The organism is Paraburkholderia aspalathi (assembly GCF_905220735.1).
GTDB classification, from domain to species: Bacteria; Pseudomonadota; Gammaproteobacteria; order Burkholderiales; family Burkholderiaceae; genus Paraburkholderia; species Paraburkholderia aspalathi.
The window spans coordinates 1,954,967-2,012,637 of the sequence record NZ_CAJNBA010000001.1; the positions used below are offsets into that span (position 1 = coordinate 1,954,967).

Consider the following 57,671-nt stretch of genomic DNA (forward strand, 5'->3'; position numbering starts at 1 on the left):
CCGTCAGCAGACCGGCGCCGCCAACGATCCCGACGAACCACGAGGGGAAAGTCTGCTTCACGAGCCGCAGCAGCGCGAGATCGGTTTGCGCGCCTTCGAGCCCGTGCACGGTCAGCACCGCGGCGAAGCCGACAAGAAACAGGAACGCGATCAACACCTGGTAGATCGGCATCAGCATGGTGTTCTTGCGCAGCGCAGACGCGTCGCGCGCCACGTAGACGGCGGTGAAACCATGAGGATACAAGTAGTAGCCCAGCGATGTCAGCAGCAGTGTCGAGTTGTACCAGCTCAGATTGAAACCGTGCTCCGGCATACGCAGCAGTTCCGGATGGACGGCATCGATGCGCGCGAACATCTCGCCAAAGCCGCCGAAGTAGTGCAGCGGCAAATACGTGCCGAGAAAAATTGCAAGACCGAGGATCAGCACGTCCTTGAAGATCGCAATGCTTGCCGAGCCGTGGATGCCGGAGACGCTCATATACAGGACCATCAGCGTTGCGCTGATCCAGATGGCCGTTTCCTGCGAGATCAGGCCATACGACATCTCGGAGACGATAATGCCGAGACCGCGTAACTGGATGATCAGCAACGACACCATTGCGAAGACGGCCACCACCGACACCAGCACGCCGATGGCGCGGCTGTCGTACTTCGAAGCGAAATAATCGGCGAACGACACGAGGCCGCGTTCCTTCGCATAGCGCCAGATGAGGGGCAGCATCCAGTAACCGAATACGTATGCGAGGCAGCCGTACGACAGGATGTAGAACGCCGGCACGCCTTTGCTGTAGGTCCAGCCACTCGCGCCGAGAAACGAGAAGGTCGAGAACGCCTCACCTGCCATCAGCAAGAAGGTGAGCAGCGACCCGAAGCCGCGTCCGCCGACCGCCCATTGCTCCATGCTGAAGGTCTTGCCGCGCCGCGCGTACAGGCCGACCGCCAGCGCGAAGAGGGCAAACAGAACGATGATGACGAGTGCCGGGTTCATTGCCCACCTCCCGTCTGCTCGGCCGCTTGCGCCGCTTCGTCGCGTGTGTCGAGGCAATAGATGATGGCGAGAATGGCCGCCGTTGCAGCCATCCAGAACAGGTTCCAGACGAGCAGAAACGGCAGGCCGAACAGAAGCGGCGTACCGGCGGCGATAGAGCCGCCTGAATAGATGCCGATGAAAGGCAGCGCGGCCAGCAGAAAGCGGAGTTTCATGGAGTCCTTCCCGAGGTGTCTTGGGTGTCCCGTCAGAACTTCTGACGCAGGCCGGCGACGAACGCCAGTTGTGAAGTCGTCGACGAGGGCGCTGCGATGCCGTCGATCCACGCATGACCGATGCGCGACGAGGCGTTCTGGTAGAGGCCGTTCACATACACATCGGTGCGCTTGGACAACAGGTACTGGAGACCGGCCGAGGCCTGGTGATAGTGTCCGCCGGCGTCGCCTTGCGACACCTGGGTGTAGGTGTAGCCGGCGGCTGCGATCAGCGCGGGAGTCAGCGCGTAGCGCAGGCTTCCCTCGTAGTTGCCGAAGCGCAGGGCGCCACCGGCCGCCATGTTGAAGTCCGTGCCTGTGTAGAGCAGCCCCAGCGTGGCGGGCCCGATGGCGTAGGTCGCGCCCGCGCCCCAGATCTGTTGACGCGTTGCGGCGCCGAGATGTGTGCCGAATACGGCGGCCGATTGCGCAAAGTAATTGTCGGATGCGACCGCGCCTGCCGCGCTGCTGGCGGGCTGATTCATATGCGCGTACGCCGCGCCGGCATTGAGTGGGCCGTGCGTGTACGACACACCCGCGCTCCAGCTATTGTTCGCAGCGAAGCCGGTTGCGTTCGAAAAGCCGTACATCAGGTTGGTTTGCAGGCCGGCGATGATCGGCGAGACGTATTTGACCGCGTTGTTGGTGCGGAACGTATTGTTGATGTCGTCGTTGTCGAACGGGTGGGTCGAATACTGGACCAGCGTATTGCTGATCTGGATCGAGCCAAGAATGTCTTGAACAGTGTTGTACTGGCGGCCCAAGGTCAGCGCGCCTAGCTTGTCGCCGCTCACGCCGACCCATGCCTGCCGGCCGAACATCCGGCCACCCTGGCCGGCCGCACCGTTTTCGAGGTTGAAACCGTTTTCCAGCCGGAAGTTCGCCTTCAGGCCGCCACCCAGATCTTCCGTTCCGAGCATCCCCCAGCGCGGCCCGGACTCGTTGCCGGCCGTTGCCTGCCATGCCGAATGGCCTTGCTGGTTGTTCGTGTAGGTCACGCCTGAATCGACGATTCCGTACAGCGTGACGCTGGACTGCGCGCCTGCCGTGCCCACTAGCATCATGCCTGCGCCGATGCCCGCGAGTGGTTTTCTCCAACTTTTCTTCAACTGCGTTTGCTGCATGCCTGTCTCCGGGTATGTGTCTCGGTGTGGCGCTTTTTTCTGCCGGCACGGCGGCGTCATGCCGCGTTTCGCCCACATTCGAGTTTTTTGTCTGATGTCGACGCGGAGTAATCGGCCGTCGAGTGGCCACCGCTTCGACATCGCTTGATGTTATCCACGTCACCCAATATTCAAAAATTAAATGTTCAAATGCATATCAGTGCGAAATCGAATAGTATTGATTAGACGTATGCCCTTATCCGGCATGACGGCGTCTGACTGGAGGCTCAATGAAACCCAACGCCAAAGCGCGTACACCGTTGTTCGATCTGGATCTGCTGAAGGCCATCGTCATGGTGGCCGATTGCGGCACCTTCACTGCGGCTTCCGCACGGCTTCATTCCACGCAGTCCACCATCAGCCAGAAGGTGCGGCGTCTCGAGGACATGGCGGGGCACAAGCTACTCGAGCGAGGCAGTCGCGACGTGAGTCCGACCGATGCCGGTGAAACCTTGCTGGCGTACGCGCGCCGCATGCTTGCTCTCAACGATGAAATGATTGAAGCGCTGTCCGGCGCAACGGTGGGGCTGACGGTCCGGCTGGGCGTGCCGGAAGATTTCGTCGGCGGGCCGACAACCCATATGCTCGCCGCGTTCAACCGCAAGCATCCGCAGGTCAAGCTGGAAGTGACTAGCGGATTGAGCCGCGACCTGAGCAATAGCTACGATCGCGGCGATCTGGATCTGATTCTCGTGAAGCAGCGGCGCAATAGCCGCGAGGCCGTGGCGTGCTGGCCGGAGCAATTGAGGTGGATCGACAGTGCGAAGAACCCTTCAATCCACCTTGATCCGATTCCGATCGTCGCGTTCCCGCCGCGCGGGTTATACCGTGACGATATGACCAACGCGATCGAAGGACTCGGCCGCCGCTGGCGGATGAGCTTTATCAGTTCGAGTTTGAGCGGAATCCAGGCGGCCGTTGCCGATGGTCTTGGTATCAGTCTGCTGCCGGCGCGTGCAGTGCTCGCGGATCACGCCGTGTTGACATCGAAGAGCGGGTTGCCTTCAATCGAGACCATGGATATTGCGCTGCTGCATCGTCCGACGGCGGATGCCGCTGTTAAGGAGCTTGCGCGCGCGTTGTCGCGGATGTTTGGGCCGCAGCGGCGATAACGTCTGCTTGGGTGCCGGCAGCAAGGTATTCAGCGATCGCCTTTTGCTAACATGCCAGGCAGAAGCCAGCAGCAGATTCTGCTGTTGGTGTGCGGACGAGCAACAGAGATTGCCGATGCGGTGGACCACATAAGTAACGGTTGCTGGGCGTGCCCAATAGACTATGTCTAGCTCACCAACCAACTGGAGGCGTTACTGTGAAACTGACCGACTTCGATACACTGACTTTCGATTGCTACGGCACGCTCATCGACTGGGAAACGGGCATTTTCGAGGGCTTGCGTCCGCTGCTCGAACGCGTCGACCCGCCGCTGACGCGGGATCAGGTTCTTGAAGCACACGCACGTCATGAGTCGTCGCAGCAGGCCTACACGCCGGCGAAACGTTACCAGGAACTGCTGCCGATCGTGTACAAGCGGCTCGCCGAGGAATGGCAGGTGCCTTTCACGTACGAGGAGTGCCTCGCCTACGGCAAGTCCATACGCAATTGGCCGGCATTTGAGGACTCGGCGAACGCGCTGCAGTATCTGAAGAAGCACTACAAGCTGCTCATCCTGTCGAACATCGATAACGACAGCTTCACGTACAGCAACGCGAAGCTTCAGGTTGAATTCGACGCGATCATCACCGCAGAAGACGTCGGCTCCTATAAACCGTCGCCGCGAAATTTCGAGTACATGCTGGAAAAGCTGGGTGAGCGCGGCATCCGGAGGGAGAAGATCCTCCACACTGCCGAGAGTCTGTTCCACGACCACAAGCCCGCGAACGCGTTCGGGCTTGCATCGTGCTGGATCTATCGCCGCCATTTGCAAACCGGTTTCGGTGCGACGATGAACCCCGGTGAGCAACCCACCGTGAACTTCCGTTTCAACAGCATGGCCGAATTCGCGAAGGCTCACCAGGAAGCGCTGCTGCAGAAGTAAGTAGTCGATAAACTTACCGGCCTTTGTGCCGGTTTGATTTGCCGCGCCGGTGCGGGCGCGGCGAGTTCCGCGCAAGCCGGAACACCCCAGTTAAGGAGCCCTTCATGCGACTGACGGATTTTAAGGCCCTGACGTTCGATTGCTATGGCACCCTGATCGACTGGGAATCGGGCATCGTCGCGGGCCTGTCAGCATTGGTCTCATCGCTTGACCCGCCACCGACGCGCGACCAGGTGCTGGAAGCGCACGCCCGCCACGAGTCATATCAGCAGAGCGCGACGCCCGACATGCCGTACAACCGGCTGCTCGAGGTGGTCTACAAGCGGCTAGCGGAGGAGTGGGGTGTCAGCTACACGCGCGAGCAGGCGGAGGCCTATGGTCGTTCGGTGCGCAATTGGCCTGCGTTCCCGGATTCGGCAAGTACGCTGCAGTATTTGAAGAAGTACTTCAAGCTGGTCATCATATCGAACGTGGATAACGAGAATTTCACATACAGCCGCGCCAGGCTGCATGTGCCCTTTGACGTCGTTGTCACGGCTGAGGATGTGGGAAGCTACAAGCCGTCGAGCCGTAATTTTGAATATATGCTCGACGTGCTGTCGAGACTCGGCGTGCGTAAGGACGAAATCCTGCACGTCGCGGACAGCATGTACCACGATCATGAGCCGGCCAACCGGTTAGACATTCGTTCATGCTGGATTCATCGGCGCTTCGAGCAGCGCGGGCTCGGCGCGACGATGCGCACATTCGCGGAGCCTTCTGTCGATTTCAGGTTCACCAGCATGGCGCAGTTCGTCAAGGCGCATCACGAGGAGCTTTCCCGCGTTTAGCGGGAAAGCCGGTTCGCCCGCCGATTCGAGAACAGAACGATATGAGCAACCGACCAAAACTCGACCGGATCGACATCAAGATCCTCGCCGAATTGCAGAGGAACGGCAACATCACCAACGCGAATCTCGCCGCCGCGGTCGGTCTTTCTGCGAGCCCGTGCCTGCAGCGCGTCAGGCGTCTTGAATCAGCCGGTGTGATTTCGGGCTACGGTGCGCACGTGAATGTCGCGAAAGTGACCAGCATCGTGTCAGTGTTCACGGAAATCATGCTGCATGACCATCGGCGCGAGGACTTTGTCCGTTTCGAGGCGAACGTGCGCGATCTCGACGAAATTACCGAATGTCACCTGGTGAGCGGCGGGTACGACTACCTGCTCAAGTTCGTCGTCAAGGACATCGGTTACTACCAGGAAGTGATCGAACGCCTGCTCGACCGCAATCTCGGCATCGAGAAGTATTTCAGTTACATCGTGATCCGTTCGCCGTTCGTCAAGCACGGAGTGCCTCTCGACAAGTTGCTGACAGATGATGACTGAAGCTACGCAATTATCGTGGTTGGAGCACTGGCCGATCTCACGTCTTAAAGCTCGAAAGCCTGCCTAGAACAACTCCAGAATCCGGTGATACATCATCCCGAGTTCCAGCGCCGGCCCACGTAATGCCGGGCCGCCCGGAAAGCGTGCGTGCCGCAGTTGCGCGAACAGATCGAAGGCCGCGGTCTCACCGGCCATAGCTTTCGCAATCACGCGCCCGGCAATCCCGGTCAACGCCACGCCGTGACCTGAAAAGCCCTGCACGTAGAAGTAGTTCGAATCGATCGAGCCGAAATCAGGTGCACGATTGCGCGTCACGTCGACAAAACCGCCCCACGCATAATCGATTCGCACATCGCCCAGCTGCGGGAATACGCCGATCATGCGCTTGCGGATTTCCTCGCCTAGTTGCACGGGCGATGCGCCGGTCGAACTCGCGCGGCCACCGAACAGCACGCGGTGACCAGCCGACAGACGGAAGTAATCGAGGAAGAAGTTGTTGTCGCAAATCGCCTCACGTCCCTTGATCAGTGCGTCCGCGCGTGCCTGACCGAGCGGTTCCGTGGCGACAATGTAAGAGGCAATCGGCGCGATGCGCGCGGCCACTGGAGCCGGCAACACGTCGCCGATTGTGGCATTGCCGCATGCCGCGACGAAGCGGCAGCGCACCTCGCCATTGGCGGTCCGCACGACAGGCCGTGCACCACGCACGACTTCGATCACCGGCGAATGCGCAAACAGTTGCGCGCCTTCGCGACGTGCCGCATCGGCGAGACCGAGGCAGTATTTGAGCGGATGCAGATGACCGGAAAACGGATCATAGACACCGGCCAGATAACGCCGCGAAGCAACGCGTGAACGCACTTCATCGGTATCGAGCCACGAGAGTTTCGTATAACCCCAGCGTTGCGAGGCCGATTCCATCCACGAACGCAAATCCGGCACGCGTTTCGGTTTGGTGGCCACCGTCAGATAGCCGGCGGTGAAATCGCAATCAATGCCGTAGCGTTCAATGCGCTCGCGCACCAGAGCCACGCCTTCCACCGACATCGCCCACGCGGCGCGTGCGCCGTCGAGTCCGAGTTGCCGTTCGATGATCTCGTCTTTCGCGAAACCCACCAAGGTCTGCCCGCCGTTGCGGCCCGACGCGCCCCAACCGGGACGATGCGCATCGAGCACCACCACCGACAATCCGCGCGCCCGGCATTCCAACGCCACCGACAAACCGGAGAAGCCCGCGCCGATCACGCAGACGTCGGCCTCCAATGTGCCGTCGAGCATCGGATCGTCGGCCGGCGGACGCGTGGCGCTCGCCTCGTAGTAGGAGTTGGCGATCAGCGCATCGGCGCGGTGGTCGAGGGTGTTGAAGCCAGGAGTCGGTGCATTCATCAAAGCAGGTCCTTCATTCGATACCAGGCCATCGCAAGGACGAGGGCAGGGGTGCGCAGTGTAGCGCCGCCGGGGAAGTCGCGGTGGCGAATCTTGCCGAACAGATCAAAGCGCGAGGCCTGACCATCGATCGCTTCGGCGATCAGCTTGCCCGCGAGCCCGGTAGTGTTCACGCCGTGGCCGGAGAAACCCTGCGCGAAATACACGGTAGGCGATAGGCGGCCGAAATGCGGCGCGCGATTCATCGTAATGTCGACGAAGCCGCCCCACGCATAGTCGATTTTGACATCGTCGAGTTGCGGGAAAGTCTTCAACATATCGCGGCGCATTGCTTCACCGAGATTGCGCGGCGCGAACGTCGAGTAGCTGACTTTGCCGCCCCACAACAAACGATTGTCGGGGGCAGGGCGGAAATAGTCCAGCACGAAGCGGCTGTCGCACACGGCCGCTTTCGCCGGCATCAGCGCTTCGGCGCGATCGGGATCGAGCGGTTCGGTGGCGATCACGTAGGTGCCCACCGGCATGATCTTGCTGGCAAGATCCGGCGCGAGTTGGCCGAGATAGGTATTGCAGGCGAGCACGACAAATTGCGCATTGACCTTGCCGCGCGCGGTTTCAGCCACATGCCGGCCGTTTTCCTGGCGCAACGCGGTGACGCAACTGTCTTCGAAAATCCGTACGCCGGCCTCGCGTGCCGCGCGCGCCAGACCGAGCGTGTAATTCAGCGGATGCAGATGGCCGCTGTCCGCATCGAACAATCCACCGAGGTAGCGCTGCGATTGAACATAGTTGCCGACGCCATCGGCGTCGACATAACTGAAACGGTCATAGCCGAAGCGCCGTTGCGCTTCGTCACGCCATTTTTGCAGCGCATCCGTATCGCGCGGCTTGTTCGCCGCGGTCAGGTAACCAATGGTCAGGTCGCAGTCGATCTGATGCTTCGCGACGCGTTCCTTGACGATATCCAGGGTTTCGAGCCCCATGTCCCAAACACGCTTCACGTCATTCGCGGGCATGAACTTCGCGAATGTATCGATATCGCAGGCAAAGCCGCCGATCAACTGGCCACCATTGCGGCCGCTCGCGGCCCATCCGACTTTCGATGCTTCGAGCACCGCGACCGAGTGACCGCGTTCGGCGAGGTTCAACGCAGTCGAGATGCCAGTGAGTCCGGCGCCGATCACGCAGACGTCGACGTTAAGCGTTTCTTCGAGTGGGGGATGGCGGGTGGTGTCGTTGGCGGTTGCTGCGTAATACGAGGCGACGTGAGGCTGGTTTGAGAATCGGAGCATAGGCAGAGCATGCAGAAGAGGCCTTGGCGCGTGGCCCGCGGTAAAGCCGGGCCACGCGATGAGGCGGGTCGTTTTAGAACGAGTAGATGAACTGCGTTGCGAGCAGGTCGTTGGACTTGCCGTACGAGCCGTCGTTCTTCAGGAACACCTGTTTGTTCGCCCAGTCGTGGCGGTATTCCACCTTGACCGTGATCTGCTGGGTCGGGTAGAACAACAGATCGAGCGAAACGTCCTGGCGGGTTGCGCCCTTGCACTCGAAGCCGAGACCGCCGTTCGCCTTCGAATTGGCGAGGCAGTCCGCGCCAATACCGAAGCCGTCAGCAGTGTCCATGCCGTTCGAATTCAACGCGATGCCACCACCGCCGCCGCCATTCTTGCTGTCGACGAGCAGGTCGTAACGGGCGGTCACGCCCATACGGCCCACCACCGGCAGCGAGAACTTGCGGTGCGCGAGCAGCGAGAGGCCGTACCACTGTGCCTGGCCGCCGTTGAACGCGGCGTTCTGCTGCTGACCGTAGTCGAGTTCGGCGTTGTACTGCACGTCAGCCAGCGTGTAGGTCAGGTCGGCTTCGGTGAAGAAGAACGTACCGCCCGAGCTCGGCGCCTGACCGCCTACGCCGTAGCTGACTACACCGTTGCTATCGATCGCGCTAGGCAGCGTCTGACGGCCGATGTTGAACGAGCCACCCACATCCAGTGCGCTCGACCACGTGTAGTCGACTCGTCCCGTGAGGGTCGGGATCTTGTTGCTGGTCGTGATCGGATCGCCCAGCGCATTGGTGCCGACCTGCGTCGTCGCGCCAAACGTGCGGTACTGTTCGTTGCCGAGGAAGAACTTCCACGCCCAGTTACCCGTCGCATAGTTCGCGCCGATACCGATGTAGCTGCCCGGATCCGAGAAGTCGTACAACAGGTTGTGCGTGAGCGTCAGCATCTGGTTCGATTGCTGCACTTCATAGCCGCCGAAGCTCGGAATCAAACCGGCCACGAGGGTCGTGGTCGCCGTCAACGGCACATTGACCACGGCCGTGTTCAGGATGTTGTTGCCGATATCGCCGTGCTCGTTCGAGAGCAGGGTAATGCCGTTGCCGCGGTTCGGCATCAAGGTGATTTCGGCAGACGGCGCCATCGGGCCGACACCGAAGGTCTTCTTGATGTCTAAGTACAGATCGCCGAACGTGCTGTTGAAGTAGTTGTAGCTACTTTCATGGTTCGCGAACAGGAACGACGAGCTGCTCTGCGCGCGGTTATACATGTAGGTCGGATCGATATAACCCGTCACCGACAAGCCGGCGATCGGCCCCGTGTTCGCCGCGTCCACCAGCGAGTCGACCTTCAACTGCTGATTGGCGATCTGCTGCTTCATCGAATCGACCTGGTCGTTGGTCAGCGTCGCCTGCGCCTTGCCGTAATCCGGCGAGGAGATGTCGACCGGCGCCGCCACCACAACCGGAGCCGGTGCCGCAGTGGCTGCCGCCGCCGCTTTCGGTTTGGACGCTACCTCGGAACGCAACTGCTTCACCTCCTTTTGCAGTGCGTTGAGCTGGGCCTGTAGCGCCTTGATCTGGTCGCTGGTGGCGTCTGCCATGGCAAGGCCTGGCAAACTCCCCGCCACCAACAGACAGATGAGCTTCTTTCTCATGCAAATTCTCCTTATTGGTCGTATTGCAAAAGGACTTCTTATGCGCGTGCCGTATCGAGCGACTTTCGTACGACGGCTTGTTGTGGTGCTGACGGTAACGGGTCGGCGGCTTCGGCGAGTGCGAACGCCATCTGCATGTCGCGGTTGCGCTTGCGCTCACGCACCTGCATCCAGCGGTTCACGGCGATCACGCCGATCGTCACCGTGGTGATGAAGATCGTGGCGAGCGCGTTCATTTCCGGATTGAGGCCAAGACGAACACGCGAGAACACGACGAGCGGCAGCGTGGTCGAACCGGGACCAGAGAGGAACGCGGAGAGCACGAGATCGTCGAAAGACAGCGTGAACGACAGCAGCCAGCCGGACATCAGAGCCTGCGAGATCAGCGGCAGCGTGATCAGGAAGAACACCTTGAAGGGCGTTGCGCCAAGATCGAGTGCGGCTTCTTCGAGCGACTTGTTGAGCTCCTTCACTCGCGATTGCACGATGATGGCCACGTACGAAACGCACAGCATCACGTGACCGATCCAGATCGTGAAGAGACCACGGCCCTTCGGCCAGCCGAGCATCTGTTCGAGCGCGACGAACAGCAGCAGCAGCGAGATGCCCTGAATCACTTCAGGAATCACGAGCGGCGCGTTGATCATGCCGGCGAACAGCGTGAAGCCGCGAAAGCGTCCGAAACGCGCCAGCACGAAACCGGCCCACGTACCGATCACCACCGATGCACACGCGGTCAGCAGACCGATTTTCAGCGACAGCCATGCTGCGCTGAGCAGTTCGCCGTCTTGCAGCAAGGCGCCATACCATTTGAGCGAAAAGCCAGACCAGACCGTAACGAGCTTCGACTCGTTGAACGAATACACCACCAGGCTGATGATCGGGATATACAGAAACAGAAACCCGAACGTCAGTACGCTATTGGAAAGCGTTCTATTTGGCTTGATCATTTCGCGCCCTCCAGTTCCTTGACCTGGTAGTACTGGAACACGGCCATCGGCACGAGCAGCAGTAGAACCATGGCGACGGTGACGGCGGATGCCATCGGCCAGTCCATATCGTTGAAGAATTCATCCCACATCACGCGGCCGATCATCAGCGTATCGGCGCCGCCCAGCAGTTCAGGAATCACGTACTCGCCGACCGCCGGAATAAACACCAGCAGACTGCCGGCGATAATGCCGTTCTTCGACAGCGGCAAGGTGATGCGCGTGAACGCGGTCCACGGTTTGCAACCGAGGTCGTAGGCCGCTTCGAGCAGCGTCAGATCCATCTTGACGAGGTGCGCATACAGCGGCATCACCATGAACGGCAGATACGAATAAACCATGCCGATATAGACGCCAATATCCGTGTGGTAGAGGCGCAACGGCGAATGAATCATGCCGATGGCCATCAGCGTGTGATTGAGCAGACCGTCGTCCTTCAGGATGCCGATCCATGCATAGACGCGGATCAGGAACGACGTCCAGAACGGCAGCATCACGCCCATCATCAGCAGATTGCGCTTGGTCGGCTCGGAACGCGCGATGTAGTACGCAATCGGGTAGCCGATCAACAGGCAGAAGAAGGTCGAGATTGCGGCCATCTTCAGCGAGCTGATGTACGTGGCGACGTACAGATCGTCCTGCAGCAGGAAGGCGTAGTGGCTGAGCTGCATGGCGAAGTGCACCATGCCGTCCTTGACCGTCACGAGATCCGTGTACGGCGGAATGCCCAGGCGCAGATCGGCGAAGCTGATTTTCAGCACCAGCACGAACGGCAACGCGAAGAACACGAAAAGCCACATGAACGGCACGCCGATCACGGTCGTGCGGCCCGACGGCACCAGGAACGAGAGGCGTTTTTTCAGCGAGCCTAGCAGACGGCTGCCGGACGGCGCGCCGAGCGCCGTGGGGGAGGTAGTGGGATTGCTCATTGCGTCAGCACCACGCCGCTAGCCGGCGACCAGTAGACGAACACGTCGTCGTTATAGGACGGCGCACCTTCGCTCATGAGGTGCGAGCTGGAGAGATTCGACACGACCGTCTTGCCGCTCGGCAGGCGCACGTGATAGAGCGAATAGCTGCCCATGTAGGCGACGTCGGAGACCACGCCGCGTGCCCAGTTATGCGGCGTCGAGGGCTTGTCGAGCGAGACCTTCACGCGTTCCGGACGCACCGAGATGCCCACCGGCATGCCAAGCGGGCCGGTAATGCCGTGGCTCACGTAGATGCGCGATTCGAGGTCTTCGCTTTCCACGAAGATGTGGTCAGGTTCATCCGCGACCACGGTGCCTTCGAACAGGTTGGTCGAGCCGATGAACTCGGCCGAGAAGCGGCTATTCGGAAATTCGTACACCTGGCTGGGCGAGCCGATCTGCACGATACGGCCTTCGCTCATCACGGCGAGGCGGCCGGCCATCGTCATGGCTTCTTCCTGATCGTGCGTCACCATCACGCAGGTCACGTCAACCTTTTCGATGATGTTCACCAGTTCGAGCTGGGTCTTCTGACGGATCTTCTTGTCGAGCGCCGACATCGGCTCATCGAGCAGCAGCAGCTTGGGGCGCTTGACGAGCGAGCGGGCCAGCGCCACACGCTGCTGCTGTCCGCCGGACAACTGGTGCGGCTTGCGTTGCGCGTACTTGCTCATCTGCACGAGATTCAGCGCGTCGGCAACGCGTTCCTTGATCTCGTTCTTGGGCGTGCCTTCCTGCTTGAGGCCGAACGCGATGTTCGCTTCGACGCTCATGTGCGGGAACAGCGCATATGACTGGAACATCATGTTGACGGGCCGCTTGTACGGCGGCATCGCGGCGAGGTCTTCGCCGTCGACGAAAATGCGGCCGGAGGTGACCGACTCGAGCCCCGCGAGCATGCGCAGGAGTGTGGACTTGCCGCAGCCGGAGCTGCCGAGCAGCGCGAACAATTCATTCTTCGCAATGCTCAGATTGACGTTGTCGACAGCAGTACTGTCGCCGAATTTCTTCACGACATTTTCGATGCGAACGAATTCGTCCGATTTCGATTTTGTCGTCGGTGCGGGGCGGGCCATCTGGGTGGCGCCGGCTACGCTTGTTTGTGTCGTCGAGTTCATGATGTAACCATTCCTTGCGGATCGCGAGCGCAAGTGTCTCCATACGAGTCGCGGGAAGCGGCTCGCAAGATGCGCTGCGATCGGAAAACATGGGACTGCGCACAGATGGGACTTAAGCACGCAGGCTGACTACCGTTACTGCCATTCATGCGCTCAGGGTTCGAGCGATCCCTGAGCGCGGGATCGATTCTTTTTAGTTTGGCTTAATCAATGGCCGGTTTTAAGCTGCGCCCAAAGTCGATTTTCAAGGCGCAGAATGTCGGTGGGCATCGGTTTCATCAGTGTCATTTTGCTCAACACTTCATCGCCCGGATAAACGGTCGTGTCCTGTGCGACACCCGGAACGACGAACTGGCGCGCGGCCTTGTTCGCGGTCGGGTAAAACACTTCATTGGTAATCGCTGCGTTGACCTTCGGATCTTCGATGTAGTTGATCCACTTCAGTGCGGCTTCCGGATGCGGTGCATCTTTCGGGATCACCATCACGTCGAACCACAGCAGACCGCCTTCCTTGACGTTCGAGAATTTCACCTGATACGAACGTTTGGCTTCCGCGGTGCGGCGGCTGGCGATACCGACGTCGCCGGACCATGCCACCGCGACGCAGATGTCGTTGTTAGCGAGGTCGTTGATGTAGCCGGACGAATTGAATTGGGTGATGTACGGGCGGACTTTCTTCAGCACTTCGAACGCGGCCTGATAGTCGGCGGGGTTCGTGCTGTTCGGGTCCTTATGCATGTATTGCAGCGTCGCGGCGAACACGTCGACCGCCTGGTCGAGGAACGATACGCCACAGCCTTTCAGCTTCGACAGATTGGCCGGGTCGAACACGAGGGCCCAGCTGTCCACCGGCGCATTGGCGCCGAGTGCCTTCTGCACGGCCTGGACGTTGTAGCCGATACCGTCGGTACCGTAAGCCCAGGGCACACCGTACTGGTTGCCCGGATCGGCGTCGAAAATCATCTTCATCAACACGGGATCGAGGTTCGACAGATTCGGCAGCTTCGACTTGTCGAGCTTCTGATACACGCCGGCCTGGATCTGCTTGGCCATGTAGTTCGACGTCGGCACCACGATGTCGTAACCGGAACTGCCCGCGAGCAGTTTGGCCTGCAAGGTATCGTCGCTATCGTAGTTGTCGTACTTGACCTTGATACCGTCCTGCTTCTCGAAGTTTGGAATCGTGTCCTTCGCGATGTAGTCCGACCAGTTGTACACATTCAGTTCCGTGTCGGCCGCAAGGGCCGGCGTAACCGACAACGCCGCAAAACCCGTGAAGGCGAGAAGCGCGGCCCCCGCGACCGCATGACGAAGATGACAAACGCTCATGGTTTTTTCCCTTGATGTGAAGAACCGGCATGAGCGCGTATCGTGGGTGTGCCCATGCCGGAACGAACTGCCGTTACGAAATTCCGAGTTGTTGTGCGGTCGCGTCGATGGCGTATTTGGCCTTCGCAACGATCTCGTCGATTTCCAGCTTGTTGATCACGAGCGGCGGCGACAGCAGCATCCGGTCGCCGGTGGCGCGCATGATCAGGTTGCCGTTGAAGCAGAAGTCGCGGCAGATCGTGCCGACTTCTCCACCATTAGCAAAACGCTTGCGTGCTTTCGGGTCTTCTGCGAGTTGCAGACCGGCGACCAGACCCGCGCCGGAGATTTCACCGATGATCGGGTGATTGGCAAAGGTGTCGCGCAGCTTCTTCTGGAAGTACGGACCCGTGTCGGTCTTGACGCGCTCGACGATCTTGTCGTCGCGCAGCAGTTTCAGATTGGCTACCGCTACTGCTGCGGCCACCGGGTGGCCGGAGTATGTGAGGCCGTGATTGAAGTCGCCATTTTCGATGATCGCCTTGGCCACGCGATCGTGCAGACCGACCGCGCCCATCGGCACATAGCCGCTCGTCAGGCCCTTGGCCAGCGTGATCAGATCCGGCTCGAAACCGAAGTGCTGATGCGCGAACCATTCGCCGGTCCGGCCGAAGCCGCCGATCACTTCGTCGGCGACCAGCAGGATGTCGTACTTGCGGCAGATGCGCTGGATTTCCGGCCAATACGTCGAAGCCGGGAAAATCACGCCGCCCGCGCCCTGGAAAGGCTCACCGATAAAGGCGGCCACGTTGTCCGCGCCGATTTCGAGAATCTTGGCTTCGAGTTGCTGCGCGCGGGCCAGAGCGAATTCTTCCGGCGTCAGATTGCCTTCTGCTTCGCCGAAGAAATACGGTTGGTCGATGTGCACGATGTTCTCGACCTTCGAGGGCATCTGTTCGTGCATGTAGCCCATGCCGCCCAGCGTGCCGCCGGCGATCGTCGAACCGTGATAGCCGTTCTTGCGCGAGATGACGAACTTCTTCGAGTGCTTGCCTTGCGTCGCCCAGTATTGGTGAACGATGCGCAGCACGGTGTCGTTGCCTTCCGAGCCGCTGTTGCAATAGAAGAAGTGGTTGAACGGTTCCGGCGCGAGCTCGGCGAGCAGGGCCGACAGTTCGATCACCGGCGGGTGCGTCGTCTTGAAGAAGGTGTTGTAGAAGGGCAGTTCCTGCATCTGGCGGTACGCTGCGTCAGCCAGTTCCTTGCGGCCGTAACCGACATTCACGCACCACAAACCGGCCATGCCGTCGATGATCTTGTTGTCGTCCGAGTCCCACAGGTACACGCCCTGTGCCTTGACGATCACGCGGCTGCCGCTGCGATTGAGCGAACCCATATCCGAAAACGGATGGATGTGGTGCGCGGCGTCGAGCGCGCGGTATTCGGCGGTGCTGCGTTTCTGTTGTGTGGCTTGTGCGCTGGCGGCGGGTTGGGCCGGCTGCACGTAAGCGACTTCTTCTGTTCTATAGCTCATACTGCCTCCAATTTTTTTGCGTTTGCGGGCGACGTCGTTGAAATAGATCTTAGACGTGCAGCAGCAAATGCCGGCGTTCCCACGAACTGATCACGCGGAAAAACGCTTCATATTCGGTTTCTTTCAGTGCGAGGTAGGCTTTGACGAATTTCTCGCCGAGTACTTCGGCGATCGGCTCGCAAGCGCCCATCAGCGTCAAACCTTCTTCAAGGTTGCGCGGCAACTGGTACGGCAATTCGTAACCGTCGCTGAGCAGCGGCTCAGTGGCTTCGAGGTTTTGCGTCATGCCGAGATAGCCGGCCGCGAGCGTTGCGGCAATCGCCAGATACGGGTTGCAGTCCACGCCCGGAATGCGGTTTTCGATGCGGCGCGCAGCCGGGCCCGAATGAGGAATCCGGAAACCCACCGTGCGGTTGTCGTAACCCCATGCCACGTTGATCGGCGCAGCCATGAAGCGCGACAGGCGGCGATACGAGTTGATGTACGGCGCGAAAATCGGCATCAGCGCCGGCGTGTATTTCTGCAGGCCTGCGATATAGCCCGTGAAAAGCGTCGTGGGCTTGCCGTCCGGACCGGTGAACAGGTTGTGGCCGGTTTCTTCGTCCACGAGGCTCTGGTGCATGTGCATCGCCGAGCCCGGTTCGCCTTCCATCGGCTTGGCCATGAAAGTCGCGTACATCTTGTGACGCAGTGCGGCTTCACGCACCGTGCGCTTGAACAGGAACACGCTGTCGGCAAGTTTCAGCGGATCGCCGTGCATGAAGTTGATTTCCATCTGCGCGGCGCCGACTTCGTGAATCAGCGTGTCAACTTCCAGTTCCTGGACTTCGCAGTATTCATAGATGTCTTCGAACAGCGGATCGAATTCGTTGACGGCTTCGATCGAGTACGCCTGACGGCCGGTCTCCGGACGGCCCGTACGGCCGATCGGCGGTTGCAGCGGCAGGTCGGGGTCCTTGTTCATGTCCACCAGGTAGAACTCGAGTTCCGGCGCGATGACCGGCTTCCAGCCCTTGGCCTTATACAGTTCCAGCACGCGGCGCAGTACACGGCGCGGCGAGATGGCGACGGGCGTGCCGTCGAAGTGGACGCAATCGTGGATCACCTGGGCGGTCGGATCGACGGCCCACGGAATCATGCGGATGGTGCTGGCGTCGGGAACGCAAACCATGTCCGGGTCGGTGACGCCGGTGAGCGTGCCGTCTTCCGGATAGTCCCCTGTGACGGTCTGGATCATCACCGCCTGCGGCAAGCGCATGGATTCGCCGGATTCGAACTTGCTGCGCGGAATGATCTTGCCGCGTGCGATCCCGGCCATATCCGGAATGATCGCTTCGATTTCGGTGACGCGGTTCTTCTTCAGGAAGTCGTCGATTTCATGCATGGTTATTCTCTCAGTTTTGGTGCGCGACCGGCTCAGGCATGCGTGGCAGCGGCGGATGCCGCGCCATAGCCGGCCTTGGTGCGCATTCGATCGCGGCAGGCTTCGCCGAAGGCACGGAAGATCGCGGTGGAAAGCGCGTCGTTGGCATGCTTCCATTCCGGGTGCCACTGCACACCCAGCGCGAAAGCACGCGCATCTTTTACGCTCACCGCTTCGATCAATCCGTCCGGCGCGGTGGCTTCTGCCACCAGACCCACGCCCAGCCGCTCGACGCCCTGACCGTGCAATGAATTCACACGCGCTTCATTCGTGCCGCCCGCGAGGCGCTGCAACAAGCCGCCCTGCGTCAGCGTGATCGAATGCGACGGTGCGTATTGCACGTCGAGGTCGTCTTCCTTGTTCTCGCGATGGTCGTTCAACCCGGCCACCGCGTGAACGCTTTGATGCAACGTCCCGCCGAACACCACGTTCATTTCCTGAAAGCCCCGGCATACCGCCAGCACCGGCACGCCTGCGGCGATCGCGGCGCGCAGCAGCGGCAGCGTCGTCGCATCGCGTGCGGCGTCGTGCAGCGTGCCCGGCGCGCTGGGATGGCCGCCGTAGCGGTGCGGCTCGACATTCGAATAGCTGCCGGTGAACAGTAAGCCGTCGACCGTAGCCAGCACGTCCTCGGTGGACTGACGCTCGCCGAGTGCCGGCAGCAACATGGCCAGCGCTTGCGAGCCGTCCACGATCGCGGCGATGTACTTCTCACCGGTGACGTGCGACGGGTGGACTCCCATCATCGTTCTGTCGGCGCTGATGCCGACAAGGGGTTTGTTTCGCATATCAGATAGACGTGTATGTTCCCCGCGGGACGCGGCATGAACAACGTTAAACACGGCGCGGCAACATTCCGCAGCCGGACGCAAGGCGTCAGGCCACCGGGTAGTGCAGGCGGTCGTCGTCAGCGGGACGCGCCGCGCGTGGTAATTAGATGTGTCGTTCGATTCGGCCCGTTGCGGTGCGCAACTGATCTGATCCGCATGAAGGGCATAGGCGGCAGACGGCACCGCACACGCACAAACGCATGGCTCGAGAGAGCGCGTTCACGCAAACGGACGAATCGAACGACGGAAAAGGGGGAGGCGCTACGGCAGCAGCGAGGCGACTTCGTCCGTGCGCACAGCAATGAAGGCGCGCGCGGAGATGGAGTTGTGACGTCGAACTGAACGGCGGGACAGGATCGTGAAGACGGACAGGAAGCGGCGGAACGCAAGGCTGCCGTTGCTGCCGTCGGCGATGGCGCCGTCAGCGCGAGGACAACTCGCCTGACTTCGATTCCATCTCACCAAAGGGCCTCGGACTCTCACGATTACACTCGACTAGCGACGTTGAAAGTATTGAACGCTTGCTCGAAAAACGCACAGGGCGTTTAAAGAAACATGACGCTGGGATGACCATCTCTGACCGTTGCGAACCGGGTTCGCTGCGCCAGAAACACACGTTCGTGTTTCGTGACGTCGGCATGACGATCGCCTGAGAACCATCGTATACGAGCCAATAATGCCGTCAAATCATTTTTATAAAAGATTTATCAGGGCTTTCCCGAGGGTGTCCCTGGAATCCGGGTCATTGGGAACATTCGTTGCGCAAATCATATTTCGGAATCCTTTCAGGGTTTTCCCCAGCGGCGCAACGATTAAAGTGATTAGAATATTCAACACTCGCGGGCACACGTTGCCCGAGTCCACGCGCCCGATCGTCTCCCATGTCAGAGAACCTAGCGATGTCCATAGAAGTTGCGACCCGCCTGCAGTACATCCGTAAGAAGAATGGTCTGTCCCAGCGCGAGCTGGCGAAACGGGCGGGGGTGACCAACGGCACGATCTCGCTGATCGAACAGAACCGGGTGAGTCCGTCGGTTGGATCGCTGAAGAAACTGCTTGAGTGCATACCGATGAGTCTCGCCGAGTTCTTCACTTTTGAAGTGGAGGTGGAGCGCTCGGTTGTGTCGCGCCGCGCCGACATGCCGAATCTCGGCAATGAGTCGATCGAGTTCTATCTCGCCGGCTCCAGTGTGAAAGACCGCAACATGGGCATTCTGCGCGAGGTCTATCAGCCGCTCTCGGATACCGGGCCGGAAATGCTGGAGCACGAAGGGCACGAGGGCGGGGTAGTGGTCAGCGGTCAGATCGAACTGACAGTAGATGGCGTGACGTGGCTGCTCGACCCTGGTGACAGCTATTACTTCGAAAGCCGTCTTCCGCATCGTTTTCGCAATCCCAGCGCGGAGCATCTCTGCGAGATCGTGTCGGCCAATTCGCCGCCCACGTTCTAAAGACTCCGCGCCAACGCGCCGCGACGCAGTTCCAGGCCGCTTGAAGTCGGAGCCGGCGTGCGTCGAGCGCATAACATTGAGGCATCCTGATGGACAAGAAATCTCTCGCTTTCTGGCAAGACAAAGCCGCTACGCTTTCGATCGAAGGCCGTGCGTTTATCGACGGCGAGTACCGTGACGCCGCAGGCGGCCGCACGTTCGACTGCCTGAGCCCGATCGACGGCAAGCTGCTTGCCAAGGTGGCTGACAGCGGTGCGGCGGATGTCGACGCCGCCGTGGCAGCCGCACGCCGTGCGTTCGATTCAGGCGTGTGGTCGGGCCTCAATCCGCGCAAGCGCAAGGCGATTCTATTGCGCTGGGCCGCGTCGATCCGCGAGCATATGGACGAACTCGCGCTGCTCGAGACGCTGGACGCAGGCAAGCCGATCGCCGACACCACCTCGGTGGACGTGCCGGGCGCGGCCTATTGCGTCGAGTGGTTTGCTGAAGCCATCGACAAGGTCGGCGGCGAAGTCGCGCCGGCCGATCATCATCTGGTGGGCCTCGTCACGCGTGAGCCGATCGGCGTGGTTGCGGCAGTCGTGCCGTGGAATTTCCCGATCCTGATGGCGTCGTGGAAGTTCGGCCCGGCTTTGGCCGCGGGTAACAGCGTGGTTTTGAAGCCTTCGGAGAAGTCGCCCCTCACCGCGATTCGCCTCGCTCAACTCGCGCTGGACGCGGGCATCCCCGCCGGCGTGTTCAACGTGGTGCCGGGCGCAGGCGAACCGGGCAAGCTGCTGGCGCTGCATCAGGACGTGGACTGTCTCGCCTTCACCGGTTCGACCAACGTCGGCAAGCTGATCATGCAATACGCCGGTCAATCGAACCTGAAGCGCGTGTGGCTCGAACTCGGCGGCAAGTCGCCGAATATCGTGATGCCCGATTGCCCCGACCTTGACCGCGCGGCGAATGCGGCGGCCGGCGCGATCTTCTACAACATGGGCGAAATGTGCACCGCGGGTTCGCGCCTGCTCGTGCACAAAGACATCAAGGACGTGTTCCTCGACAAGCTGATTGCCGCCGCGCGCAGCTATACGCCGGGCAATCCGCTCGATCCGCAAACCTCGATGGGCGCGATCGTCGATAACGTGCAACTCGAACGCGTGCTCGGTTATATCGAAGCGGGCCGCGCCGAAGCGAAGCTGCTGCTGGGTGGTTCGCGTGTGAAGCAGGAGACGGGCGGCTTCTATATCGAACCGACCATCTTCGAAATCCCGGCTTCCGGTGCGAAGGTTGCGCGCGAGGAAATTTTCGGGCCGGTGTTGTCGGTGATTACGTTCGACACGGTTGAAGAGGCGATCAGGATCGCTAACGACAGCGAATATGGTCTTGCCGCCGCTGTCTGGACTTCGAACCTCACCACCGCGCATGAAGTGTCGCGCAAGCTGCGCGCCGGTACGGTATGGGTCAATTGCTACGACGAAGGCGGGGACATGAACTTCCCGTTCGGCGGCTACAAGCAATCGGGCAACGGCCGTGACAAGTCGTTGCACGCGTTGGAGAAGTACACCGAGCTGAAGTCCACGCTCGTTCGGCTGCGCTAAAGGATTCGCAAGCCAGCGCGGCGGCGTTTCAAAGAAACGCCGTCGCGTTCCCAATGAATCCGAGGCCGGACGTTGCACGCACTACTTGGAAGCCCCGCGTGCGGCTCCGGCATGTTTAGGTATCAGGTCATCCCATGACTGAACTCGTTTATGGCGACGGCGCGATCCGTCGTCTATCGCTTTATGGCTCGTCGATCGAAAACACCTATGCGGGTGTGTTGTCGTTCATGCGCCGCAAGTACACCCGCGAACTCGACGGCGTCGACGTCGTGGTCTCCGGCGTGCCGCTCGATCTGGCCACCACCTTCCGTTCAGGCGCACGTCTTGGCCCGGCGGCGGTGCGCGCGGCGAGCGTGCAATTGTCGGAGCTGCATCCCTATCCGTGGGGCTTCAATCCGTTCGACGATCTCGCCGTGACGGACTACGGCGACTGCTGGTTCGACGCGCACAATCCCATGACGATCAAGGAATCGATCGTCGAACATGCGCGCACGATTCTGCGTTCGGACGCGAAAATGCTGACGCTCGGCGGCGATCACTACATTACGTATCCGCTGCTGATCGCGCATGCGGAGAAGTACGGCAAGCCGCTCTCACTGATCCATTTCGACGCCCACTGCGATACCTGGGCCGACGATAGTCCGGACAGCCTGAATCACGGTTCGATGTTCTACAAGGCGGTGAAAGACGGTCTGATCGATCCGAAGACTTCAGTGCAGGTCGGCATTCGCACGTGGAACGACGACTTCATGGGCATCAATATCCTCGACGCCGCATGGGTCCACGAACATGGCACGCGAGCAACGGTGGAGCGGATCACGTCGATTGTCGGCGAGCGGCCCGCATATCTGACCTTTGATATCGACTGTCTCGATCCGGCGTTCGCGCCGGGCACGGGTACGCCGGTGGCGGGTGGTTTGTCCTCGGCGCAGGGGTTGGCCATCGTGCGCGGACTCGGTGCGTTGAACCTGGTGGGCGCGGATGTGGTGGAGGTGGCGCCTGCTTATGACCAGAGCGAGATCACGGCGATTGCCGCCGCGCATATCGCCTGCGATCTGTTGTGCCTTTGGCGGCAGAAGAAGGTCGCTGAACGCTAGGCACGTTCAATCGTCTTGAAGCGGCGCAGTGCAGGCGTTAGCCCATCGACGACGATCGATCGGGCTGACGCCGGCCTTCGCGCAAGCCAAGCGTGTAGACAACGAGCGCGCCGCTCATGATCGCCAGTTGCCACAACAGCATGTCGCTGCCGCGTGCTTTCATGGCGAACCCGGCAATGAGCGGCCCTACAATTGAACTCGCGGTGAAGGTGAGCGACACCAGCCGCATGTTGCGCGTGAGCGATGCCTTATCGCTGCATGCCGCCGCGACCATGCCGAGTGTTATATACGCGCTGTTCATGCCGCCGAGCAGCAAGGCGCTCGCGCCGGCGAGCCATGAGGCCGGCGCGGCGAGCGCGAAACCACAGATCGCCAGTGTGCTGAGCGCGGCGCAGACGATCACCGTGGCCGCCAGGCCCGCGCGATCCGCAAACCAGCCGACCGGAAATTGCAGCGCCATGCCGCCGACACCGAATAGCGTGAGTAGCGTGGCCGTTTGTGTGGTGCTGAGGCCATGGGCGTCGGCAAAGAGCGGGAAGAGGCCGTAGAGCGCGCCATCGCCGATGCCGCCTGCCGCGACGACCACCATGCCGAGGCTGACCATCGGACCGATAGGGAGGCTTTTCGCTGCGCTGCCTGTTCGCGCAGGCCGTGCGGGTTTAACAGCAGCGGGCCTGTCGTCCGACGCAGTCAGCCACAGCGGAAGGGCCGCCGCAAATGTGAAGGCCGCGCCGGCCGCGAATGTGATGCGTCCGTCGACTGCACACCACACAGCCAACGCCGGGCCGATGACGCCGGCGCTGGCAATCAACGCTTCGTGCACGCCCACTACACGTCCGCTCGACTCAGCCGGCACGAGCCGATAGAGCCACGTTTCATTGGCGATCCAGCGCAATCCAATGCCGAGCCCTGTCAACAGACCGGGCACGAGCCACAACGGCCACCACAGCGCATTCATCGTTGCGAACGCAAGCACTGTGGCGGCGAGACCGAGCGATACCGTGCGCTTCGCACCGATCCGCTCCATCAACCACGGCGCGATCAACAAGCCGGCCAGCATGCCGGTCCATTGCGAAGCGGAGAAGAGGCCGGCGCGCGGTGCGTCGAGGCCACGCTGCGCGAGCCACACCGGCAGCACCATGAAGCCGATGCCGAACTGGCCGATCTGCGAGAGCGCCGAGACCGTGGTCAGTGCGGCGATCGCCGGCCAGCGCACCGGCGCGACGGTATTCATGTGCCGCTCCGCGCAGGCATGGGCAGACCCTGTTCGCGGCATTCGACCGGGCAGCCGGCTTTCAGGCAGGGGCCGTCGTCGCAAAGGCGGCACAGTTGCATGGCGTGCGCCGGATCGCGGGTTTCATTCCACAGGATCTTGATCAGCAGGTTTTCGAGCACGTCGCGTTCGCGCTCGTCGAGCTGCCCGACGATGCGTTGGAGCATCTGGTCGCGTGCCGTTTGCAGGCGTTTGGCTTCGCGCTTACCGGAAGCGGTCAAGGCAAGCGCGACGGAACGTTTATCCGTGCCGGATTTCTTTTCGATGAGGCCGGCCTCCACCAGGCCCGCTACGGCGCGGACCGCGGCCGGATGCGAAAGATCGACCGCCTCGCGTAATACTTCAATGGATGAATCGGGATATTGCCCGACCGCGTTGAGCATGGCGCGGGCAGTGGGGCCCGCGAGCGCGGCCACGGTGGGCTGCGCGTTCATCTCGTCCGTGACCAGCAGGGCGAGCACGCCAAGCAGGTTTTCTGTGCGCTGCGTCATAGCGACACCTCAATGTGTGCAACGTGCATATATGCATGGTGCACACATTGAAGGGGATGCGCAAGCAGTTTTTATTTCCGGCTCGTTATGCTCGGGCGGGCGGGGTTCAGGCACCTGCCGTCACTTCGCCAATCTCGCCCGCACGGTGTATTCGCCCTCGTTGCCCTCGTCTTCCGCCATGTGGGCCATCGCCGTCTCGAAGTCGGGCGGCAACGGCTCGACCGGATAACCGCGTTTTTCCCACGCGTCGAGGCCGCCCTTGAGCGCGCGGACGTGGTGGATATTCTTTCGATGCAGCTGATTGACGATCCGTTTGGCCGTCGCCTCGTTAGGACAGACGCAGTAGACGACAATTGGCCGCTTCAGCAAGTCGGGATGCAGGGGCTCGGGCGAATCGAGGTCCAGCAACTGCGCGCCCGCAATCCGGTGCGATTCTTTTGCGCGAATGCTGTGCGGCCGGGCGTCGAGGATCAGTGGCGGCTCATTGGACCTCATCATTTCGTCGAGCTGGTCCGGCGAAATGCGTATATGCGCGAGCCAGCGGCGAAACTGCCAGCGGCGCACGTAGCGATAGACGAGCACGGCAAGGAAGATCGCCGCGAACGCGTCGAAAATCGTGCCGCCGTGATTGCGCACGAGCAGAACGAGCTGCACGATCTGATCGTCAAGCGCGGCGCCGCCGATTACCCACACGCTGGCCCACAGCATTGCGCCGACAAAGTCCCACAGCAGAAACACGCCGACGTTGATTGGCGTGGTGCCGAGCAGCGGCGCCGAGATCAGGCCGAGCCCCGGCAGGAATTTGGCGACGGTCAGAATCGGCGCGCCGTACCGTTCATACGTATTGCGTGCGACACGGACGGTGGTGTCGAGCGAGAGTGAGAAGCGCACCAGTTGATTCAGCAAGCGGCGGCCGTAGGTTCGTCCGGTGAAGAACCATAGCGAGTCCGCCAGCAGCGTGGCGCAGACGGCGGCCCCAATGACGCTGGCGTAGGAGGTTTGTCCCATGGCGGCCATGGTTCCGCCGAGGATCAGCATCGGCGCCGCTGGAATCGGCAGGCCGAGTTGCGTGACGAGCACGCTCATGAATACGGCCCACACGCCCAGCGAGGGTGGAATAGCAACCGGAAAATGCCACACAACCACGCTCCTGTTGATGCAATGAAGGGATCTGGAACAGTCGGCGCCTGGCCGGCGTGCGTTGCGAACACGTCGTTTAGGCCGGTAGCGGCCGGCTGCATGGCTCGTTCAGCTGGCCGGTGGCACGAGCACAGCAGCACGAACTTCGGATTTAAGCACAGGTTGGTGAAATGGCGCTGCGGGGCGGGCTGAGTACCCGAAAAAATTTAAGGGAATGGAGCGATTGACCGTGTTGCGGTGCCCCTGTGCGGCCTGTCCCTGCCGCCGCCCAGCACAGAGCAAAACGCCAGATTGACCGGGACGGCAGCGGGTCGAAGTTCGCTACAATCGTCGTGCACATACAGATACAACGGAGACACGACATGGCAAACCTTCAGCCCATCAGCCGCTATCCCGTGCCTGAGCCTGACGCGTGGCCGGACGACATCCGCGCCCGCATCCTCGAAGTGCAGGAGAAAGCCGGTTTTATCCCGAACGTATTCCTCACGCTGGCGCACCGGCCGGATGAATTCCGCGCGTTTTTTGCGTACCACGACGCGTTGATGTTGAAAGAGGGCGGCCTCAGCAAAGGCGAGCGCGAGATGATCGTCGTCGCGACGAGTGCGGTGAATCAGTGCCTGTATTGCGTGGTCGCGCACGGCGCGATTCTGCGTATCTATGAGAAGGCGCCGCTGCTTGCGGATCAGGTGGCCGTCAACCATCGCAAGGCGGATATCACGGCGCGTCAGAAGGCGATGCTCGACTTTGCGTTGAAGGTCTGCAGCGAATCCGGCACGGTCGACGATGCCGATTTTCAGACGCTACGTAAGCACGGCTTTTCGGATGACGACGTGTGGGATATCGCGGCCATCACCGCATTTTTCGGTTTGTCGAATCGGATGGCCAACGTCATTTCGATGCGGCCGAACGACGAGTTCTATCTGATGGGCCGTGTGCCGAAAGCGGCGGTGGACGGGCCGCGAAAATAGCATTGGAGATGCGAGTAGCGGACTCGCGGTGCGTGCGGATGCCTGCTCTCGCAGGCTCGCTCGCACCGGACCCTTCACGCAGCTACCGGTTCGGACCGAATTGCGGGCGTGCTGACGGCCTTGTCGTCGATCGGGAAGTGCAGCATCGCGGCGATGAGTCCCGCGACGACCGTGGCCTCCCACAGCAGCGAGTACGACCCGGTCAGATCGAACACCAGGCCGCCTAGCCACGCGCCGAGAAACGAGCCGATCTGGTGGCTCAGAAAACAGACGCCAAAAAGGCTGCCGAGGTGCCGCGTGCCGAACACCTTCGCCACGAGTCCGCTCGTCAGCGGCACGGTCCCGAGCCAGGTCAGCCCCATCACCGCCGCGAAGATCACGACCGAAGCGGAGGTCTTCGGCAGCAGAAAAAACGCGCCGATCGTCGCGCTTCGAATGAGGTAAAGCCAGCCGAGTACATGGTGCTGGCGGAACCGGCCGCCGAGCCATCCGCATCCCCAACTGCCTGCCATATTGAACAGGCCGATCAGCGCGAGCGCGGTGGCGCCCAGCCCGACAGGCATATGGCACAGCGTCAGATACTCAGGCAGATGCGTGGCGATGAACGCGAGCTGAAATCCACAGGTGAAGAAGCCGAGCGTCAGGAGTCGATAGCCCCGATGCCGGATCGCCTGTGCGAATACCTTGCGAAGCGGCGCAGCGGGCGGCTCCTGAACCTGCATGCCGACACTTGCGCGCCGGTCGAGCACCATGCCGAGCGGCGCGATCAGCAGCATCAGGAAGGCCAGCACGAAGAGCGAAGTGGCGATGCCTGAACTGAGTCGAATACTCTGTACGAGCGGGATCATCAGCACCTGTCCCGCCGAGCCGCCTGCGCTGACGAGACCCATCGCCATGCTGCGTTTTTCCGGAGAAGCGATGCGGCCGACTGCCGGCAACACCACGCCGAACGTCGTGCAACTCACGCCGATGCCGACCAGCAGACCCATCCCGACAATCAGCATCGGGCCCGATGGCGCAACCGCCGCGACGCCCAGGCCCGCGGCAAACGTCGTCGCGCCGAACGCGACCACCGGCGCCGAGCCATAACGGTCCGCTGCCGCGCCCGCGAACGGTTGCGCGAAACCCCATACCAGGTTGTGCAGCGCGATGGCGAAAGCGATCAGCGTAACGGGCAGCCCGCGGTCGAACGAGAACGGCCCGATGAAGAGACCGAAGGTCTGCCGGATGCCCATGGCGGCGCTCAGAATCAGCGCGCCGGCGATGATCACGAGCGTCGTTTGACTCACGGGGATGGCGAGGCGTTTGCTGTTTGTCGTGGACATGGTTCTGATCTCCTTGGACACCATGGTCGCAGCGAGCGTCAGAAGCGGCAAAAGAAAAGATTTTGACGACAGGTGAGCGCGGCTCACCTGTCCAGACAGAGGGTGGGCAGGGTTTAGTGGTCGGCGCGGTGCAATTCCGAATCGGCAGCAGCGGGTGGATTGGCGAACGGTTCAGCCTCGCTCAGCAGCCAGCGTTTGAAGTCGGAGAGTTCCGGGCGATTTTCCGCGCTATCGGTGTTTTGCGCGCTCACCAGCCAATACGCCGTGGAGGAGTCGATCGTTTGTGGGCTGGCCTCGACGAGCGCTCCGCTTGCGAGATCACGGTCCACAAGCGGCCGTCTGCCGAGCGCGACGCCGAGGCCCATGCTCGCGGCTTCGAAAGCGAGCTGGATCGTGTCGACACGCAAGCCGTCGTTCAGGTCGATGCCGTCGATAGCCGTCCCATCGATGGCGACCCCGTCGAGCCACGCCTGCCAGTCCTCGCTCGCCGAGTTCACGTGAATGAACGTCGCGTGACGCAGATCGACGTTGCCATGCGCGTCGCGCAGATTGTCCACGTACGCCGGGCTGCACACTGGCATCAGGCGTTCGCCGAACAGACGCGTCCACGCGGTCCCCGCGACCGGAGCGCGGCTCAGGCGAATGGCGAAATCGAAACCGTCGACGGGAAAGCCGACCTGACGGTGCGAGGTATCGACGGTGACGTTCGCAGCCGGCCAGCGTGCGCGAAAGGCGGCGAGGCGCGGCAACAGCCAACGCGAGGCAAGCGTAGGCGCGCAACTCAGCGCGATCGGGCGATTCGCGCGGTGGTTCGGCAGGCGCTGCGTGCCGATCGCGATCAGCGAAAACGCTTCGGATACGTACGACAGATAGTCCGCGCCCGCCGTCGTCAGCGAAATTCCGCGCGGCTCGCGCACGAACAGTTCGACGCCGAGCGATTGTTCGAGGCCGACGATGCCGTGGCTAATCGCGCTCGGCGTGACGCTCAGTTCCGCGGCGGCGAGCTTGAAACTCTGATGCCTGCCGGCCGCTTCAAAAAAACGAAGCGCGGGCAGAGGAGGCAGACGAAGCGGCATAGGGCATCCTCAAAGGCGGCGCGGCGGGCATCGTGACGGTGCAAAAGTACGCCGGCGCGCGCATGCTGTTTTGGGAAAGGATACCTTGCAATGAGGGTTCGATTACCGCCGCGGACGGGCCAGCAAAATATTTCGCTGACGTTGTCGATTCGCCGGCATGCCGTTCGTCGTGGCTATATAAGGGCAAAAGATGCGCTCGCGGCCGCGTCGCGCCATGCCGTGCCGCTATCGTGCCCTTAATCCTTGTTACCGCAACAGGAGGTGGCTGATGAATGACGTAGACCCATCTGCACAAGCGTTGAAACCGGCCCGGCTGCTGGCCGAATCGCCCGCCCGCTTTCCGGGCGAGAGCGCCGAATATCGCAGCGCGCGCAACGACCTGCTTGCCGAGGAGATCGAATTACGCCGTCACATCGAACGCGTGGCCGCGCAGCGCCGTGCGCTGCCGCCCGGCGGTATCGTGCCGCAGGCCTATCTCTTCGAGGGGGAGGCGGGCCCGGTGACGCTATCCGAAATGTTCGGTGCGCATGACACCCTCGTCACCTACAACTGGATGTTCGGCCCGCAGCGCGAGCGCCCCTGTTCGATGTGCACCTCGCTCCTGAGCGCGTACGACGGCGAAATGCCCGACATCTTGCAACGCGTGGCTTTTGCGGTGATCGGCCGCTCGCCGATCGACAAGCTGGTGGCCTTCAAAAAAGAGCGCGGCTGGCGGCACCTGCGGCTGTATTCGTCGGGCGGCAATACCTTCAACCGCGACTACGCCGCCGAAGTTCCGGATGGCGGCGACAATCCCGCCTTCAACGTGTTCACGCGTTCAGCCGGTACGGTGCGGCATTTCTGGGCCGAGGAAATGGGACCGTCGACGGCGGACCCGGGTCAGGATCCGCGCGGCGCCCCCGATGTGATGCCGATCTGGACGGTGCTCGACATGACCCCCGGCGGCCGCGGCAGCGACTGGTATCCGGAGTTGGAGTACGACACTGTGCCGCGTTAGTCGTGCGGCTTCATGCAGGTGTGCGGTGCGCCTGCAGTGCTGATTCGCACGAGGTAGGGGATGAGGGCTCTACGTCTCGACGACGTCACCCTGCCCGAGCATGGTCTGCAAATAGGCCGGGACGGCGCTTGCCCGCATCGGCCTGCCGAACAGATAGCCCTGCAGCGCGCGAGCGCCCAGCGCCTTGACGACGTCGGCTTGCGACGACGTCTCGAGTCCTTCCACGATGCATTCGAGTCCGAGGTTTCTGCACAGATCGAGCACCGACTTGACGATCTTCTTCGACGCGCTATTGGAATCCACGTCGGTCATGAAGCTGCGGTCGATCTTGATCGTATCGAAGGGCAGGCGATGCACGTAGCTGAGGCTCGAATAGCCGGTGCCGAAATCGTCGAGCGAGACACGGCAGCCGGCTTGCTTGATCATCGTCAGCGAGCAGCGGGCCTGCTCGAAATCGCGCGTGACCGCGGTTTCCGTGATCTCGAAGTTGACGTGATGCGCGGGCACGCCGCTGGCCAGCACGATATCGACCAGCCGGCGAGCGCGCGGCGAAGTCGAAATATCGATCGCGGAGAGATTGAACGACAGATAGAGATCGGACGGCCAGCGCGATGCTTCATCAAGGGCTTTGCGTAGCAGCACTTCGGTGACGCGCAGAATCAGATCGGTACGCTCGGCAATCCGAATGAATTCCTCTGGCCTGACCGCGCCTAGCCGCGCGTTGTGCCAGCGCCCGAGCGCCTCCATGCCGATGGTGCGTTGCGTGAGCACGTCGTAGATCGGCTGAAACTCGAGGAATAGTTCGGACTCCAGGTCCGCATGGCGGAGTTCCTGCGCGACGAGACTCGAGCGCCGGATCCGCGTCTCATGTTCGGTCGAAAAGATTACCGGCGTGCCGCGGCGGCTTTCCTTGCCGACGTACAAGGCGGCGTCCGCGCGTTCGAAAACCTGCTGCACTGTCGTGCCCGCTTCAGGAAACGCGGCCCAGCCGATTGTTCCGGTCAGTTCGGCGACATTGCCGGCGACCCGATAGGGCTGGCCGAGCGTTTCGCAGATGCGCTCTCCCAACTCGACGAGCGTCTCGTTCGGCAGTTTGTGCTGGGCCAGCACGCCGAATTCGTCGCCGCCCAGGCGCGCGAAGAAGATGCCCGGTTCTGCAAGCGCCAGCAAGCGCACGCCGACTTCCTGCAGCACGAGGTCGCCACTTGCATGTCCGTAGATATCGTTAACCTGTTTGAAACCGTCGAGATCGATCAAGCCGACATTGAAACCGCCACCGGCTGCGGGCGTCTGTTCCGATAGCGCGCGCAGCGAGGCAAAGAAGCTGCGCCGGTTGGGCAGATCGGTCAGGCTGTCGATGCTCGCAAGCCTGAAGTTGTCGTCGCTGAGTCTTTGCGTTTTTTCCTGGCTTACCTGCAATTCGCGCTGCGCATGCACCACGCCGGCAAAGGTCCGGTAATACAGCTCGATGATGAAGGCGAGCGCGAGCCCGACCAGGGTCATGTCGACGGCCATCGCGATGAACACCGGCGAGCGCGTGGAGACCAGGTACGCCGAAAAGCTCAGGATAACGATTGATAACAGAAGCAGGGCGGCCGCCCGCAGGTGCATCAGGCAGAACACGCAGCCGACCAGTGTCGTTGCCATGTAAAACGCGACCTGAGCCTGCTCGTAGGCTGAGCCGTAGGGAAACAGTAAGAGTGACCAGCTGCTGAAGGCGACGGCGAAGATGCCCGCGAGCCAGATCAGTTTGCGCAGTTCGGGCACGGCCTTGTCGTGCGTCAGAACCCGGTGCCGGATACGCCACCAGCGCACGCAACGAATGACGCATAGCGCGCAGAGCGCCCCGGGGAAGTAGATGGACAACCACGCCGGCGCCGATCCCAGATGCGTAACGGCCACGGCCATCGTGTTGACGATGAGGATGAAATAAAGCAGCGGTATCTGGCGGCCAAATGCCTGAAGTTGCGAGCGCACGAGTTCCGGGTCGCCTTCCGCGACCGATAGCGCTTCCCTCAATCTGGCTAACCGAACCATGCCCGTCCCTGTAACGTTTGCGCCGCACACGCAGCTTTGTATATCGGCAACGTCGGCGGGACCTTGAGGGAATTCTCAGCGGAAATAAATCAGGCGTGTTGAATGAGCGGTAAATACACCCTGCGAGCGAGTCGCTGAAGAGTCATTTGTGCCGCGCCGACCCGCGTCACGCAGGCGGTATCGCCGGCTGCTCCGGTCCCCCAAGACCATCCCGCGAGCGCCACGCATGTTGCAATATGGCGAATTTTCATTGTTTTATTCTTCCCGGATTTTTATTACTGGGCGTAGCGCGGTGCTGAATCGTCAATTTTTGCGATTCCCCATAACATCGTAAAAAAGCATGGTGGTAGCCGGTTTGCCGCCGCTAAACCACTGAAATTGCAACGGATTGTGATACGCCGCGGAGCGCCGTAAAGCGGGAGAAATGCGTAAGCGCGCGATTCTTATAGCACTTTGGGACAAAAAAACGTCAAATTGCCGCTGGGCGGGCGATACAAGGCTTACATCCAAGGTTTGCGCGAATGCGCGCCTATGCGTTAGTGTGTCGGTCCCGGCGCAACAGATGTGGCGCCGGTTCCATGATTACCATACGGGAAGTGCTATGAACAAACAGGAACTGATTGATGCAGTCGCCGCAGCGACGGGCGAGAGCAAAGCGGCCACCGGCCAAACCATCGACGCTATCGTCGAAGCGGTGACCAAAGCCGTGGTGGGTGGTGATACGGTGCAACTGGTCGGTTTCGGTTCTTTCTCGACCGGCGCGCGCGCAGCACGCGTGGGTCGCAATCCGTCGACCGGTGCAGAGATCCAGATCGCCGCAGCCAAGACGGTGAAGTTCACCGCCGGCAAGGCATTCAAGGAAGCCGTCAACGCGTCGTAATGCAACGCGCCTCGCGCTGGAGCATCCACGTGCGCTGTTTTAGTGCGCGGTGCCCGATGCATCGGGCGTGAGGAAACACGCGCTGCCCAACACCGGTGAGGGTGTTCTATCGGTGATTGGTGCGGCGCGTGTGGTGCTTATGGTGGTGTTGTTTGCTTCAGATTTGCGTCGTGCACGCTCGCGTTCCAGCCTTTACTGATGCTCATCGTGATGGTCATCGGACGGTTACTGGAAGCGCGAGATCGTGCAGGCCGCGTCGGCGGGTTTCAGCCAGCGCGTCGTTTCCGTGTTGCTTCGGCCAGCGTCTCGAGCGCCGGTTCGGTTTGCGCCCAGCTCACGCAGGCGTCCGTAATCGATACGCCGTGACGCAGCGGCACACCGGTCTTCAGATCCTGACGACCTTCTTCCAGATGACTTTCGAGCATGACGCCGAGAATGCGGCGCTCGCGCTGCGAGAGTTGTTGCGCCAGATCCTGCACCACCTCCAGTTGACGCAAATGCGATTTGCCTGAGTTCGCATGTGAGCAGTCGATCATGACCTGCTCGCGCAGGCCTGCCGATTTGAGCACTGCGCAGGTTGCGTCGACGGACGCGCTGTCGTAATTCGGACCCTTCTTGCCACCGCGCAAGATCACGTGCGCGTCGTCATTGCCACGCGTCTCGAAGATCGCGGCCATACCCATCTTGGTCATACCCATGAACGCATGGCTTGCGTGCGCCGCGACGATAGCGTCCGCGGCGATCTGTACGCCGCCGTCCGTACCGTTCTTGAAGCCGATCGGGCAGCTCAGCCCCGATGCAAGTTGCCGATGACTCTGACTCTCCGTCGTGCGTGCGCCGATCGCCCCCCACGCGACCAGATCCGCGATGTATTGCGGGCTGAGCAAGTCGAGAAATTCGGTGGCCGTGGGCAAGCCGAGACCGTTGATGTCGAGCAGCAGTTGCCGTGCGAGACGTAGGCCCTCGTTGATACGGAAGCTGCCATCGAGACGCGGGTCGTTGATATAGCCTTTCCAGCCTACCGTTGTGCGCGGCTTCTCGAAGTACACGCGCATGACGATCAGCAGATCGTCCTTGTAGGTCTGCGCCGCGACCTTGAGCTTGCGGGCGTATTCGATGGCCTGGTCGTGGTCGTGAATCGAACACGGGCCGACGATCAGCACGAGCCGGTCGTCACGACCGTGCAGAACATCGGCGATTTCCGCACGGGTTTTCTCGACGAGCGTCTGCACCGACGGTGGCACAGGCAATTCATCCTGCAGCAGGGCAGGGGAAATCAGCGGACGTACCGCGCCGATACGAACGTCGTCGATGCGCGTGGTGTCCTGGGTGGCGTCGGCCGAGCCGACTTCCTGATCGTGCAAAGGATTGTCGATGGCGCTCAAAATAGTCTCCCGGACCTTGGATGTTGGGGTGGTCTCACCGCCTGAATGGGTGAGTGTCGGTGCGTTGATTCGCTGCCGGGATTATGACACTCGCGCGTGTGAGCCGGATGACCGTTATTCGAGGCGTTCGATCAGCGCCATGGCGGCGGCCGGATTGCGTTCCTTGAAGCCGCTGATGACGTAGAGGTAGACGTCGCGCGCCGTGGTTTTTGCGGGGGCTGCGGCGGATGTTTCGAGGTCGTCCGGTGTCGTGCCCGCGGCGAGTTGGCGGGCGCGTTCAACCCAGGCGTCGAGGGCCTTGGTTGAATAGCCTTTGGCTTCCTTGTCGCTTGTACCCATGATGCGGGCGTAGACGAATGGCGCGGTGATGTCGGCGATTTGCGGGTAGTCGCTGTCGGCTGCCAGCACGATGGCGACTTTGTACTTTCTGGCTAGCGCGATGAATTCGGGGGTCTTGAAGGTGTCGTTACGGACTTCGATGGCGTGCCGTAGTTTTTGCCCTTCGATGCTCGCGGGCAGCAGTTTGAGGAAGGCTTCGAAGTCTTCCGGGTCGAACTTTTTGGTGGTGGCGAATTGCCAGTTGATCGGGCCTAGTTTCTGTTTTAGCAGTAGCACGCCGCTGGAGAAGAAACGTTCGATGGTTTCGTTGGCGTCGGCCAGGACTTTTCGGTTTGTTGCGTAGCGGGGGGCTTTTAGCGAGAAGACGAAATCTTCGGGGGTTTCCTGATACCACTTTTCGTAGCTTGCCGGTTTTTGCAAGCCGTAGAAGGTGCCGTTGATTTCTATCGATGTGAGGTTTTGGCTCGCGTGTTGGAGCTCGCGGCTTTGTGTCAGGTCTGACGGGTAGAAGGTGCCTCGCCAGGGGGCGTAGGTCCAGCCGCCTATGCCGATTCGGATTTTGCCGGGTTTCGGGGAGGGCATTTTTTTGAGCCTCTTGAATGGTGGCTTCGCCGGGAGAGGTAGGGTAGCGCATTTTGGGGTTTTTGCCTTCGCGGCGCTTTTTGTCTGTGTTCCTCGTTTTTGTGTCTTGTTCTGGCTTTCGTGCCTTTCCTTGTTTTGTTAGTGGTCTATTAGTGTTGCCCCTGTGCGGGGCGGCACTTACTTTCTTTGCCGCCGCAAAGAAAGATAAGCAAAGAAAGCGGCTAGAAGCCCCTGCTAAGTGGGCACCGTGGTTTGCCTGGGGTAGTGGTGCGACTGGAATCCGTGTTCTCTCACATTCCGCGTTAGTGACAAAGGTGTCATCAGCTCCCACTCCGCACTGCGTGCGTCGCGGACGGGTCTGCAAGGGAAACCGCCGGCTTCGGTTTTGGTTTGTGGGGCCGTCGGCTTCGCCTCGGCGACGCATCCCCGCACTCACGCGGGAACCCGCCCTCAAATGATATGGCGTTGCCCCGCAATCACGGTCACGGCGCCGGTGCCGGTGCCATTCCAATCACAATCACAATCACAATCACAATCACAATCACAATCACAATCGCAGTGGCAGTGGCAGTGGCAGTGGCAGTGGCAGTGGCAGTGGCAGTGGCAGTGGCAGTGGCGGGGCAATGATGAGGCCACGGTCTGATGGCGAGACACGAGCGCCAAAACGTAGCGATCGGTTTTATGAACGGCTCTTCGGCGCGCGCAGCGCCGCCGGAAGTATGACTCCCTTGTCACTAACGCCGAATGTGAGAGAACACAGATTCCAGATGCACCACTACCCGTTGCAGGCTACGGTGCCCGCTTAGCAGGGGCTTCTAGCCGCTTTCTTTGCTTATCTTTCTTTGCGGCGGCAAAGAAAGTAAGTGCCGCCCCGCACAGGGGCAACACTAATAGACCACTAACAAAACAAGGAAAGGCACCAAAGCCAGAACAAGGAAAGGCCAAAGCCCCAAGAACACGGCCAATGCCGCCACAAAAGGCAAAAAAACCAAAAACCAAAACCACTACCCGCCGCGAGGCGCCCGCATCACCTCTTCAAACCTCCGGTTAGCCTCCCCAACCTCAGCCCTGAACTGCTGCAAAGCACTAACCTCCAAATCCGGCGGCATCAAAGCCGCCCACAACACATCGATTAACTGCCCCGCGGTAGCATCAATATCAATATGCCGATTAGCCAGCGTAGCGTCCCACAGTACATGTTCCATCGGCCCAAACACCATCGACCGCAATAACCTCAACGGCATGTCAGCCCGAATCTGCCCCGTCTCCTGGCCCTGCGCCAACACCCTCATCAATGGCGCCGTATACCGCCGCTGCAATTCAGTCAGCGCCTCACTCAACTCATGATGCCGGGCCCGGCCCTCCGACAACACCAAAGCACACAGATCCGTGCCATTCACTAGCATCAACCGCAAATGCGTCCGCACAATAAAAGCAAACTGCTGCCGCACGCTGCCATCCCGTGGCAGCCCCGACTCGATCGCTTCAATGATCTCGTCGTACCAGTCGCCAATCACCCGCGCGCATAACTCGCGCTTGCCGCGGAAATAACTGAATACCGTCGCCTCGGAAATCCCCAGGCGCTGCGCAATCTCCGCCGTCGTCGCGCGCTCGTAGCCCTTCTCGGAGAACACGTCGCGCCCCGCCTGCAAGATCTCTTTCACGCGCTGCTGAGACTTGCGCCCCGCCGGCTGGCGGCGCGAGGCGGGTAACTCAGCCTTCATGGCAACCGTCATATGAGTCCAGTTCAGTTTTGTGAGGCCAATCGCCTCGGTCACACCCATCCCATCACTGTATAGCGGCTCCAGACGCCTGCCAACCGGTTTCTGAGTGATACTCAAAAATACCACTTGACGCTTACGTAAATCTGGCGTGAAATGCGCCTTGAACGTTTCGCGCCTCGTGCGGAGCGGTAATGGCGGCCCATAAGGCCGCTGCCGCCAGCTGAGCCGCACTCAGACGGGCCGGTGCCTACCCAGGCAACCCGGTCCGCCAACGAACTCTGGAGACACTGCAATGAGCAACCTGCCCGGTTTGCAATTCCCGCTCGGCGAAGAAATCGAAATGCTGCGCGACAGCATCGCCGGATTCGCCGCCAAAGAAATCGCCCCGCGTGCCGCGGAAATCGATCGCACGGATCAGTTCCCCATGGACCTGTGGCGAAAATTCGGCGACCTGGGCGTGCTCGGCATGACGGTCTCGGAGGAGTACGGCGGCGCGAATATGGGCTACACGGCGCACATGATCGCGATGGAAGAAATCTCGCGCGCGTCGGCATCGGTCGGTCTCTCGTACGGCGCGCACTCGAATCTGTGCGTCAACCAGATTCATCGCAACGGCACGGCAGCACAGAAGGAAAAATATCTGCCCAAGCTGGTCTCCGGCGAACACATCGGCGCTCTCGCCATGAGCGAACCGAACGCGGGTTCGGACGTCGTCAGCATGAAGCTGCGCGCGGAGAAGAAGGGCGATCACTATGTGCTGAACGGCACGAAAATGTGGATCACCAACGGCCCAGATTGCGACACGCTGGTCGTCTATGCCAAAACCGATCCCGAAGCGAATTCGCGTGGCATTACCGCGTTTATCGTCGAGAAGGGCATGAAGGGTTTCTCGGTCGCGCAAAAACTCGACAAGCTCGGCATGCGCGGTTCGCACACTGGCGAACTGGTGTTCCAGGACGTCGAAGTGCCGGAAGAAAATATCCTCGGCCAGTTGAACGGCGGCGCGAAGGTGCTGATGAGCGGCCTCGATTACGAACGCGCGGTGCTCGCCGGCGGCCCGACCGGCATCATGGTCGCGGTTATGGACGCGGTCGTGCCGTATATCCACGACCGCAAGCAATTCGGTCAGCCGATCGGCGAATTCCAGCTGATTCAAGGCAAGGTCGCGGATCTGTACACCACGCTGCAAGCGTGCCGCGCGTATCTCTACGCGGTGGGCCGGCAACTCGATACGCTCGGCAAGGACCACGTGCGCCAGGTGCGCAAAGACTGCGCGGGCGTGATTCTGTACACCGCTGAAAAAGCGACGTGGATGGCCGGCGAGGCGATCCAGATTCTCGGCGGCAATGGCTATATCAACGAGTATCCGGTTGGCCGTCTGTGGCGCGATGCGAAGCTCTATGAAATCGGCGCGGGCACCAGCGAAATCCGCCGCATGTTGATCGGCCGCGAACTGTTCGCCGAGACGGCTTGAGCCACACTTTGCATGGGATCGGAGTAAGGGCTTTGCATCCAACTCCGATCGACAGAGGAGATTCCAAGCAATGCCGATCATCGAATCAAAACTGAATCCGCGCTCGGACGACTTCCGCACCAATGCGGCGGCGCTCGAAGCGCTGGTCGCCGATCTTCGCGCGAAGGTCGAGAAACTCGCGCTGGGCGGCGGGCAGGCGGCGCGCGATAAACACACGGGTCGCGGCAAGCTGTTGCCGCGCGACCGCATCGAAAAACTGCTCGATCCTGGCACGCCGTTTCTCGAGTTCTCGCAACTCGCAGCCTATGGCATGTACCACAACGATGCGCCTGGCGCGGGCGTCATCACCGGCATTGGCCGTATCGCGGGGCAGGAGTGCGTGATCGTCTGCAATGACGCGACGGTCAAAGGCGGCACCTACTATCCCGTCACCGTGAAAAAGCACGTACGGGCGCAGGAAATCGCCGCCGAAAATCATCTGCCGTGTGTCTACCTGGTCGACTCGGGCGGGGCGAATCTGCCGAATCAGGACGACGTGTTCCCCGATCGCGATCACTTCGGCCGCATCTTCTTCAATCAGGCGAATCTGTCCGCGGCAGGCATTCCGCAGATCGCCGTCGTGATGGGTTCGTGCACGGCAGGCGGCGCCTATGTGCCGGCCATGAGCGATGAATCGATCATCGTCAAGAATCAGGGGACGATTTTTCTGGGCGGCCCGCCGCTCGTCAAAGCCGCAACCGGTGAAGTGGTGAGCGCGGAAGACCTCGGCGGCGGCGACGTGCATACGCGTCTGTCGGGCGTGGTCGATCATCTCGCGCAGAACGACGCGCATGCGTTGGGTATTGCGCGCAGCATCGTCGGCAATCTGAATCGCACGAAGCAGGTGCCGGTGGCGTTGCAGGAGCCGAAGCCGCCGCGCTATGACGTGAAGAGCATGTACGGCGTGATTCCCGTCGATACGCGCAAGCCGTTCGATATCCGCGAGGTGATCGCGCGTATCGTCGACGATTCCGCTTTCGACGAATTCAAGGCCCGTTACGGCACCACACTCGTGTGCGGCTTCGCGCATATCTGGGGACATCCGGTCGGCATCATCGCGAACAACGGCATTCTGTTTTCGGAGTCGGCGCTCAAGGGCGCTCACTTCATCGAACTGTGCTGCCAGCGCAAGATTCCGCTGGTGTTCCTGCAGAACATCACGGGCTTCATGGTGGGCCGCAAGTACGAAAACGAAGGCATCGCGCGTAACGGCGCGAAGATGGTGACGGCGGTGGCCACGGCGAAGGTGCCGAAGTTCACGGTGATCATCGGCGGTTCGTTCGGGGCAGGCAACTATGGCATGTGCGGCCGCGCGTATTCGCCGCGCTTCCTGTGGATGTGGCCGAACGCGCGGATCTCGGTGATGGGCGGCGAGCAGGCGGCCTCGGTGCTGGCCACGGTCAAGCGCGACGGCATCGAAGGCAAGGGCGGTGCGTGGAGCGCGGAAGAAGAAGAGGCGTTCAAGCAACCGATCCGCGATCAATACGAACACCAGGGCCATCCGTACTACGCCAGCGCCCGTCTGTGGGACGACGGCGTGATCGATCCGGCACAAACGCGCGATGTGCTTGGGCTCGGCCTCTCGGCGACGATGAACGCACCGATCGAAGACACGCGTTTCGGCGTGTTCAGAATGTGACAGAGCGCAACGCGAAGGAGCTGTAACGATGCAATACGAAACGCTGAATGTCGCTTTCGCCGGGCAGATCGCCACGGTCACGCTGAATCGGCCTGACGTGCGCAACGCGTTCAATGAAACGATGATCGCCGAGATCACCTCGGTTTTCACGGCTCTGAACGCGCGCGACGACGTGCGCGCAGTGGTGCTCTCCGCGAACGGCAAGGCATTCTGCGCGGGCGCCGATTTGAACTGGATGAAGAAGATGGCCGGCTACTCGGACGACGAGAACCGTGCCGACGCGATGCTGCTGGCGAACATGCTGTCGTCGATCTATCGCTGCAGCAAACCGGTAATCGCACGGGTGAACGGCGACGCCTACGCTGGCGGCATGGGTCTGATCTCGGCGTGCGATATCGTCGTCGCGGTGGAGAGCGCGCGTTTTTGCCTGTCGGAAGCGCGTCTCGGCCTGATCCCGGCCACCATCGCGCCGTACGTGATCCGCGCGCTGGGTGAGCAGGCGTCGCGCCGCTACTTCGCGACCGCTGAGCAGTTCGATTGCGCGACGGCATTCCGTCTGGGCCTGGTTAGCGAAGCAGTCAGCGCGGAACAACTCGACGCTACCGTGCAGCAGATCGCCGAGACGCTTTGCGCAAACGGTCCGCAAGCGGTGCGTGCCTGCAAGCAACTCGTGCAGGATATCGCTGGCCGCGAGTTGAACGAGGCGCTGATCGAGGACACGGCGGCGCGCATCGCGCGCACGCGAGCCGGTGCGGAAGGCCGCGAAGGCGTCGCGTCGTTCCTCGAAAAACGCACGCCTTCGTGGCGCAACTGAAGCGCAAACAAGCAGACATTCAAGCAGACATGCCGAGGCGCTCGTCAGCCCTCATCAGAACAACAGCCCGAGCGGGACATTCACCGAGACACCTCATGTTCAACAAGATCCTGATTGCCAACCGAGGCGAGATTGCGTGCCGCGTCGCCGCGACCTGCAAGCGGCTCGGTATCGCGAGTGTGGCCGTGTATTCCGATGCGGACGCCAACGCAAAACACGTAGCCGCATGCGACGAGGCGGTGCATATCGGCGGATCGACCGCGGCGGAAAGCTATCTGCGGGTCGAGCGCATCATCGAAGCCGCGCGTGCGACCGGTGCACAGGCGGTGCATCCGGGCTACGGTTTTCTGTCCGAGAACGAAGACTTTGCGCATGCCTGCGAAGCGGCCGGCATTGTATTCATCGGACCGCCGGTCGAAGCGATCGCCGCCATGGGCTCGAAGGCGGCCGCGAAGGCGCTGATGCATGCGGCCGCCGTGCCGCTCGTGCCGGGTTATCACGGCGACGATCAGGACGCTGAGTTGCTGCATCGCGAAGCCGATGCGATCGGTTATCCGGTTTTGCTGAAGGCGAGCGCGGGTGGCGGGGGTAAAGGCATGCGCGTGGTCGAGCGCACTGAAGACTTCGCAGCAGCGTTGGCGTCGTGCAAACGCGAAGCGGCCAGCAGTTTCGGCAATGACCGCGTGCTGATCGAAAAGTATCTGACGCGGCCGCGTCACGTGGAAGTGCAGGTGTTCGCGGACCGTCACGGCGGCGCGGTGTATCTGTTCGACCGCGACTGCTCGGTGCAACGGCGTCACCAGAAGGTGCTGGAAGAAGCGCCGGCGCCGGGCTTGTCGGCGGAGGTCAAACGCGAGATGGGCGAAGCGGCCGTGGCCGCTGCGCGCGCCGTGAATTACGTCGGCGCGGGCACGGTCGAGTTCATCATGACCAGCACGGGCGACTTCTACTTCATGGAGATGAACACGCGCCTGCAGGTCGAGCATCCGGTTACGGAAATGGTGACGGGGCAGGATCTGGTGGAATGGCAACTGCGCGTCGCCGCCGACGAACCGCTGCCGCTCTCGCAGGAGCAACTGAAAATCGACGGCCACGCGATCGAAGCGCGTATTTACGCCGAGCATCCTGCCCGTGGCTTCCTGCCGTCGACGGGCACGCTCAAGCATTTGCGCATGCCTGAAGGCGTCGAATTCACGCTTGGCGAGCCGGACCGTAAAGCGCCGGTGCGTATCGACAGCGGCGTGCGTGAAGGCGACGCCATCACGCCGTTCTACGATCCGATGATTGCCAAGCTGATCGTCCATGGCGCGACTCGCGAAGAGGCGCTTGCGCGCATGAATCGTGCGCTGCGTGCCTGCGAAGTGGTCGGTCCGCACACCAACGTCGAGTTCCTGCAACGCATCGTCACGAGCGAACCGTTTGCGACGGGCGATCTCGATACGGGTTTGATCGAGCGTCATCACGACGCCTTGTTCGCGCCCGTGAAAAAGCCCTTCAAGGAAGCGCTGGCGCTTGCTTGCGCAGCATTGTTGACGCGTGAAGGCGGCACGGCGCACGGCGCGTCGCCGTGGGATGCACTCTCGCACTGGCGTCTGAACAGCGGCTATACGCAGACGCTTGGCTGGCGTGACGTCGAAAACGAAAGCGTTTTCACGGCCACGTTTGCTCGCGACGGCGCCACGCAAACGCTCGAACACGACGGCGTGCGCGAAGGCTTCACCTGGTCGGAAGGCACCGGTCAGCACGAATACCGCGCGACGATCGGCGATGCGCGAGTCACGGGGCGTGTTTTCATCGACGGCGATACGTTCCACGTGTTCTGCCTCGGCGAGGCGCTGGCGTTCGAGTGGCAGAACCTGCTCGCGCATGCCGCGGATGCTGAAGGCGGCGAAGGCCGCTTGACCGCACCGATGCCGGGCAAGGTGATCGCCGTGCTGGTCGAACCGGGCGCGGTGGTGGAGAAGGGCACGCCGCTGATCGTGATGGAAGCGATGAAGATGGAGCACACCATCGGTGCGCCGGCGGCAGGCACGGTAACGGAAGTGCTGTATGCGGTTGGCGATCAGGTCGCCGATGGCGCACAGCTTCTGGTGCTGGACGTAGGCTAACGGTAACGGCCGTGCTTAAACGAGGCGCGCGTAGCCGGCGGCGCGCGCTTCATTTTCGAGTTGCTCGATCCGTTCGTAGTCGGTGAGCGGCAACGCGGAAAAGCCCTTCAAACGCAGGCGTTTGGCACGTTCCGGCTGGGCGCGGTGCGCTTCGTTGAGTGCCTCGCGCAGCGTCTCGATCGTCGCGGACGGCACGTTGTTGGAAGCAATCAAAGGCAAGCCCGGCGATGCCGCCGTCAAGCCGATTTGCCGAACCTTTTGCGCCAGTTCCGGCAATTCATCACAGACAAACGCGAAGGTCACGCAGTCGATTGCGGCGACGTCCGCGCGATTGTCGACCACCGCTCGCAATGATCCGAGATGCGAACCGGTGCGCAGCACCGCGCTGAAAAACGCGCCCTTGCGTGCAAGCGGCGCCACCGCGTGGCGAAACACGTTCATGCCGCTATTCGAATCGTCCTGATTGTAGGCGGCACGCGCGCCGCGGCACGCCGCGAGCGAATCGAACTGCGACTCCGCTCGCGTGACCAGCACGCTCGAATAATCCGCGCCTGCGCAGCCCGGCGCATCGAATTGCGGCGTGGCGATCACCTGAACCTGCTCGTTCAAGCCATGCACCAAGGGATAGCCGCAGGTTTGCGAGAGTAGTACGTTGGGGCGCCGCCAGAAGCCATGCAATTCTTCGTCGGGCTCGACGATGCGGCTGGCCGGGCTCACCATGCGCAGGACGTCGTCCAGCCACTCGCGCCACACAGTGGCGAGCGCGGGTGTCACGTTGTACATCGGCAGGGCGGCGATCCAGGTCATGGACGCGATTCTGGCATACCTAATGTCTGACCATTCGGAATTCGTCGAGACCCAGGCGCACCGGCTCGGTCTCTTTGAACGGCCACTTGCACTCCACCACCTTCAGTATTTCCAGTTGCGCGTCTTCGAACGCGACGAGCAAATCCGTGCGCCGCTTGCTCGCGGCCCCGCAATAGGTCATCAGCGCCTCGGCGCTGACCTCGAAGACCTGCACCCGATCGTCATAACAGACGCGGAAGGCGACGGTTGCGCATTCCGTGACACAGGGCCTGAATCCTTCATCGACATATACCGACATGACAACCTCCCGCCGCACGCCTGAGTCATCAGGATGACTGGCCCTAAGCTTTCGGTATGTGGGAAAACCAGCATTTGCTGTGAAAATGCCGGGCCTCCGTTCCATCTTACCGGTCGAAAATAATTGTCGCTTGAGTGGCCGCGTGCGCGTAGTCAGAATTCGCGTCAGGACGGCGGGCCCGTCATTCAGAGTTCCAACGTCAGTCCGTCCGTTGCGGCGACGTCGTCGGCGACCGGCCGGCCCATGCAGATGAGGGCATGGCCTTCCTCGATGGAGGCGTCCGTCGGTGCTTCGTAGGCGACTCGCCCGTTCAACACGCGCGTGGAGCATGTGCCGCACATCCCGGAGCGGCAGCTCGACGGCGCGGCGATCCCGGATGCCTCGGCGAGATCGAGAAGCGTGCCGTTCTCCGGCAGCCATTGAACCGTGCGCTGCGAGCGCGCGAACGTCACGGGTATGCCTGCGCCGTCGCTTGCCGGCACGTTTGCGGGGCGCGCGCTTTGGCCGTTTTCCGCCGCCGCCGGTGGGATTGCCGGCGTGCGTTTGACAGTTGCCGGTCCAAACGCCTCAAAGCGAATTCTGTTATCGGCGACGTTGAGCGCGCGTAATCCTTCATACAGGTCACGCATGAACGACTCGGGGCCGCACAGATAGAAGTCGTAGTCGTCGAAGGGCAGCGCGCGTTTGATTTCAGCCAGGGTCACGCGACCGGGTAAGCCGCCGTAAGGTGCGTGGGTGGCTGGATCGGCGGTGCTGTCGAACAGGTGCATCGAGACCGCCGGATGGCGCGACGAGAGTTCCTGCAGGTGCGCGCTGAACGGCCGATCGCCGTCGCGTCGCGCGCCATGGAAAAAATACAGTGACTTGGGCGGACTATTCGGCTCGCGCGCGGCAATCGCGTGATGCAGCATCGTGATCATCGGCGTGATGCCGATGCCCGCCGAAATGAACACGGCAGGGCGCGGGCTGGCTGAATCGTAGGTGAATGCGCCACGTGGCACCATCGCTTCGATCTGCATGCCGGCGGCGAAGCGGTCATGCAGCCAGGCGGAGCCGACGCCGTCGCGTTTCACGGTGATTCGGTACTGCTGCCGGTTGCTCGCGTCGGACAGCGTATAAGTGCGCGTCAGCGGCTTGTCCAAGCCGTCGACCGGGACGCGGATCGGCAAGTATTGCCCAGGCTCGTACGCCGGCAACGGCGAGCCGTCCGCCGATTCAAAATAGAACGATCGGATCATGGGCGTTTCTTCGCGCACGGCGGCGATCTTGAGCTTTTTCCACGGCGATTCGAGTTGTGAAGCTGGCAGTGAAGCGGGCACCGAAGCCTGCGTCACGAACTGCGGCGCATAGCCGACTTCCGACCAACGAAACGGTAACGCCTGGCGGCTGCGCCGCACTTCGGTAATACGAAAGCGCACAAGCCGCTCGGCCAATGGAAACCTGGCCAGCTCCGGACCGTCCCACACGATCTCAGCGAGGGCCGCGACGTACAGCATGTCACCGCTCGCGAAGTCTACGAACAGCAGGCCGGCACGCGGATCGTGGAGCAAATTGCCCAGTGTGTTGAAGAAGCGGTTGCCGCTGAAATCGGGCGTTGTCAGCGTAGTCGCGTCGTCAACGCGTACGAAGCCCGGCATGCCGCCGCGATGCGAAACATCGGCGCCGCGAGCCGGACCCGCATCTTCACTGACGTTCGCGCTGGCGATAAAGAAAGTATCCGCGTTGGCCAGCACTGCGCGGTCCGCGTCGCTGAGTTGAGTCGACGTCTCAACGGGTGTCCCAGTGCCGGTTGCACCACGCGTAACAAAAGTCGGCGTACGACTTTGAATATATTTTGCGCAGTTGCCGAAGCTTTGCATGACCTCGAGCGTGACCGTATCGCCATCTACCGACGACACCACGCCGTTGACGCGATTGCGTCGGCGGGTCTGCGCCTGCAGCCCCAGGCCACCGATCATCATGCCGGGCTGCCAGTACCCAGCCAACGGATCACCCGGTAAAACGCCGCCTTCGATCCGCAACGTGCGCGGGTCCGGGGACGATACAAAGCCCGGCTCGGCCGCGCGCAGCGTTGCCCACGGCTGGCCGTTTGCATCGAGGCCGCCGAACACCATGAAAGGCTGTTCGGCATAAAACTGCCGATGCTGATCCGGCATATAGCGACGGATGCCGCGACGGCCGATCGATTCCGCCTCTTTGTCCACTCCGGCATGTTGCTGTACCAGGAGTTCGGCGGCGTGAAACGGCGACTCGGCGGCGTCCCAGCCGCGCGGCGCGCTGGAAGAATGCTGGGACATATCGGCCTCTGCCCGTTAGGGCGTATGCATTTCTCTGGTTAGGCGGCGAGCAGTCCAGCCTTCGTCGCAGGCATCGCGATGAAGCGCGGCAGCGCTTCAACACGGCGGAGCCACGCCCGGATGTTCGGGTACGGCTCGAGCGAGACACCGCCTTCCGGCGCATGGGCGATGTACGTATGCGCGGCGATGTCGGCAATGCTTACGTGGTCGCCCGTAGCGAAATTCTTGTCGGCAAGCTCCGCGTCGAGCACGTCGAACAGCTTGAGCGCGATCTTCTGCGCGGTGTCGAGATTGAGCGGCGCACCGAATACGGTGACCAGCCGCGCGGCGCACGGTCCATATGCGATCTGCCCAGCTGCGAGCGACAGCCACCGTTGCACGGTGGCGGCGCCGAGCGCGTCTTCCGGCAGCCATGACGGGTCGCCATAGCGTTTCGCCAGATAGACGAGGATTGCGTTGGAATCGAACAGCACCGTCTCGCCGTCTTCGATCGTCGGCACCTGGCCGAACGGGTTGAGCTTCAGGTATTCCGGGCGACGATTGTCGCCGGCAGCCATGTTCAGCTCGATCACTTCAAAAGGCAGATCGAGCAAAGTCAGGAACAACTTGACGCGGTGTCCGTGCCCGGAGAGAAGCGTAGTGTGAAGGCGGATGGGCTGGGCGGGTTTAGCGGCTGACATTGAAAGCTCCTGGGGCGGGGAAAGCCGACAACCGTCGACTGGCATGGAGTAAGCGTACCGGTCCGTGGCGCCGCGCAGAAGCCTGCTAAGCTAGAAAACATAATCAATCAAAGATGGACAATCGGCGAATGGCAGATCTAAAAGATGTCAATCTGAACCGCCTTGCGATTTTCGTTGCTGTGGTGGAAGCGGGCTCGTTTACCGCCGCCGCGGCGCGTCTCGGCCTCACGAAAACCATGGTCAGCACGCATCTGCAGCGGCTCGAGCGCGAAATCGGCGCGGGTCTGCTGGTCCGAACCACAAGGCGGCTCAGCGTGACCGAGAGCGGGCGTGCCTTCTACGAGGCAAGTTGCAAGATATTGCTGGCGGCGGAGGAAGCGCTATCGGCCGTAACAGGGGAATCGGCGCCGTTGCGCGGCACGTTGCGCGTGAATGCGCCGATCGACTATGGAGCGTTGGTGGTGACACCCGCGTTGGTGGAGATGCGCCGTGCGTATCCGGAACTCGACATCGAACTGGTCTGCAACGACCACTATGTCGATCTGATCGCGGAAGGCATCGACGTGGCCATCCGTCTGGGACAGCTTGCCGACTCGGGCTACCGCGCCGTGAAGCTGGGTGGCTTCGTCAAATGGATCGTTGCGAGTCCGGAGTTCATCAATACATGGGGTAAGCCGAAGACGCCGGCTGCGCTCGCGCCCATGCCTCATGTCGCGCTATCTGTCTTGCAGCATCCACTTACGCTTGAGCTGCAGCGCGTGAAAGGCGCAAAACAAAGCGTGCGCTGCGAGAATGTTCTGCTGGTGAATACGGCCGATTCAGCCCGTGCGGCGACGCTCGCGGGCGGTGGCTTCGGATTGCTGACGGATTTTTCGATCGCTGACGATGTGGCGGCGGGGCGACTGGTGCGTCTGTTGCCGGATTGGGCCGGAAAACCCAAGGGCATCTACGCGGTGTTTCCGCCTACCCGTTATCCGACGGCAAAGGTACGCGCGTTGATCGACGTGATCAGAAGAAGGCTCGAGGCGCCGGTGGACGGTTAGCGCCTCGCAGAGCATGGAGTACGCACTGGCTCTCAATGCCGTTTTTCATCGTTATGCCTTAGCCTGCTAAGCATAGTTAAAACGCTCGCTTATCCATGCGATTCGGCGTTGTTACGATCGCGGTTTGATCGTATTGACCAGACCGGAATTTCGAGCCGTGACCTTTTCTATTTTTCGTTTGCTCGCTCGTGCGGCGCTGACTTCGTTGCTCGTCATCAGTACCGCTCACGCGCAGACCGCCACCAATTCTTCGGCTCCGATAAAACTGCGGATCGGCTATCAAAAGTCTTCAACGCTCATCACGATCCTGAAGGTGCGTGGTTCGCTCGAGCAGGCGCTGGCGCCGCTAGGCGTCAGCATTAGCTGGAACGAGTTTGCCAGCGGCTTGCCGCTGACCGAAGCGCTTAACGCCGACGCGGTCGACTTTAGCGCCGATGTTGCCGATACGGTTCCGGTGTTTGCCCAGGCCGCTCATGCACGTTTTGTCTATGTTGCACAGGAAGCGCCGTCGCCTGGCGCCCAGGCCATCATCGTGAAGCGCGACGGGCCGCTGCATACGCTTGCCGACCTGAAAGGCCAGCGCATCGCGGTGACCAAGGCGGCAGGCAGCCACTATCTGTTGCTCGCCGCGCTCGCCAAAGCGGGCCTTGCACCTGCTGACGTACGCATCAGCTATCTGACGCCCGCCGATGGACGTGCCGCGTTCGAGCGCGGCAGCGTGGATGCCTGGATCACCTGGGATCCGTATGTCGCGTCGGTGGACAAAGCGCCGGACGTGCGCATCCTCGCCAACGGTGAAGGCCTCGCCTCGTATCAACGGTACTACCTCGCGTCCAGCAGCTTCGCCGCGGCTCACCCGGATGTGATCAGCATCGTGGTTGCACAGTTGACGTCGGCGGGGGGATGGGTCCGCAGCCATCCTGACGATGCGGCAAAGCTGCTCGCGCCGATCTGGGGCCTGGACGCAGCGACGATCGAGCGTGCGAATGGACGCCGCAGCTATGCCGTACGCGCTGTAGACGCGCAGAATTTCGGTGAGCAGCAAAAGATCGCCGACACCTTCTATCGAGCGGGTCTTCTGCCGGCGCCGGTCGATACGGCCACAGCGCAACGCTGGAACTTCACCACGAAGCGGGCCGAAACAGCGGCCGTTTCGACCACCACTCCGACCACAGCTTCTGGTGGATAAGCCCTGCAGCGAACAGGGGTTTGGGGCCGAACGCGGCCCGCAGCGCGTTAAAGCATCGGGTTTATCACTCCAGCAGATAACCGTATGGGATTTGCTTCGTTGTCGTCGCGCGTATGCACCGGTAAATTCGTCTGACTTCGCCTTTGCCGGCGTCCTTCGAACAGATTCGACGAAGAGCTTCCTGTGACGACTGCTATTACACCCACCGCCGCCAGCGCCGCTGGCCATGCCAATCAAGCCCAGCACATCGAAATTCGCGATTTCGACGGTCCCGTCGGCGCTGAAGTTCTGGGGCTCGATCTCAGCAAGCCGTTAGGTCAGGAGGATTTCGCACGCATTCACCGCGCGCATCTGGATCATCACGTGCTGGTGTTTCGCGATCAACGCATTACGCCGGATCAGCAGATTGCCTTCAGTCGCCGCTTCGGCCCGCTGCAGATTCACGTGCTGCATCAATTCCAGTTGCCGGGTTATCCGGAGGTGCTGGTCGTCTCGAACATCGTCGAGAACGGCCAGCCGATCGGTCTCGGTGACGCCGGTCATTACTGGCATTCCGATCTGTCGTACAAGGAGAAGCCGAGCCTCGGTTCGCTTCTGCATGCGCAGGAGCTGCCTTCGGAAGGCGGCGACACGTTGTTCGCCAACATGCACCTTGCGTGGGACACATTGCCGGCGCACTTGCGCAGCGCAGTGGAAGGGCGTTCGGCGGAACACACGTATCTAGCGAAATACGCGGAACTGCAGAAGCGCAGCCCGTGGCGGCCGAATCTGTCGGCGGAGCAGATCGCACAGGTGAAACCGGTGGTCCAGCCGATCGTGCGCACCCATCCTGAGACCGGGCGGCGCGCGCTCTTCGTCAGCGAGCATTTCACGACCCGTGTGATCGGCTTGCCGGAAGACGAGAGCAAATCGCTGCTCGAAGAGATTTTCGCGCACAGTGTGCGCCCCGAGCATCTGTACCGGCATCAATGGTCCGAACACGACATGGTGTTCTGGGACAACCGCTCGCTGATGCATCTCGCGGCTGGCACGCCGGATCATCTGCGCCGCAAACTGTATCGCACGACGATTGAAGGCGACGTGCCGTTCTGACGGCAACGCCGCCCGCTATAACCACTATCACATGCTGACCGGAGTTCCGATGCTTGCCAGGTTTCACCCGACCGCTCTTCGGTCGTCTCTTTCCCGTCGTTTGACCGCCACGCTGCTTACTTTATCGATGGGTGTCGCCGGCTTCGGCGCATCCGTACCCGCGCACGCCGAAGGGCAGATCCGCATCGCCGAACAGTTCGGCATCGTCTATCTGCTGCTGAACGTGGCGCGCGACCAGCAATTCGTCGAGAAAGAAGGGCGCAAGCAGGGCCTCGATATCAAGGTTGACTGGGTGAAGCTCTCGGGCGGCTCCGCGGTCAACGACGCGCTGCTCTCCGGCGCGGTGGATGTCGCCGGTGCCGGCGTTGGCCCGTTGCTGACGATCTGGGACCGCACACATGGCAAGCAGAACGTGAAGGGCGTGGCGTCGCTCGGTAATCTGCCGTACTACCTCGTCAGCAACAATCCCAATGTCAAGACGATCGCCGACTTTACCGAGAAGGACCGTATCGCGCTGCCGGCGGTCAATGTGTCTGTGCAATCGCGCGTGCTGCAATACGCGGCGGCGAAGCGCTGGGGCGACAAGGATTACAACCGCCTCGACAAGTTCACGCAGGCGCTGCCGCATCCCGATGCCGCGGCGGCGATCATCGCGGGCGGCACGGAAATCACCGGGCACTTTGGCAATCCGCCGTTTCAGGAGCAGGAACTCGCCGGCAATCCGAAGGCGCACATCGTGCTGAATTCGTACGACGTGCTGGGTGGTCCGAGCTCCGCAACTGTGCTGTACGCGACAGAAAAATTCCGCGACAACAATCCGAAGACCTATCGCGCGTTCGTCGATGCGCTGGCGGATGCCGCACGATTTATCTCGGCGAATCCCGATGCCGCAGCCGATATCTACATCCGCACGAACCAGTCGAAAATCGACCGCAATCTGCTGCTGAAGGTCATCAAGGACCCGCAAGTGCAGTTCAAGGTCGCGCCGCAGAACACGTTTGGACTCGCGCAGTTCATGTATCGCGTCGGAGTTATCAAAAACGAGCCGAAGTCGTGGAAGGATTATTTCTTCGACGATCCGGCAACCGCGGCGGGAAGTTGAGCGTGATTTTCTTCTCGAGCTTCGCCGGCTATTCATCGGCGCGCGCGGTCGGCTTACAGGAAGCGATCTGATGGTGGCCAATCCTACCTTGCTGTTTCCGAACGATGCTGAGCAGGCCGCTCCGGCGACCAGCGAAAGACTGCTCGCGGTCGAACACGTCAACCTCGAATACCGCACGCGTGAACGGATCGTTCGCGCGACCCACGATGTGAGTTTCGACGTGTATGGCGGCGACCGCTTCGTGCTGCTTGGCCCCTCGGGTTGCGGCAAGTCGACGCTGCTCAAAGCCGTGGCCGGTTTCATCCAGCCGACGTCGGGCAGCATCTCGCTCGACGGCGTTGCCGTGCGCAGCCCAGGCGCCGATCGTATTGTCGTGTTTCAGGAATTCGACCAGTTGCCGCCATGGAAAACGGTTCTGCAGAACGTCGCTTTCCCGCTGCGGGTGGCGAAGAAGCTTTCGCGTGCCGAAGCCAAAGAACGTGCGCTGCATTATCTCGACAAGGTGGGGCTGGCTTCGTTTGCCAATGCCTATCCGCATACATTGTCGGGCGGTATGAAGCAGCGCGTTGCAATTGCCCGCGCGTTGGCGATGCAACCGCGCGTGCTGCTGATGGACGAACCGTTTGCCGCGCTCGATGCGCTGACTCGCCGCAAGATGCAGGAGGAACTGCTGCGCCTGTGGGAAGAGGTGAACTTCACGCTGCTGTTCGTCACGCATTCAATCGAAGAGGCGCTCGTGGTCGGCAACCGGATTCTGTTGCTGTCGCCGCATCCAGGCCGCGTACGCGCCGAGCTGAACAGTCACCAGTATTCGCAGGATAGTTTCGGACGCAGCGACTTTCAGCACAGCGTTGCGCGCATCCATCACCTGTTGTTCGAACAAACGGAGGCCGTTCAATGAGTACGCCCACCGTCCTGCTACCGCCGGTTCGCGAAGAGTATGAGCGTCCGCTCGAACCGCTCGGTGAACTTGTTCTCGAAGCACCGCTTCCGCTCGGCAAGCGCCTCTTTGCGCAAAGCTGGTTGCGCAAGACGCTGATTGCGCTGGTGTTGATCGCGATATGGGAAATCGCCGCGCGTGCGGTCGACAACGATCTGCTGCTGCCGACTTTCGGCGCGACGTTCAGCGCCTTCGTACAAGGTGTCTGGTCGGGCGAACTGCTGCAGAAAACGGCGGTGTCAATGTCCGTGCTGCTGCGCGGCTATCTGCTTGGCGCCGCACTCGCCTTTGTTCTGACCTCGCTTGCAGTATCGACGCGCATAGGCCGCGATTTACTCTCGATGCTGACCGCGATGTTCAACCCGTTGCCTTCCATCGCGCTGTTGCCGCTCGCTTTGCTCTGGTTCGGCCTTGGCACCGGCAGCCTGCTGTTCGTGCTGGTGCACTCGGTGCTGTGGCCGCTTGCGCTCAACACGTACTCCGGTTTTCAATCGGTGCCGGCGACGCTGCGCATGACGGGACGTAACTACGGCCTCACCGGTATGCGCCATGTGCTGTTGATCCTGGTGCCGGCCGCCTTGCCGTCGATTCTTGCCGGCCTGCGCGTGGGTTGGGCCTTTGCGTGGCGCACGCTGATCGCCGCCGAACTCGTATTCGGTGCGAGTTCCGGCAGCGGTGGGCTGGGGTGGTATATCTTTCAGAATCGCAACGAGTTGTATACGGATCGCGTTTTCGCGGGGCTGGCTGCCGTCATCGTGATTGGCCTGCTGATCGAGCATCTGGTGTTCGATACGCTCGAACGCGTGACCGTGCGGCGTTGGGGCGTGCAGCACTAACGGTCCAATGTCGCGACAATGAGGGTACGGTAACGCGCTTAAGTATGACGAAATGGGAAGCGCGCTGAAGTTCGCGAAACAACCGGTCGCTCCATCCGCTACCGGCCCCGAACCAGATCGACAGGAGACCCCGTCATGGGAATGCGCCCAGATCCTACGTTTCACGCATCGCCGAAACTCGCCATGGATGCGCCAGCGGAAGACTTCGCTTATACGCTGCTGCTCAGCCCCGATTTCTCGCAGCCCGATGCACTCGCTGTGATAGACGTGAAGCCTGGATCGCCAACCTACAGCCAGGTGGTTCATACGGTGCCGGTGCCGAACAAGGGGGACGAGTTTCACCACTTCGGCTGGAACGCCTGCTCGTCGTCACTCTCGCCGCTGACCGGCCACGCCTTTCTCGAACGGCGTTATCTGATCATTCCGGGGATGCGCTCCTCGCGCATCTACATCGTGGATACCAAGCCCCATCCGACTCAGGCGAAGATCCACAAGATCATCGAACCCGAGGAAATCTTCCGCAAGACGGGCTACTCGCGTCCCCACACGGTTCATTGCGGACCGGAAGGCATCTACGTCAGCACGCTCGGCGGCGCTGGGAAGGATGGCACAGACGGGCCGCCGGGAATCTTTATCATGGACTGCGAGACTTTCGAGGTCCTTGGCCGCTGGGAAATCGACCGCGGGCCCCAGGAAAAACACTACGATTTCTGGTGGAACCTGCCGCGCGACTACATGGTGTCGAGCGAGTGGGCGTTGCCGCCGCAATTCGAGAACGGGATCGTCCCCGAAGATCTTCTCTCGAACAAGTACGGGCACCACATCCACTTCTGGGATCTGCGGGCGCGGCGCAACGTGCAAACGATCGACCTCGGCGCCAACCATCAGATGGCGCTCGAAGTGCGGCCCGCGCACGATCCCAGCCGCGAATACGGTTTCATTGGCGTGGTGGTGGATACGACGAACCTTGAAGGATCGATCTGGACCTGGTGGCGGGAGGATGGAAAGTTTCACATCGAGAAGACCGCGACGATTCCACCCGAGCCCGCAGATCCGGAACTGCTTCCGCCCTTGCTGCAGGGATTCGGCGCGGTGCCGCCGCTCGTCACCGACATCGATCTCTCCATCGACGACAAATTCCTGTACGTCGCCTGCTGGGGAACCGGCGAAATGCGCCAATACGACGTGACGGAACCCCGCAAACCGAAACTCACGGGATCGGTGCACATCGGCGGGATCGTACGGCGCACGCCTCACCCGAACGGTCAGACCTTCGCGGGTGGTCCGCAGATGGTCGAGATCAGTCGTGACGGGAAGCGCGTCTACTGGACCAACTCGCTCTACTCGACGTGGGACGACCAGTTCTACCCGGCCGGTGTGCCGGCGGCACAGGTCATGGCGCGGGCTGAACCGGGCGGCGGCCTTGCACTGGCCGAGGAGTACTGGGTCGACTTTCCCGACGGATACCGGGCTCACCAGATCCGGCTCGAAGGCGGGGACTGCTCGACGGATTCGTTCTGCTACCCGTCGGTGGGGACTTGATTGGGAGTGGCTGGCCGCAGATCGGCCTTTGGCTAGCCGTCGCGGCGAGCGGCCTCTATCACGGGCTTAACCCGGCGATGGGATGGCCGCTCGCTGTTTCTAGCGGGCTGATGGAAAAACGTGCGCGGGCGCTGTTCTCCGCGCTCCTGTATCTCGCGGCTGGGCACGTACTGGCGATGTTCGTGGTGATCGTGCCCTTCGCCATGCTTGCAATGCTGCTCACCTGGCAGCGCGAGATCCAGATCGGCGCGAGTGTGCTGGTCATCGGCTTTGGTGTCTGCCTTCTGATCTGGCGGCGCCATCCGCGTGTCCTCGCGCGTATCCCGCCGTCGCGGCTTGCGCTCTGGTCCTTCGCCGTTGCCATCGCGCACGGCGCTGGATTGATGCTGGTACCGATCTATCTCGGGCTTTGCCGGTCTTACGACATGGACCGGGGGCATCAGGCCGCACGCGCACTGATCGACGCCAATCTGGGGATGGCGCTGCTTGTCTCAGGCGTCCATGCCACCGCCATGATCGCGGTTGGTGGACTGCTGGCCTGGTTGGTCTATCGCTACCTGGGGCTCAAGTTCGTGTCACGGAGCTGGTTCAACCTGGACGCAGTCTGGGCATCGAGCCTCATTCTGGTGGGTGCGCTTTCGTTGGTGTTCAATGCCGCGTTGTCTGGCGGTGAGGGCTGATAGGGGCGAGGGGCGGCCTCGCGTCGTCCCACGGCAGGTCACCCGATTCGTTCGCACAGGACGTCACCCTCGATCCCATTTGTTCCGCTCACGCAAAATAGTTTGTCCATAGCGGGTGTTTGCTCAGCGCGTGAATACACCTAGATTAGGCACCTATCGGAGCCACCGGCCCGGTGGGCAAGAAAGCCCAATCTAATATTCGAGGTATTCCATGAGCACGTCGCAAAAGGTCGTAGTTGTTACTGGCGCATCGCAAGGCATCGGTGCCGAGACCGTCAAAGCATTCCGCAAGCTTGATTACCGCATCGTCGCAACGGCACGCAGCATCAAGCCGTCCGAAGATCCCAACATCGTGACGGTAGCGGGTGACATCGCTGATCCGGCGACGGCGCGTCGCGTGATTGCCGAGGGCGTGGCACGCTTCGGCCGCATCGACACGCTGATCAACAACGCCGGTGTTTTCATCGCCAAGCCGTTCACCGGTTATACGTCTGAAGACTACGCTTCGGTGACGGGCGTGAATCTGAACGGTTTCTTCTACATCACGCAGTTGGCGATCGCCGAGATGGAGAAGAACAATAGCGGCCACGTGGTCAGCATCACGACGACCCTGGCCGAGCACGCCGTCGACGGTGTGCCGTCGGTGCTGGCTTCGCTGACGAAGGGCGGTCTGAACGCAGCCACTAAGTCACTCGCAATCGAATATGCGAAGCGCGGCATCCGTGCGAACGCGGTTTCGCCCGGCATCATCAAGTCGCCGATGCACGCCGCTGAAACGCACGGGGCGCTCGGCGCGCTCCACCCGATGGGCCATATGGGCGAGATGAGCGACATCGTCAACGCGATCCTGTATCTGGACTCGGCGCCGTTCGTGACGGGCGAAATTCTGCACGTCGACGGCGGTCAGAGCGCCGGACACTAAAGCAATACGAGGGCGCCAGGGAATGGATGCTCCATCTCGGTACGGATGCGGGTTTTCAGGCGTTCGATCTGATCGAATATCACGTCGAGACGATCACTCATGGCCAGTTTTCTGCGCTTGCCCGGTCCCATCGTAACGTGCCACCCTGGCGGCAAGTACCCGATTTCGCCCTGTGCTCTTTGCCTCATATAGAGCCTTGTCGGCCGCCAGTATCAGTTCCGTAGGCTCGCTCGCGCCTCGAATCGGGATCTGGGCGTCGACACCTGCGCTTATCGTGACAAAGCCAGTCGGGTTGCCCGAATGTTCAATTTCCAGACCACGAATAGCGCTCCGGATATTGTCCGCGATTTCCACGGCGTGAAATACATCCGTATTCGGAAGAAGCACCGCAATCTCTTCTCCACCATAGCGGGCGGCAAGGTCTCCCGGACGCCGGGCCGTCAGGTCCCTGATGAGATGACTAATCGTTCGCAGGCAGTCATCGCCCGCTGCATGCCCATAAATGTCGTTGTATTGCTTGAAACAATCAACGTCGACCATGATCAGTGCAAGAGCGCTCGCGTGACGCGTGGCACGACTGAATTCGTTTTGCAAAGCAACATCGAATTGACGGCGATTTGCGAGCCCCGTCAGGCCGTCTTGCATCGCAAGTCGTTCAAGGGTCCGATTGAGCGCTTCAAGTGAGGCGTGCGTCTTTGTCAGCTCCGCTTCGGCTGTCGTGCGCAATTCGATTTGCCGGATCAGATGCCAGCCGAACAAGCCCACTACAATTACAAGGCAAAGCACGCCAGAGGAATGCCAGATAGTGTCGCGCCACCACTCATGCAAGATCTCATCCTTGGACAATGCCGCTGCTACAAAGACTGGATAGTCCGGGAGGCTACGATAGTTGTTCAGCCGCGTGACACCATCCTGCGCTGACTTGATGAAAGCCGTTCCGGCCGGACCTCGGGTCGTGTAATAGTGGTACAGCTCGGTTCCCCGCATGTCTTTGCCGATCGCTTTTACATCGAACGGTCGACGAATCAGCATCACGCCGCTATTCAGGACGAGGGCAACGGCACCCGCGTTGCCAATCTGAAGGTTGTTGTAGAAGGCCTCAAAGAAACCAATATCGACGGTTGCCAACACAACGCCGCCGAAACTGCCATCCGGTTTATTGATTCTCCTTGAAACGGGAACAACCCATTTTCCACTCGATCTGCTTATTACCGGGACGCCAATATGCGGACCCGGATCAGCGTTGTGTCGATGAAAAATGAAATATTCGCGATCCGAGTTATTGAATCGATTGAGTGGCGTCGACGTGGAATTGACGATCCAGATTCCGTTTTCGTCATAGACAAAAAGACCGGCAAGCTGGGGAAGCTCCTGTTGGTGCATCACCAGAACGTCGTGCAATCGTTTAAGAGCCGCTGGGCCGATCCCATCGTGCTGAACGCGCTCAACGATGCCCAGCAACGCCGTGTCTGCTTCCTTGAACGTGTCGTCGGCCTGTCGAGCCATTGCCTGTGAGAGATTC

51 protein-coding genes and 1 pseudogene (2 of these 52 running past the window's edge) are annotated in these 57,671 nt (G+C 61.2%); 23 read left to right on the top strand and 29 right to left on the bottom strand.

The genetic code is table 11. From position 1 onward, the window contains the following. The 3 genes in view from KHO30_RS08705 to KHO30_RS08715 are tightly spaced (at most 32 nt apart) and all read right to left on the bottom strand, a layout consistent with a single transcriptional unit that may run on beyond the window. Positions 1-988, bottom strand: the 5' portion of a protein-coding gene (locus KHO30_RS08705) for a sodium:solute symporter family protein (protein ID WP_211700579.1). 491 nt of this gene lie to the left of the window's left edge; only the first 988 of its 1,479 coding nucleotides appear in the window; its start codon is at positions 986-988; its stop codon lies beyond the left edge, outside the window. Then, a complete protein-coding gene (locus KHO30_RS08710; protein ID WP_093645095.1) occupies positions 985-1,203 on the bottom strand; it encodes a DUF3311 domain-containing protein in 219 nt (72 codons plus the stop codon). The genes KHO30_RS08705 and KHO30_RS08710 overlap by 4 nt, the downstream gene beginning before the upstream one ends. A 32-nt stretch (positions 1,204-1,235) precedes the next feature. Continuing rightward, complete coding sequence (locus KHO30_RS08715) at positions 1,236-2,366, bottom strand: porin (RefSeq protein WP_211700580.1); 1,131 nt, start codon at positions 2,364-2,366, stop codon at positions 1,236-1,238. Between the two features lie 269 nt (positions 2,367-2,635). Between KHO30_RS08715 and KHO30_RS08720 the strand changes: the two genes are divergently transcribed. The 4 genes from KHO30_RS08720 to KHO30_RS08735 all read left to right on the top strand — a co-directional run bounded on the left by KHO30_RS08720 (position 2,636) and on the right by KHO30_RS08735 (position 5,806). Then, positions 2,636-3,517, top strand: a complete 882-nt coding sequence (locus KHO30_RS08720) for a LysR family transcriptional regulator (protein ID WP_093645091.1) — start codon at positions 2,636-2,638, stop codon at positions 3,515-3,517. Positions 3,518-3,714: 197 nt separating this feature from the next. Next, on the top strand, positions 3,715-4,440 hold the full coding sequence (locus KHO30_RS08725) for a haloacid dehalogenase type II (protein ID WP_211700581.1): 726 nt from the start codon (positions 3,715-3,717) through the stop codon (positions 4,438-4,440). Positions 4,441-4,544: 104 nt separating this feature from the next. Further along, positions 4,545-5,270 (top strand): haloacid dehalogenase type II, encoded by a 726-nt coding sequence (locus KHO30_RS08730; RefSeq protein ID WP_200620386.1) that lies wholly within the window; start codon positions 4,545-4,547, stop codon positions 5,268-5,270. A gap of 41 nt (positions 5,271-5,311) precedes the next feature. Beyond that, positions 5,312-5,806 carry an Lrp/AsnC family transcriptional regulator gene (locus KHO30_RS08735; RefSeq protein WP_211700582.1) on the top strand — a complete coding sequence of 165 codons (495 nt, stop codon included), beginning with the start codon at positions 5,312-5,314 and terminating at the stop codon, positions 5,804-5,806. 63 nt (positions 5,807-5,869) lie between these two features. Here KHO30_RS08735 and KHO30_RS08740 read toward each other — a convergent pair whose 3' ends face one another. The 11 genes from KHO30_RS08740 to KHO30_RS08790 form a co-directional block, all read right to left on the bottom strand. Beyond that, the gene (locus tag KHO30_RS08740) at positions 5,870-7,192 is read right to left on the bottom strand and encodes an NAD(P)/FAD-dependent oxidoreductase (protein WP_211700583.1); all 1,323 of its coding nucleotides are present in this window, start codon (positions 7,190-7,192) and stop codon (positions 5,870-5,872) included. Next, positions 7,192-8,484 carry an NAD(P)/FAD-dependent oxidoreductase gene (locus KHO30_RS08745; RefSeq protein ID WP_093645082.1) on the bottom strand — a complete coding sequence of 431 codons (1,293 nt, stop codon included), beginning with the start codon at positions 8,482-8,484 and terminating at the stop codon, positions 7,192-7,194. The genes KHO30_RS08740 and KHO30_RS08745 overlap by 1 nt, the downstream gene beginning before the upstream one ends. A gap of 73 nt (positions 8,485-8,557) precedes the next feature. Continuing rightward, positions 8,558-10,126: a DUF3138 family protein gene (locus KHO30_RS08750; protein ID WP_211700584.1), complete on the bottom strand. Its 1,569-nt coding sequence runs from the start codon at positions 10,124-10,126 to the stop codon at positions 8,558-8,560. A 38-nt stretch (positions 10,127-10,164) separates the two neighbouring features. After that, the gene (locus KHO30_RS08755; protein ID WP_093645078.1) at positions 10,165-11,076 is read right to left on the bottom strand and encodes an ABC transporter permease subunit; all 912 of its coding nucleotides are present in this window, start codon (positions 11,074-11,076) and stop codon (positions 10,165-10,167) included. After that, on the bottom strand, positions 11,073-12,044 hold the full coding sequence (locus KHO30_RS08760; RefSeq protein WP_200620382.1) for an ABC transporter permease subunit: 972 nt from the start codon (positions 12,042-12,044) through the stop codon (positions 11,073-11,075). Before KHO30_RS08760 ends, KHO30_RS08755 begins: the two co-directional genes overlap by 4 nt. Continuing rightward, positions 12,041-13,204, bottom strand: a complete 1,164-nt coding sequence (locus tag KHO30_RS08765; protein ID WP_372341852.1) for an ABC transporter ATP-binding protein — start codon at positions 13,202-13,204, stop codon at positions 12,041-12,043. Before KHO30_RS08765 ends, KHO30_RS08760 begins: the two co-directional genes overlap by 4 nt. A 207-nt stretch (positions 13,205-13,411) precedes the next feature. Next, complete coding sequence (locus KHO30_RS08770) at positions 13,412-14,533, bottom strand: polyamine ABC transporter substrate-binding protein (protein ID WP_211700585.1); 1,122 nt, start codon at positions 14,531-14,533, stop codon at positions 13,412-13,414. 73 nt (positions 14,534-14,606) lie between these two features. Further along, positions 14,607-16,046 (bottom strand): aspartate aminotransferase family protein, encoded by a 1,440-nt coding sequence (locus KHO30_RS08775; protein WP_211700586.1) that lies wholly within the window; start codon positions 16,044-16,046, stop codon positions 14,607-14,609. 49 nt (positions 16,047-16,095) lie between these two features. Then, the gene (locus KHO30_RS08780; protein WP_093645070.1) at positions 16,096-17,430 is read right to left on the bottom strand and encodes a glutamine synthetase family protein; all 1,335 of its coding nucleotides are present in this window, start codon (positions 17,428-17,430) and stop codon (positions 16,096-16,098) included. Positions 17,431-17,462: 32 nt separating this feature from the next. Next, positions 17,463-18,257 carry a gamma-glutamyl-gamma-aminobutyrate hydrolase family protein gene (locus KHO30_RS08785; RefSeq protein WP_200620380.1) on the bottom strand — a complete coding sequence of 265 codons (795 nt, stop codon included), beginning with the start codon at positions 18,255-18,257 and terminating at the stop codon, positions 17,463-17,465. Positions 18,258-18,560: 303 nt separating this feature from the next. After that, entirely contained in the window at positions 18,561-18,764 is a 204-nt protein-coding gene (locus KHO30_RS08790; RefSeq protein WP_035516723.1) for a hypothetical protein, read from the bottom strand. 434 nt (positions 18,765-19,198) lie between these two features. Between KHO30_RS08790 and KHO30_RS08795 the strand changes: the two genes are divergently transcribed. From KHO30_RS08795 to speB, 3 genes are all read left to right on the top strand, one after another. Beyond that, positions 19,199-19,750: a cupin domain-containing protein gene (locus KHO30_RS08795; RefSeq protein WP_054042828.1), complete on the top strand. Its 552-nt coding sequence runs from the start codon at positions 19,199-19,201 to the stop codon at positions 19,748-19,750. Positions 19,751-19,839: 89 nt separating this feature from the next. Further along, positions 19,840-21,333, top strand: coding sequence for an aldehyde dehydrogenase (locus KHO30_RS08800; RefSeq protein WP_054042829.1), 1,494 nt, complete (start codon positions 19,840-19,842; stop codon positions 21,331-21,333). Between the two features lie 134 nt (positions 21,334-21,467). Then, a complete protein-coding gene (gene speB / locus KHO30_RS08805) occupies positions 21,468-22,430 on the top strand; it encodes an agmatinase (RefSeq protein ID WP_211700587.1) in 963 nt (320 codons plus the stop codon). Between the two features lie 37 nt (positions 22,431-22,467). Here the strand turns inward: speB and KHO30_RS08810 are convergent, their stop codons facing one another. The 3 genes from KHO30_RS08810 to KHO30_RS08820 all read right to left on the bottom strand — a co-directional run bounded on the left by KHO30_RS08810 (position 22,468) and on the right by KHO30_RS08820 (position 25,334). Continuing rightward, positions 22,468-23,664 (bottom strand): MFS transporter, encoded by a 1,197-nt coding sequence (locus tag KHO30_RS08810; protein WP_093645062.1) that lies wholly within the window; start codon positions 23,662-23,664, stop codon positions 22,468-22,470. Continuing rightward, a complete protein-coding gene (locus tag KHO30_RS08815; RefSeq protein WP_093645060.1) occupies positions 23,661-24,194 on the bottom strand; it encodes a MarR family winged helix-turn-helix transcriptional regulator in 534 nt (177 codons plus the stop codon). The genes KHO30_RS08810 and KHO30_RS08815 overlap by 4 nt, the downstream gene beginning before the upstream one ends. A 120-nt stretch (positions 24,195-24,314) precedes the next feature. After that, positions 24,315-25,334 (bottom strand): VTT domain-containing protein, encoded by a 1,020-nt coding sequence (locus KHO30_RS08820; protein ID WP_200621173.1) that lies wholly within the window; start codon positions 25,332-25,334, stop codon positions 24,315-24,317. 362 nt (positions 25,335-25,696) lie between these two features. Here KHO30_RS08820 and KHO30_RS08825 point away from each other — a divergent pair, with 362 nt between their 5' ends. Then, a complete protein-coding gene (locus KHO30_RS08825) occupies positions 25,697-26,302 on the top strand; it encodes a peroxidase-related enzyme (RefSeq protein ID WP_211700588.1) in 606 nt (201 codons plus the stop codon). Between the two features lie 74 nt (positions 26,303-26,376). Here the strand turns inward: KHO30_RS08825 and KHO30_RS08830 are convergent, their stop codons facing one another. Then, complete coding sequence (locus KHO30_RS08830; RefSeq protein WP_211700589.1) at positions 26,377-27,627, bottom strand: MFS transporter; 1,251 nt, start codon at positions 27,625-27,627, stop codon at positions 26,377-26,379. Between the two features lie 113 nt (positions 27,628-27,740). Beyond that, positions 27,741-28,703 (bottom strand): LysR substrate-binding domain-containing protein, encoded by a 963-nt coding sequence (locus KHO30_RS08835; protein ID WP_211700590.1) that lies wholly within the window; start codon positions 28,701-28,703, stop codon positions 27,741-27,743. Positions 28,704-28,971: 268 nt separating this feature from the next. Between KHO30_RS08835 and KHO30_RS08840 the strand changes: the two genes are divergently transcribed. Continuing rightward, positions 28,972-29,700, top strand: coding sequence for a DUF899 family protein (locus tag KHO30_RS08840; protein ID WP_211700591.1), 729 nt, complete (start codon positions 28,972-28,974; stop codon positions 29,698-29,700). A 69-nt stretch (positions 29,701-29,769) separates the two neighbouring features. Here KHO30_RS08840 and KHO30_RS08845 read toward each other — a convergent pair whose 3' ends face one another. Beyond that, entirely contained in the window at positions 29,770-31,737 is a 1,968-nt protein-coding gene (locus KHO30_RS08845) for a putative bifunctional diguanylate cyclase/phosphodiesterase (protein WP_211700592.1), read from the bottom strand. 601 nt (positions 31,738-32,338) lie between these two features. Between KHO30_RS08845 and KHO30_RS08850 the strand changes: the two genes are divergently transcribed. Continuing rightward, entirely contained in the window at positions 32,339-32,617 is a 279-nt protein-coding gene (locus tag KHO30_RS08850; RefSeq protein ID WP_006049832.1) for an HU family DNA-binding protein, read from the top strand. Positions 32,618-32,883: 266 nt separating this feature from the next. On the opposite strand, the gene KHO30_RS08855 is transcribed toward KHO30_RS08850, so the two are convergent. The 3 genes from KHO30_RS08855 to KHO30_RS08865 all read right to left on the bottom strand — a co-directional run bounded on the left by KHO30_RS08855 (position 32,884) and on the right by KHO30_RS08865 (position 36,659). Further along, entirely contained in the window at positions 32,884-34,002 is a 1,119-nt protein-coding gene (locus KHO30_RS08855; RefSeq protein WP_280531432.1) for a 3-deoxy-7-phosphoheptulonate synthase, read from the bottom strand. A 114-nt stretch (positions 34,003-34,116) separates the two neighbouring features. After that, positions 34,117-34,923: a DUF72 domain-containing protein gene (locus KHO30_RS08860; protein WP_211700593.1), complete on the bottom strand. Its 807-nt coding sequence runs from the start codon at positions 34,921-34,923 to the stop codon at positions 34,117-34,119. A gap of 1,004 nt (positions 34,924-35,927) precedes the next feature. Beyond that, complete coding sequence (locus tag KHO30_RS08865) at positions 35,928-36,659, bottom strand: TetR/AcrR family transcriptional regulator (protein WP_211701008.1); 732 nt, start codon at positions 36,657-36,659, stop codon at positions 35,928-35,930. Between the two features lie 280 nt (positions 36,660-36,939). Between KHO30_RS08865 and KHO30_RS08870 the strand changes: the two genes are divergently transcribed. From KHO30_RS08870 to KHO30_RS08885, 4 genes are all read left to right on the top strand, one after another. Further along, the gene (locus tag KHO30_RS08870; protein WP_093645743.1) at positions 36,940-38,121 is read left to right on the top strand and encodes an isovaleryl-CoA dehydrogenase; all 1,182 of its coding nucleotides are present in this window, start codon (positions 36,940-36,942) and stop codon (positions 38,119-38,121) included. Positions 38,122-38,191: 70 nt separating this feature from the next. Then, positions 38,192-39,799 carry a carboxyl transferase domain-containing protein gene (locus tag KHO30_RS08875; protein ID WP_093645745.1) on the top strand — a complete coding sequence of 536 codons (1,608 nt, stop codon included), beginning with the start codon at positions 38,192-38,194 and terminating at the stop codon, positions 39,797-39,799. A gap of 28 nt (positions 39,800-39,827) precedes the next feature. Next, the gene (locus KHO30_RS08880) at positions 39,828-40,613 is read left to right on the top strand and encodes an enoyl-CoA hydratase/isomerase family protein (protein WP_211700594.1); all 786 of its coding nucleotides are present in this window, start codon (positions 39,828-39,830) and stop codon (positions 40,611-40,613) included. Positions 40,614-40,708: 95 nt separating this feature from the next. Beyond that, the gene (locus tag KHO30_RS08885; protein ID WP_200621165.1) at positions 40,709-42,721 is read left to right on the top strand and encodes an acetyl/propionyl/methylcrotonyl-CoA carboxylase subunit alpha; all 2,013 of its coding nucleotides are present in this window, start codon (positions 40,709-40,711) and stop codon (positions 42,719-42,721) included. Positions 42,722-42,736: 15 nt separating this feature from the next. Here the strand turns inward: KHO30_RS08885 and KHO30_RS08890 are convergent, their stop codons facing one another. The 4 genes from KHO30_RS08890 to KHO30_RS08905 form a co-directional block, all read right to left on the bottom strand. After that, entirely contained in the window at positions 42,737-43,528 is a 792-nt protein-coding gene (locus KHO30_RS08890) for a phosphate/phosphite/phosphonate ABC transporter substrate-binding protein (RefSeq protein ID WP_211700595.1), read from the bottom strand. 19 nt (positions 43,529-43,547) lie between these two features. After that, on the bottom strand, positions 43,548-43,826 hold the full coding sequence (locus KHO30_RS08895; protein WP_093645755.1) for a DUF1488 family protein: 279 nt from the start codon (positions 43,824-43,826) through the stop codon (positions 43,548-43,550). A 185-nt stretch (positions 43,827-44,011) separates the two neighbouring features. Continuing rightward, positions 44,012-46,123: a pyridoxamine 5'-phosphate oxidase family protein gene (locus KHO30_RS08900; protein ID WP_211700596.1), complete on the bottom strand. Its 2,112-nt coding sequence runs from the start codon at positions 46,121-46,123 to the stop codon at positions 44,012-44,014. 38 nt (positions 46,124-46,161) lie between these two features. Beyond that, positions 46,162-46,803, bottom strand: a complete 642-nt coding sequence (locus KHO30_RS08905; RefSeq protein WP_093645759.1) for a glutathione S-transferase family protein — start codon at positions 46,801-46,803, stop codon at positions 46,162-46,164. Between the two features lie 128 nt (positions 46,804-46,931). On the opposite strand from KHO30_RS08905, the gene KHO30_RS08910 reads away from it, so the two are divergent. From KHO30_RS08910 to KHO30_RS08950, 9 genes are all read left to right on the top strand, one after another. Next, complete coding sequence (locus KHO30_RS08910) at positions 46,932-47,846, top strand: LysR family transcriptional regulator (protein ID WP_211700597.1); 915 nt, start codon at positions 46,932-46,934, stop codon at positions 47,844-47,846. Between the two features lie 196 nt (positions 47,847-48,042). Continuing rightward, positions 48,043-49,035: an aliphatic sulfonate ABC transporter substrate-binding protein gene (locus KHO30_RS08915; protein WP_408371861.1), complete on the top strand. Its 993-nt coding sequence runs from the start codon at positions 48,043-48,045 to the stop codon at positions 49,033-49,035. Positions 49,036-49,218: 183 nt separating this feature from the next. Next, positions 49,219-50,127 carry a TauD/TfdA dioxygenase family protein gene (locus KHO30_RS08920; RefSeq protein ID WP_211700598.1) on the top strand — a complete coding sequence of 303 codons (909 nt, stop codon included), beginning with the start codon at positions 49,219-49,221 and terminating at the stop codon, positions 50,125-50,127. 49 nt (positions 50,128-50,176) lie between these two features. Then, complete coding sequence (locus KHO30_RS08925; RefSeq protein ID WP_200621160.1) at positions 50,177-51,229, top strand: ABC transporter substrate-binding protein; 1,053 nt, start codon at positions 50,177-50,179, stop codon at positions 51,227-51,229. A 70-nt stretch (positions 51,230-51,299) separates the two neighbouring features. Beyond that, positions 51,300-52,130 carry an ABC transporter ATP-binding protein gene (locus KHO30_RS08930; RefSeq protein ID WP_211700599.1) on the top strand — a complete coding sequence of 277 codons (831 nt, stop codon included), beginning with the start codon at positions 51,300-51,302 and terminating at the stop codon, positions 52,128-52,130. Beyond that, positions 52,127-53,005 (top strand): ABC transporter permease, encoded by an 879-nt coding sequence (locus KHO30_RS08935; protein WP_200621158.1) that lies wholly within the window; start codon positions 52,127-52,129, stop codon positions 53,003-53,005. The genes KHO30_RS08930 and KHO30_RS08935 overlap by 4 nt, the downstream gene beginning before the upstream one ends. Before the next feature lie 135 nt (positions 53,006-53,140). After that, on the top strand, positions 53,141-54,547 hold the full coding sequence (locus KHO30_RS08940; RefSeq protein WP_093645770.1) for a selenium-binding protein SBP56-related protein: 1,407 nt from the start codon (positions 53,141-53,143) through the stop codon (positions 54,545-54,547). Continuing rightward, positions 54,544-55,227 (top strand): hypothetical protein, encoded by a 684-nt coding sequence (locus KHO30_RS08945; RefSeq protein ID WP_211700600.1) that lies wholly within the window; start codon positions 54,544-54,546, stop codon positions 55,225-55,227. Before KHO30_RS08940 ends, KHO30_RS08945 begins: the two co-directional genes overlap by 4 nt. Before the next feature lie 211 nt (positions 55,228-55,438). Then, the gene (locus tag KHO30_RS08950; protein ID WP_211700601.1) at positions 55,439-56,149 is read left to right on the top strand and encodes an SDR family NAD(P)-dependent oxidoreductase; all 711 of its coding nucleotides are present in this window, start codon (positions 55,439-55,441) and stop codon (positions 56,147-56,149) included. 20 nt (positions 56,150-56,169) lie between these two features. Here the strand turns inward: KHO30_RS08950 and KHO30_RS39205 are convergent. Both KHO30_RS39205 and KHO30_RS08955 read right to left on the bottom strand, forming a co-directional pair. Further along, positions 56,170-56,292 (bottom strand): annotated as a pseudogene (locus tag KHO30_RS39205) (IS5/IS1182 family transposase); the annotation flags it as partial. Further along, a protein-coding gene (locus KHO30_RS08955) for a sensor domain-containing diguanylate cyclase (protein ID WP_342345953.1) crosses the window boundary here: on the bottom strand, positions 56,243-57,671 show its 3' portion. 140 nt of this gene lie beyond the right edge of the window; the window shows 1,429 of its 1,569 coding nt (coding positions 141-1,569); its start codon lies beyond the right edge, outside the window; the stop codon is at positions 56,243-56,245. The gene KHO30_RS08955 and the pseudogene KHO30_RS39205, both read right to left, overlap by 50 nt.

Coding starts and splice junctions, on each gene's coding strand:
- KHO30_RS08760 (WP_200620382.1), bottom strand. CDS start 12,044: ATGAGCAATCCCACTACCTCCCCCACGGCGCTCGGCGCGCCGTCCGGC.
- KHO30_RS08720 (WP_093645091.1), top strand. CDS start 2,636: ATGAAACCCAACGCCAAAGCGCGTACACCGTTGTTCGATCTGGATCTG.
- KHO30_RS08890 (WP_211700595.1), bottom strand. CDS start 43,528: ATGACCTGGATCGCCGCCCTGCCGATGTACAACGTGACACCCGCGCTC.
- KHO30_RS08850 (WP_006049832.1), top strand. CDS start 32,339: ATGAACAAACAGGAACTGATTGATGCAGTCGCCGCAGCGACGGGCGAG.
- KHO30_RS08905 (WP_093645759.1), bottom strand. CDS start 46,803: ATGTCAGCCGCTAAACCCGCCCAGCCCATCCGCCTTCACACTACGCTT.
- KHO30_RS08715 (WP_211700580.1), bottom strand. CDS start 2,366: ATGCAGCAAACGCAGTTGAAGAAAAGTTGGAGAAAACCACTCGCGGGC.
- KHO30_RS08740 (WP_211700583.1), bottom strand. CDS start 7,192: ATGAATGCACCGACTCCTGGCTTCAACACCCTCGACCACCGCGCCGAT.
- KHO30_RS08800 (WP_054042829.1), top strand. CDS start 19,840: ATGGACAAGAAATCTCTCGCTTTCTGGCAAGACAAAGCCGCTACGCTT.
- KHO30_RS08765 (WP_372341852.1), bottom strand. CDS start 13,204: ATGAACTCGACGACACAAACAAGCGTAGCCGGCGCCACCCAGATGGCC.
- KHO30_RS08840 (WP_211700591.1), top strand. CDS start 28,972: ATGAATGACGTAGACCCATCTGCACAAGCGTTGAAACCGGCCCGGCTG.
- KHO30_RS08870 (WP_093645743.1), top strand. CDS start 36,940: ATGAGCAACCTGCCCGGTTTGCAATTCCCGCTCGGCGAAGAAATCGAA.
- KHO30_RS08795 (WP_054042828.1), top strand. CDS start 19,199: ATGTCCATAGAAGTTGCGACCCGCCTGCAGTACATCCGTAAGAAGAAT.
- speB (WP_211700587.1), top strand. CDS start 21,468: ATGACTGAACTCGTTTATGGCGACGGCGCGATCCGTCGTCTATCGCTT.
- KHO30_RS08835 (WP_211700590.1), bottom strand. CDS start 28,703: ATGCCGCTTCGTCTGCCTCCTCTGCCCGCGCTTCGTTTTTTTGAAGCG.
- KHO30_RS08880 (WP_211700594.1), top strand. CDS start 39,828: ATGCAATACGAAACGCTGAATGTCGCTTTCGCCGGGCAGATCGCCACG.
- KHO30_RS08940 (WP_093645770.1), top strand. CDS start 53,141: ATGGGAATGCGCCCAGATCCTACGTTTCACGCATCGCCGAAACTCGCC.
- KHO30_RS08935 (WP_200621158.1), top strand. CDS start 52,127: ATGAGTACGCCCACCGTCCTGCTACCGCCGGTTCGCGAAGAGTATGAG.
- KHO30_RS08950 (WP_211700601.1), top strand. CDS start 55,439: ATGAGCACGTCGCAAAAGGTCGTAGTTGTTACTGGCGCATCGCAAGGC.
- KHO30_RS08895 (WP_093645755.1), bottom strand. CDS start 43,826: ATGTCGGTATATGTCGATGAAGGATTCAGGCCCTGTGTCACGGAATGC.
- KHO30_RS08755 (WP_093645078.1), bottom strand. CDS start 11,076: ATGATCAAGCCAAATAGAACGCTTTCCAATAGCGTACTGACGTTCGGG.
- KHO30_RS08845 (WP_211700592.1), bottom strand. CDS start 31,737: ATGGTTCGGTTAGCCAGATTGAGGGAAGCGCTATCGGTCGCGGAAGGC.
- KHO30_RS08780 (WP_093645070.1), bottom strand. CDS start 17,430: ATGCATGAAATCGACGACTTCCTGAAGAAGAACCGCGTCACCGAAATC.
- KHO30_RS08735 (WP_211700582.1), top strand. CDS start 5,312: ATGAGCAACCGACCAAAACTCGACCGGATCGACATCAAGATCCTCGCC.
- KHO30_RS08875 (WP_093645745.1), top strand. CDS start 38,192: ATGCCGATCATCGAATCAAAACTGAATCCGCGCTCGGACGACTTCCGC.
- KHO30_RS08930 (WP_211700599.1), top strand. CDS start 51,300: ATGGTGGCCAATCCTACCTTGCTGTTTCCGAACGATGCTGAGCAGGCC.
- KHO30_RS08815 (WP_093645060.1), bottom strand. CDS start 24,194: ATGACGCAGCGCACAGAAAACCTGCTTGGCGTGCTCGCCCTGCTGGTC.
- KHO30_RS08910 (WP_211700597.1), top strand. CDS start 46,932: ATGGCAGATCTAAAAGATGTCAATCTGAACCGCCTTGCGATTTTCGTT.
- KHO30_RS08900 (WP_211700596.1), bottom strand. CDS start 46,123: ATGTCCCAGCATTCTTCCAGCGCGCCGCGCGGCTGGGACGCCGCCGAG.
- KHO30_RS08775 (WP_211700586.1), bottom strand. CDS start 16,046: ATGAGCTATAGAACAGAAGAAGTCGCTTACGTGCAGCCGGCCCAACCC.
- KHO30_RS08730 (WP_200620386.1), top strand. CDS start 4,545: ATGCGACTGACGGATTTTAAGGCCCTGACGTTCGATTGCTATGGCACC.
- KHO30_RS08860 (WP_211700593.1), bottom strand. CDS start 34,923: ATGCCCTCCCCGAAACCCGGCAAAATCCGAATCGGCATAGGCGGCTGG.
- KHO30_RS08830 (WP_211700589.1), bottom strand. CDS start 27,627: ATGTCCACGACAAACAGCAAACGCCTCGCCATCCCCGTGAGTCAAACG.
- KHO30_RS08865 (WP_211701008.1), bottom strand. CDS start 36,659: ATGACGGTTGCCATGAAGGCTGAGTTACCCGCCTCGCGCCGCCAGCCG.
- KHO30_RS08750 (WP_211700584.1), bottom strand. CDS start 10,126: ATGAGAAAGAAGCTCATCTGTCTGTTGGTGGCGGGGAGTTTGCCAGGC.
- KHO30_RS08785 (WP_200620380.1), bottom strand. CDS start 18,257: ATGCGAAACAAACCCCTTGTCGGCATCAGCGCCGACAGAACGATGATG.
- KHO30_RS08825 (WP_211700588.1), top strand. CDS start 25,697: ATGGCAAACCTTCAGCCCATCAGCCGCTATCCCGTGCCTGAGCCTGAC.
- KHO30_RS08810 (WP_093645062.1), bottom strand. CDS start 23,664: ATGAATACCGTCGCGCCGGTGCGCTGGCCGGCGATCGCCGCACTGACC.
- KHO30_RS08710 (WP_093645095.1), bottom strand. CDS start 1,203: ATGAAACTCCGCTTTCTGCTGGCCGCGCTGCCTTTCATCGGCATCTAT.
- KHO30_RS08885 (WP_200621165.1), top strand. CDS start 40,709: ATGTTCAACAAGATCCTGATTGCCAACCGAGGCGAGATTGCGTGCCGC.
- KHO30_RS08745 (WP_093645082.1), bottom strand. CDS start 8,484: ATGCTCCGATTCTCAAACCAGCCTCACGTCGCCTCGTATTACGCAGCA.
- KHO30_RS08770 (WP_211700585.1), bottom strand. CDS start 14,533: ATGAGCGTTTGTCATCTTCGTCATGCGGTCGCGGGGGCCGCGCTTCTC.
- KHO30_RS08925 (WP_200621160.1), top strand. CDS start 50,177: ATGCTTGCCAGGTTTCACCCGACCGCTCTTCGGTCGTCTCTTTCCCGT.